Raw genomic sequence first — 51,558 nt, 5'->3', positions numbered from 1 at the left:
CGTGCACGGGCGCGCAAAATCGCAAGCTTTTGGCGCGATCCTGCCCGAAACCTTGCAAATACGATTACTTCAAATCCGCCAAAACCGACGCATTTCTGCGGCTTTGAGCGCTTTTCACGGGCGACTACCTAGTGAGCGCCCGGCCAGAGAGGGCCCGGCCAGTGGGGGCCGGGCGGTCACTCAGGCGGTGTGGGCCGTGGCCTTGGGCACCAGGGCGAAGGCTAGCAGATAGAGCAGGCCGGTGACGATCAGCAGGTTGTCATATCCCGTGTACAGCGCCGCGTATTCGAGGCAGCCGCCGAAGATCGTACCCAGCAGGTTCACCGCGAAGGCTGCCTGCGAATCCGACGATTCCTGGAAGCGCTTCGCGAAGGCGACATTGGCGAGGAAGATCGGCAGGAAGGCCAGGGCCGTCGCCGCGACCAGACGGGCGGCGAAGGGCAAGGACAGCAACCAGGCCGGCTGGACGATCCATGCCAGGGCCAGCGCCGCGGCAATCCCGGCGAAGACCACCGGCAGCGGCGGCGTGCGGAACTTGCGCGTGACTTCCACCGCGGCCAGCACCACGATCAGCACTCCGGCGAAGACCAGGGCGTTGACCAGCCAGGTTGTGCCGAACAGCAGCGCGAAGGTGGCCACGTTCTTCGTTTCGAGCAGCAGAAACGCGGCTCCCATGAAGAACAGATCGGCATGGCCGCGCATGCCGCGCAGCGGGCCGCCCAGCAGTCGCACGGTCAGCAGCGAAGTGACCAGGATCGTGATCAGGGTGATGGCATAGAACGGCGGGAAGGTGTCGCCGCGGAAGTAGAGGAACGGGAAGTTGTCCGTTGCCGGCGCGATGACCTTGGGCGATGCGGGCTTCCAGGCGGCCAAACAGCGCTGGTCCCGTGCCGACATCGCCACGCTGACCACCGCCTGGGCCCCGGCGAAGGTGTCGACGCACGGAGCATGGCCGAATGCCGCCTGGGCGGTTCCGGCGAGACGATCGATCAGCCAGGGTTCGCGATAGTAGTTGTACATCGCGAAGGCGCCGTTCGGCTTCAGATGGCGCCGCACGGAGGCCATGGCTTCGGCGGTGAACAGGAAGGATTCGAGCCGGATCTGGGAAGCGCCGCTGACCAGGGTGAGCGAATCGGGCAGGGCGAACAGGATCAGGTCGTACTTGCGATCCGAGCTTTCCAGGAAGGCGCGGCCATCGTTGGTGTGACGGGTGACGCGCGGATCGGCATAGGGGTGATCGATGTTGCGTTCGGCGCCGATCTGCAGGATCCGGGGGTCGATATCCACCGCATCGACGCGCCGGGCGCCCTGCGACAGCGCGATCGCCACGTCAGACCCCGACCCTGCGCCGATGATCAGGACATCGCGCAGGGCATTGCCGGGCAACCGCAGATAGGGCGTCACATAAATCCGCTCGGCCTGCTCGACCTTCCATCGGGCGGGCGCCATCAACTGGTGCGGCACGCCATTGGCATTGATCTGCAGGAAGCCCGGACCATAGCCCGGCAAGGCATGGGTGGTGATCTTGTAGTAAGGCGACCAACTGACGTTGTTCTGGATGCTCTCCTTGGTGAGCATGAAGATCAGAGCGACGCTCCATGCGATCGTCAGCAGCCGGCGGCGCGGCTCGGTCAGGGCGATGTAAAGCGCGGCGGCGATCACCCCCCACACCAGCGAGGGAGCCTGCAGGAAGCTGAGCGCGGTGAACGCCAGAATGCCCAGCAGCGATCCGGCCAGATCGTACCGATAGGCGGACAGCGGCGCCAGTTGGGCGAAGCAGCGCCCCACCAGTTCGGCCGGCCCGGCGAGGATGATCGCCGCCAGCACGAACACCAGCGGCAGCGCCACCCAGGCGGGCGGGCCGTTGATCACCAGCGATGTGAAGTAGATCAGATCCGCCCCGCTGCGCTCGATCGTCACGGGAAACCGCAGCACGCCGATGACCAGGATGGTCAGCAGGGGCAGCGAGAAAGGCCAGACAGACCAGTCCTTGCGGCTGACGAGAAACCCGGCGCCGATACCCAGGAAGGAGCCCAGCAGCACGAAGTTGGAGAAGTACGAGAGGTGCACCACGTTCGCGCCGAGCCAGCGGATCAGGGCCAGCTCGAGGAACAGCATCAGTGCGCTCGAGGCGATCAACCGGGGCACGGCGGTGCGCGAATGGCCCTGGTCCGTCCGGTTCCGCGCTGCCTGCGGGGCGCTGTCCCGCGGTTCGATCACGCTCGTCTGGCCCATGTCATTCCCTGCCGGCAGCTCATGTCAGCAGCGGCATTAGGGGTGGCATGGTTATCAGAGTCCTAACGGTTGTCCCGTTGTGGTACGTACCGCGGCTGTTGCGCGACCCGCCCCGACCGGGTCCTTGCCGCCTCAACCGCGCGTGGCCAGGCGACGGTCCAGCGCCACCGACAGCAGTCCGGCGACAATGAAGCCGGCCGAGATTCCCACCAGGTTCAGCACCACCGTGCCGGGGCCGAAGCGGTCCAGGTCCATGAAGAAGTAGGGATAGCGGCTGTGGCCATCGCTCGCCACTGGCGTGAAGGCGACCCGCACGAAGGTGTAAGCGATGTAGCCCAGCGGATAGAGCGCCCAGAGCAGCGGCGCGGTCCAGCGCAGGCGGCCGTGCGGAGTGAACACGGCCCACCACAACGGCACCACGATCGGTGCGACGACATGATGGATCCGGTCGCCCAGCGCATCCCACAAGGTCTGGTGCGGCAGCGCCGGTAGCAGCAGGTTGAACACCATGCCGACCAGCACGATCGCCAGCATCGTCCCGCCCAGCAGCACCGGCCCGACGCTGTCCCGCCCCCGCCACGCCAGCCGGGTGAAGACCAGCCCGACCAGCAGATTGGTGGTGATGGTGAACCACCGCAGCAGCCCCCAGATCGCCTCGAACAGACCCTCGCCGCGGCCCAGGGCCTTGGCCAGCGGCGGGATCAGTGACAGCAGCACCGCCGCGCCGATCACCCCGGCCGTGATCCGGGCCCAACCTTCCCTTGTCATCCTGCCTCTCCCGAGCGCGACCCCGGCTATCCTGGTCCAGACCTAAGCGCCGCGCCGCACCGAAGGCAAGCGACCCGCGCTTTCGGGCAGGGCGGGCGCCTACCCGTGCGCCCCGAACTCGTTGGCGATCGCCGTGGTGATTCGCAGCGACAAGTGCCAGGCGCGCTCGATCGGGTCGATGAAGTCACGCCGGATCGCGGTGTAGCCGGTGGCCCCGCCATCGGGCCAGTCGCTGGGTTCGTCGACCTTGAAGTCGCTCACTTCGGGGAAGCTGGTCGGGAAGGCGCGGCGCAACTGGGCCAGGGCATCCTCGATGCGCAGGGTGAAGACCATCTCCAGCACGTCCTCGCGCGCGATATCGTTGGCACGGCTGAACGCGGGGACCTGCACCGCGCGCAGGAACATGTGCTGGAACAGCGCCAGCCGGATCGCCTGGAGCACGCCCATCTTCCGCCGCCCGTGCTCGCGGTCGGCCAGCGGGGCCTCGTCGGGGATCAGGTCGAGCAGGCGGTGCAGCTTGACCGCATCGACCCGCAGGCGCGAGACCAGCCGGCGGAACACGCCGGCGCGATCGTCCTTGGTCAGGTATTCGGCCAGGGTCAGCGAGGCCGAGGAGATGTGCTGTTCGTCCCCGCGGTAGGGCCGGCTGGCCCAGAACGCCGAATTGTACAGCTCGCCATAGGCGGCAACGGTCTTGATCGAGGCCAGGGCATTGGCCGCGCGGACCAGCCGGACGATCTGGCGGCCACGGTCGCTTTCGCGCAGCAGGGCGGCGATTTCCTCGACGTTGCCGGCCGCGGCCGTGCCGAACCCGGCGATCACATTGACCGGATAGCCAAGCTGCTGAAGGATCGCGTTGTGCGGGATCGCGCGGATCTGGCGCAGGCTCATCCGGCGGTCGGCGGCAATGTCGGACTGGCGGCGCGACTTGCGGCTGCCCGTGTCGTTCAGCAGGCCCAGGCCAAAGGCCGTTACCGCCCGCGAATAGGTGTCGCTGGCCAGGTGCGCCTGCTGGACGCGGCGGATCGCGCGGTAGAAATCCAGGCTCAGGTCGGTGCGGCGGTAGAACGGATCGGTCGGCGCCTTGGGATCGGCCTCGGCCGGGCCGTTCTGGGCAAAGCGGGTGAGGGTGGCCAGCGCCAGTTCGGGTGAGCCGAAGCTGAGATAGCCATCACCGCCCTGGAACGAGACCTCCGGCTCCAGCCGGATCCCGGCGCGGACGAAGCGGCGGCGCGCCCAGGGCGACATCTGCCAGCCAACCCGGTCGGCGAAGGACGAGGGGTGGCAGCCGCGCCCCATCGATTCGCCGCCGGTGTTGAAGATCAGCGCGGCCACGTCGTTCAGGCCGTTCGCGGCCATCGCCTCGGCCATGCGGCCGTGCAGGCGTTCGATCGCCAGCGCCGCCGGGATCTGCCCGACGAACCGCCCGGCATCCGAGAACCCGGTCTGGATCGCCACCCGGCCCCGTCCCTTGGCGTAATCGCGATAGGCCTCCTCGGCCAGCAGCGAGTCGAGGAAGCGGCCGCCGTGCTCCAGCGCGCTTTCGGTCTCGAACAGCGGCGAGACGTCGACCTTGTCGGCAATCCCGAACAGCTTGGCGAAGTACAGCGCGGCCAGCACCGTGGTCGGCTGTTCGCATTCGGCCACCAGCATCCGGATCGGGGTATCGGCATCGATGTGGTGGAGGATCTGCGCCATGGCGAGGAACTGGCGGGTCGCCGTGCTGTTCTCGATCGCCAGGGCGGCGAAGTTGGTGCGCAGCGGCTGCGCCTCGGCCAGCAGCTCGCGCATGCGGACCAGCGCGGCCTGGCTGGCCAGATCGAGCCGCCCGTCCGGATCGATCCGGCGGCGGATCGCGTTCTGCAGTTGCGACGAATTCACCCGGAAGTGGATCCAGCCCATGCCCAGCCCGTCCGCGCGCATGGCGGCGGCCGTGACCAGCAGGGTGCGCGCGGTGTCGTCATCGGCCTCCCGAGCCTCGGCCTCCAGCTCGGCGATCACCGGGGCCAGGCTGACCAGCTTGTCCGGATGGTCGGCGGTGAGCGTGTTGGCCGCGGCGGAGAGCGCGGCGGGATCGGTCAGGTCCTGGGCGAACAGGGCGGCCATGTCTGCGGCGCGCTCGCCGGCGCGGGTCAGCCGTGCGGCCAGGTCGGGCGCGGCCTGGGCCAGGGCGGCGGCATAGCCGGCCAGCCGCTCGGCCTTTTCGGCCAGGCGATAGCGGATCGAGGTGTGCCAGCTGATATCGGTGCGCCCGTCCATGTCGTAGCCGACCCAGGTGGCGAAGCGGAACGGGCAGGGCCGCACCTCGCGCCAGCGCTTGGGCCACTGCGCGCGGGCGGCGTCCAGCACCTCGCCGACGATCCGGTCGCGCGCGGCCTGGGCGTGAGTCAGCGCCTTCATCGCCTCCGCGTGCTCGTAGTCGAGCGTGATCGTGTCGCGATCGTGCGGCGCGACGCAGACGGTGCTCGCGGCGATGTCGTCGCTCGAAGCGGCGGCGACCACGGCGGCGGTCTGGGCGCGGCTGAGCAGGAAGGTGGGGTGCGCGGTGAACACCACGTGCAGGAAGGGGCGCTGCCAGCGCGCGACGAACTGGGCGAAATCGCCGCTCTGCGCGGCGGCGCGGATCGTGGCGGCATTGGCGGCGGGATCAACCGGACCGACCATCCGCACCAGCCGGCTGGCCCGCGCCTGCAGACCCTCGCATTCCAGTTCCGCGATCAGGCCGTCAAGATCGTCGAGGGTCAGCGTTCCGGCCTCGAGCTGGCGCGACAGCTCGAGCCCCAGTTGCGAGACCGGATTGAACAGCGGGCTCAACGCGGTGAAGCGGTGCAGGTCCTGCAGGCGGGCTTCGAGCGCGGCCACCTTCGGCGGCGAGGCGAAATCGGGCACGGCAGTGGGCATTGGGGCGTTCCTTCGGTTCCGCCTGTCTGGGCCCCTCTCCCGGAGCGGCCGGCCTGTTTCTTCTCAGACTGCCGCCCGCCGGGAAGCCAGTCTGTCAGAATAACCCCGTTCGGGGTAGGGGTGGGTTAGGGTTGTGCGAGAGCCGCAGCCGCGCGTGCCGCCGTTTCGATCGCCGCCCCATCGGGCGCACCCTTGTTGACGATCCACGATCCCCCGACGCAGAGCACCGGCTCCAGCGCGAGCCAGTTGGGCGCGGTGGCCAGCGAGATCCCCCCGGTCGGGCAGAACTTCGCCATGGGGAATGGGCCGGTCAGCGCCTTCAGCGCCGGGATCCCGCCCGAGGTTTCGGCCGGGAAGAACTTGAAATGGGTCAGTCCCAGGTCGAGCCCCAGCATGATGTCCGCGGCATTGGCTGTGCCGGGCAGGAACGGCACGCCGCTGGCCACCGCCGCCTGGCCCAGCGCCGGGGTCAGGCCCGGCGAAACGATGAACTCGGCCCCGGCGGCGAGCGACTTGTCCAGGTCGGCCGGGTTCAGCACGGTGCCCGCGCCGACGATCGCGCCGGGGACTTCGCGCATGATCCGGATCGCGTCGATCGCGCAGGCGGTGCGCAGCGTCACCTCGAGCACGCGCAGCCCGCCGGCCACCAGGGCCTCGGCCACGGGCGCGGCATGGGCCAGGTCCTCGATCACCAGCACCGGGATGACCGGGGCGGTGCGCATGATGGTTTCGATCGGGGTCATCTCAACAGTGTTCCTTGGCAAAGGCGGCCGCCGCACCGAACAGGCCGGGCTGCGGATGGGTGATCAGCTTGACGGGGAGCGCCGCCATCAGCGCCTCGAACCGGCCCTTGGCGCGGAAGCGCTCGGCAAAGCCTGATTGCATCAGGGTCTGGCGGATGCGCAGGCCGAGGCCCCCGGCGATGACCACGCCCGCGGCGCCCTGCGCCAGCGCCAGGTCCCCGGCGACGGCGCCCAGCGAAAGGCAGAAGCGATCCACCGCGGCGGCGGCCAGGCTGTCCTCGCCCGAGGTGCCGAGCTGCCAGATGGCCCGGTCGTCCAACTGGCGGATCGGCTTGTCCTCCATCGCGGCCAGCGTCTCGTAGATGTCGACGATCGCCGGGCCGGACACCACGCGCTCGACCGAGACGCGGCGGAAGCGCTGGCGCAGCCGGGCGAGGATGCGGTCCTCGATCGTGTCGAGCGGGGCGTAGTCGATATGCCCTCCCTCGGTCGGCTGGACGCGGTAGCCGCCCTGGCCATCACGCCAGATATGGGCGACGCCCAGCCCGGTGCCGGGGCCGACGATGGTGATTGTGCCCTCGGCCGGAAGTCCCTCGTCCGGGCCGCAGAGGTGGACGAAATCGGTATCCGCCACCCGCGCGACGGCATGGCCGACCGCGGCGAAATCGTTGACCAGGGTATGGCGTTCGACGCCCAGCTTCTCGGGGATCAGCGCCGGGCGGATGATCCACGGGTTGTTGGTGAAGCGGATCACCTCGCCGCCGACCGGCCCGGCGACGGCGATCGCCACGGCCGGGGGCAGGTCGCGCCCGAGATGCCGGGCGAAGTCTTCCCAGGCGGTCTGGAAGCTGGCGTGATCCTTGGTGTGGAGCGTGATCGGCTCCCCCAGCGCGATCGCGCCGTCGGCACCGACCGTGGCCAGGGCGAAGCGGGCGTGGGTGCCGCCGATGTCGACGGCGACGAGTTCGGTGGGGGTGGTCACGAAAGCCCCTCCCCTGAAGGGGAGGGGTGAGCCTTGCGCCCAGCCCAGCGGTCCGCCCATCACATCCCCCCCAGCGCCAGCATGGCCGATCCGCCGCGCTCGGCGCTGTCGGCGTGGAGGCGGAACATCGCGAAGAGCTCGCGGCCCATGCCCTCGCCGGCGGGCGGAGCCACGGCGGGCGTGCGCCCGGACAGGTCGGCCAGGACCTCGAGCGCGCCGGTGTGGGCGCAGAGCCGGATCACGTCGCCGTCCCGGACCAGCGCCAGCGGCCCGCCGCCCAGCGCCTCGGGGGTGACGTGGATCGCCGCCGGGACCTTGCCCGAGGCGCCCGACATGCGCCCGTCTGTGACCAGCGCCACACGGTAGCCGCGATCCTGCAGGACGCCCAGCGGCGGGGTCAGCTTGTGCAGCTCGGGCATGCCGTTGGCACGCGGGCCCTGGAAGCGGACCACCACCACCACGTCGCGGTCAAGCTCGCCGGCCTTGAACGCGGCGGTGACCGCTTCCTGGGTCTCGAACACGCGGGCAGGGGCCTCGATGGTCCAGCGCTCGCGATCGACCGCGCTGGTCTTGAAGGTGGCGCGGCCCAGGTTGCCCTGGACCAGCCGCATCCCGCCATCCGGCTGGAACGGCGCGGCGACCGGGCGCAGCATCGTGTCATCGCCGCTTTCGGCCGGGGCAGGGTGCCAGACCAGCCGGTCCTCAGCCAGCGTCGGCTCGGTCGCATAGGCGGCCATGCCGCCCTCGGCGATGGTCAGGGTGTCGCCGTGGATCAGCCCGGCATCGAGCAGCTCGCGGGTGACGTAGGCGATGCCGCCGGCGGCGTGGAAGTGGTTCACGTCGCCCGCGCCATTGGGATAGACCCGCGCCAGCAGCGGCACGACCGAGGACAGCTCGTCCAGGTCCTGCCAGTCGAGCAGCACGCCCGCCGCGCGCGCCATGGCGGGCAGGTGGATTGCGTGGTTGGTCGATCCGCCGGTGGCCAGCAGGCCGACCGCGGCGTTGATGATCGCCTTCTCGTCCACGACCTTGCACAGCGGGCGATGATCGCTGCCCTTGCGGCCGATCGCGGCCAGCCGATGCACCGCCTCGCGTGTCAGGGCCGAGCGCAGCGGCGTGTTCGGCGGGATGAAGGACGCGCCCGGCACGTGCAGGCCCATCAACTCCATCATCATCTGGTTGGAATTGGCCGTGCCATAGAAGGTGCATGTGCCGGGCGAGTGGTAGGACTTGCTCTCGCTTTCCAGCAGGTCGGCCCGGCTGGCCTTGCCCTCGGCGTAAAGCTGGCGGACCTTCTGCTTTTCCTTGTTGGGCAGGCCGCTGGGCATCGGCCCGCCCGGCACGAAGACGGCGGGCAGGTGGCCGAAGCGCAGCGCGCCGATCAGCAGGCCGGGCACGATCTTGTCGCAGATGCCGAGCAGGGCCATGCCGTCGAACATCGCGTGGCTCAGCGCCACCGCCGTGCCCAGCGCGATCGCGTCGCGGCTGAACAGCGACAGCTCCATCCCGTCCTGCCCCTGGGTGACGCCGTCGCACATCGCCGGAACACCGCCCGCCACCTGGGCGGTCGCGCCCACCTCGCGGGCATAGAGCTTCATCGCCTCGGGATAACGGCCATAGGGCTGATGGGCCGAGAGCATGTCGTTGTAGGCGGTGACGATGCCCAGGTTCGGCCCGCGCATGGTGGCGATCGCCGGCTTGTCCTCCAGCGCGGCGGCGAAGCCGTGCGCGAGGTTGGAGCACGACAGGAACTCGCGGTCGCCATGGCGATCGCCCTCGCGCGCCATCAGGTCAAGGTAGTGCTGCCGCGAGGCCTTGGACTTCTCGATGATCCGGTCGGTGACGCGGGCAAGGGTGGGGTGCAGGGTGGCATGCAGGGTCATGGGGTTCTCACTCGTGCCAGGTGACGCCGTCGCGCTCGGCCAGCGCGATCGCGGCCGAGGGCCCCCAGCTGCCGGCAGTGTAGGTCTTGGGGGTGATGGCGTGGTCGTCCCAGGTCTGGCGGATCGCGTCGATCCATTCCCACTGGGCTTCCACCTCGTCGCGGCGGACGAACAGGGTCTGGTCGCCCTCGATCAGGTCGAGCAGCAGGCGTTCGTAAGCGATCCGCTTCTTCGGCCCGGCGAAGGCGTCGGGCATCGAGATGTCGAGCGAGACCTCGCGCAGGCGGATGCCGCCGCGATCCAGCCCGGGCTCCTTGGCCATCAGCGAGAGGGTGATGTTCTCGGCCGGCTGGATGCCGATCACCAACTGGTTGGGCTGGGTCCGCGCACCGCGCCCGGCGAAGATCGAATGCGGCACCGGGCGGAACTGCACCACGATCTCGGTCACGCGCTCGTACAGGCGCTTGCCGGTGCGCAGGTAGAAGGGCACGCCCTTCCAGCGCCAGTTGTCGACATGGGCCTTGATCGCCACGAAGGTCTCGGTGTCCGAATCCCGGCCCAGCTCCTGATCGTAGCCGGGGACGGCGGCCCCGCCGATCGCCCCGGCGCGGTACTGGCCGGTGACCGTCTCGTCCCGCTCCACCTTGCGCAGGGAACGCAGCACTTTCACCTTCTCGTCGCGCACAGCGGTGGCATCGAAGCTCGCGGGCGGCTCCATCGCCACCAGGGCGAGCAGTTGGAGCATGTGGTTCTGCACCATGTCGCGCAGCGCGCCGGCGCCGTCGTAGAAGCCCACGCGGCCTTCCAGCCCCACGGTCTCGGCCACGGTGATCTGGACATGATCGATGTGCGCGGCATTCCACAGCGGTTCGAACATCACGTTGGCAAAGCGCAGGGCCAGCAGGTTCTGGACCGTTTCCTTGCCCAGGTAGTGATCGATCCGGAAGATCCGGTCCTCGGGAAAGGCGCTGCTCACCGCGTCGTTGATGTGGCGGCTGGTGGCCAGGTCGGTGCCCAGCGGCTTTTCCAGCCCGATCCGGGTCTGCTCGCCCGCCAGCCCGCTGGCGACCAGCCCGGCTATGGTCGGCTCGAACAGGCTGGGCGCGGTCGACAGGAAGATGGCCAGGCCGCGCTCGACCATCCCCACCTTGGTCGCCAGATCGGCAAAGCCCGCCGCGTTGTTGGCGTCCAGCGGCTGGTAATGCAGCCGCTCGAGGAAGGGCTCGATCGCCGGCTTGCGGTAGTCCGGCAGGTAGGTCTCCAGCGCCTTGCGGGCGAAGGCGCGGTAGCCGGCGTCGTCCAGCTCCTGCCGGGCTGTGCCGACGATGCGCAGGTGTTCATCGACCAGGCCATCGGCATCGAGCGCGCAGAGCGAGGGCAGCAGCATGCGCTGCGCCAGATCGCCCGTGGCGCCGAACAGCAGCAGGCAATCGGCGGTGAAACCCATTCTCGTCCCCCGAAGGTCGGGACCGGATGGTCCGGCGGCAGGAGCGGCGCCCCTGGCCTCCATCCGGTCTTCTTGCGCCGATGCTACAACCACATTTGCCTGCCCCTGCGGAAGGGGAAGAATACGTCTGCGCTTGGCTGCATTCGAATGGATCGGCCGCGCGAGCCCGCGTCGCCCCGATGTGGGGTGCGGATCAGCTCAGGTCGTCGCGGTGCTTGAGCGCCAGCACCGCCAGTTCGGTGCGGTTGTCCACGCCCAGTTTCTGGTAGAGGGCGTGCAGGTAAACCTTGATCGTCCCTTCGGTGATCCCCAGCGATCCGGCAATGTCGCGATTGCGCTGGCCCTGGGCGATGAAGGCCACGATCGTCTTCTCGCGCGGGGTCAGGCTGGCGAAGGGCGAGGGAGTCTGGCGTCGGGTGGCTTCGGTGCTGGCCCGGTCCAGCAGGTCGGAGGCAATCGCCTTGCCCCCGGCCATGACCGTGTCCAGCGCGCCGATCAACACCTCCTCGGCGCCGGCCTTGGCGACGATCCCGCTGACCCCGGCGTCGATCGCCGCGAGCAGCGGGCCATCGTCGATCTGCGCGGTGAGCAGCACCACGGGACGCGCATCGCCGCGGGCACGCAGCTCTTGCAGGGTGCTCACCCCGTCGCCGTCGGGCATCGCGACATCGAACACGCAGATGTCGGGCTGGTGCGCGATCACGGCCTCCAGCGCCTCGCTCCCCGATCCGACGGTGGCGACCACCTGGTAACGGGTCGAGGCCAGCACGGCCTCGACGCCGGTGCGAATGAAGGCGTGGTCATCGGCGATCAGGACAGTGGTCATCGGGCGGCTCCGTCGGCTCCGAGCGGGAGCAGGATGGCAAGATGGGTGCCCTGCGGACTGCTGTCCACTGCCAATTGGCCTCCCAGCGTCGCCACCCGCTCGCGGATCGACCATGGCTGCTGGTCCGCTCCGGTCAGTTCGAACCCGGCGCCGTCGTCGGCAATGTCCAGGACCAGCCCGGCGCCGCGTCGCTGCAGCGCCACGGTAACCTCGCGCGCGCCGCCATGCCGGGCGGCATTGGCCACGGCTTCGCGGAGCAGTTGCTGAAGCTCGTGGCTGTACCAGCCCGGCACCGTGGTGGCCGGGGCGCCGGTCACCGTCACGGTCAGGTTCCAGTGCATGGCGGCGTCGCTGGCCGTGGCCCTGAGATCGTGCAGCAGATCCTGGTCATCGGGGGTGCTGGCGGGGCTGCGCAGCGCATCGATCAGGGTGCGGACGTGTTCCTGCTCGCGCCGCAGGGCATCACGCACGGTCACCAGTTCGACGTCCAGCGCCCGCGGATCCTGCATGCGCCGCAGGGCCTCCAGCCGGAAGCAGGCGCCTGCCAGTGACTGGGCGACGCTGTCATGCAGATCGCGCGCGATGGCCGCCCGCGTGCGTGAGAGCAGGGCCTCGCGTTCGAACTCGATCACCGCGATGCGATCGAAGGCACTGCTGATCTCGCGGTTCAGGATGCCGCCGAGCGTGACGAAATCGGGTCCCGGCCCGGTCAGCTCGGCCAGCACGATGATGCCGCTGCCGCTGACGCAACGCAGCGGCAGGGTCAGCCCCTCGGTGATTCCACAGTGCGCCGCCAGCGGCATCGGCGTCCGCAGCGTCCGCGCATGCGGCAGGTTGTCGGCATCGCGGACCAGCTTGCGCCCGCGCAGGCTGTCGAACAGGCGGACCTCGTCCCCACCCTCGTCCCACCCGACGATGGCGTCCGGACCCAGCCGCTCCAGTCTGCGCTGACCATTGCCCATCTGGTGCAGATTGAGCCAGGGCTCTTCCGCGTCGCTCCAGGCAAGCACGCCGCGGCGGGCCCCGGTCACGGCCATCGCGTGTTCCAGTGCGCGCCAGCGCAGGTCGGTGCCGTCATCCGTCTGCGCCATCGGATCGTCCGGGCCGGGATCGAGCCGGGTCACATGGGGATCGCGGCGCTGCACGCCGAACCAGACCAGCACGATCAGCAGCGCGAGCATGTAGAGCGACCGCCGGCCGAACCGATAGACATCGATCGGCAGGCCCAGGTTCCAGATCACCAGCCCGACCACCACGAACAGGACCGTCGCGAACACACCGGTGACCGAGGCGACCCGCCAGTCCCAGCGCAAGGTGGCCGACAGGATCGCCAAGGCGAACAGCGCCAGGAAGGGGCTGGTGAAATCGGCATTGCCGGTTTCGGTCACGTACACGGCAGCAATGAATGCCGTCACGTCCAGGGCCAGCAGCCCCGGTGCGATCCGCTGGTCGTACCACCAGGATCGCCAGGCCACGACCGCCGCCAGCAGGCTCACCGCCAGATATCCGAACAGCAGCGCCTTGCCGCGATCGAGGTCCGATGCCGTGGCCACGGGTTCGACCAGGACGGCGATCAGGAACACGCCAACCAGGATCACCCTGAACAGGGCAATGACCCGGCCCGACCGGTTTTCGAATGCGGCGCGCAAATTCATCCGGAACCCTCGGGACCCGTGATGCACGGCCCCGGGCGGGGTGGTCAAGCCGGATGCGGTGACTTGGCCCCGCTTTCCTACTCGGGCCGATTCGGATCAGAGGGACGGCTGCCGATCTGTCAGGAGGATCCATGGCCCGTTCCCCATCGCCGCCGCCAGCGCGCGCCCAGTCCGCTGCTCATCCACCCGCCCCCGCCGGGTCGCCCCCGCTGGGCCACCTGTCCGAACGGTATGAAAGCGGCGGACGCGGGCCGGGCACGGTCAGCAGCGGCCAGGCCGATCCGGGCGGGGTGTCCTAAGGGCTCTATCAGTTCGCCAGCCGGACCGGCACGGTCGCCGCGTTCCTCGCCGGTGAGGGTGCGCCATGGCGAGCGGCGTTCGGGGCGGCTGCTCCGGGTTCGCCCGCCTTCGCGACCGCCTGGCAGGCGATTGCCCGGGGTCAGCCCGAAGCCTTCACCAGTGCCCAGCGGGCCTTCATCGAACGCACCCATTATCGCCCGGTCGTCGCGGCCGTGCTGGCCCGGACCGGGCTCGATCTGGACCGCGGCCCGGCTGCCCTGCGCGACGTGGCCTGGTCCTGCGCCGTCCAGCACGCCGCGGCGGCGCGGATCATCGCCGATGCCGTGGCCGCAACCGACGCGGCACTGCCCCGGACCGACCCCGCCTATGCGGAAGGCCTGATCCGCGCTGTCTATGCCCGGCGGAGCGCCTATCTGACGCGGCTGGGGGCGCGGCTCGGCGGGCCGACCCAGGCCCTGTTCGCGGGCATCGTCGCGCGCCGCTATCCAGCCGAATGCGCAGCGGCGCTGGCCTTGCTGGCGGCGCGGGATGGCGAGCCCTGAAAAGCGTATTTGCCCGGGCGCGAATTTCAGGCCAGTGTCACGCCATCCCTGTGTCCTGCACGAGTATTGCCGATGCGTTCCCTGTTCCTGCGCAGCCTTGTCCTGTCGACCGCCCTGGCCGGCCTGTCCGTCCCCGCCCATGCCGCGACCCCGGAAGAGACCGCTGCGGCGGCGCTCAAGGCCGCGCCCGTCTGGGATGGCCACAACGACGTGCCCGAACAGCTGCGCGGGCGCCGCAATGACGTGATCGCCGGATTCGATTTCCGCGACACCACCAACACCGCCGATCCCGCCACCGGCGAACAGGCCATGCACACCGACCTGACGCGCCTGCGCAAGGGCAAGGTCGGGGCGCAGTTCTGGTCGGTCTATGTCTCGGCCAACCTGACCGAACAGCAGGCGGTCCAGGCGGTGATGGAACAGATCGACGTGACCAAGCGGCTGGTCGCGGCCTATCCCGCCGATCTGCAGTTCGCCACCTCTTCGACCGAGGTCCAGCAGGCGATGAAGGCAGGGCGGATCGCCTCGTTGATGGGCATGGAGGGCGGCTATGCGATCGGCTCGTCGCTGGGCGTGCTGCGCCAGTTCCATGCGCTGGGCGTGCGCTACATGACTCTGACCCACGTCAAGACCATCGGCTGGGCCGACAGCGCCACCGACGCCCCGCAGCACGGCGGGCTGACCGATTTCGGCAAGGATGTGGTGCGCGAAATGCAGCGCATCGGCATGCTGGTCGATCTCAGCCACGTCAGCGAGGACACGATGATGGACGCCCTCGACGTGGCCAGGGCGCCGGTGATCTTCAGCCATTCGGGCGCCCGCGCGATCGCCCATCATCCGCGCAACGTGCCCGATGCCGTGCTGGCCCGTCTGAAGGACAACGGCGGGATCGTCATGGCGGTGACCCTGCCGGCCTATGTCAGCGACCGCGTGCGCGAATGGGATCTGGCCCGCACCGCGCAGCGCGCGCGGCTGCAGGCGCTGCACATCGCCGATCCCAAGCGCGCCGCCGCGGAACTGGCCGCCTGGGTCAAGGACAACCCGGCTCCGCGCGCGACCCTGGGGGAACTGGCCGACCACGTCGAGCACATCATCAAGGTCGCCGGGATCGACCACGTCGGGCTGGGGGCCGATTTCGACGGGATGGAATCGACCACCGAAGGCCTGCCCGACGTGTCCGGCTATCCGGCCCTGTTCGTCGAACTGGCCCGGCGCGGCCACAGCCAGGCCGATCTGGAAAAGATCGCCAGCGGCAACATGATGCGCGTGCTCAAGGCCGCCGAGGCCTATGCCGCCGCCCACCGCGCCGATCCGCCGATCGAAAGCAAGACCACGTTCTGATCGGGCTGGCCGTGCGCCGGTGTGGTCGTGCGCCCGGATGGGCGTACGCCCGTGTCGTCGTATGCCAGTGTGGCCAGGTCTTGCAAACGAAGTGACTCAGTGCACAACTGTGCGCGGGAAGGTGGCACGACCCTGTCGGAGCCACTTATGTGGAATGCTGTTTCCGTCCTTCGCACCGGCCCGGTGAAACTCCGGACTGCAGCCATCCTTTCGGCCTTGTGCTGTTCCGCTTCGGCCCTGGCGGCTGAGCCCAGCGACATCACTGTCAACGGTCTGTACGTCTCCCCCGCGGAGCAGCGGCAGGCGATCACCCGGTTCGTCAAGCGGATGGCGGTATCGAACGAGATGGGCCAGGCCGCTCGCCGCGATGCGCCCTTCTGCCCGGTCGTGGTGGGCCTGCGCGACGAATACGTCGGCGTGATCCTGCGCCACATGCGCGAGGCCGCGGCCGCGACCCGCCGCATCACCGAGGCCCCTGCGGGTTGCTCGCCCAACCTGGCCGTGATCTTTACCCCCAACGGTCGGGCTGCGGCCCAGCGCATGGGCAGCAGCCAGCCGTTATGGCTGGATGAGGGCAACTCCGTGATGCGCGATGCCTTCCTCCGCTCGGACCGCGCGGTGCGCTGGGCTTACAGCACACTGCCGTTGACCGCCGACGGGGTGCCAGTGATGGAACCCATCGCTCGACACTACGGGCATAGCCTGATCTCGACCCAGGTGAAGCTCGACCTGACGGGGACCCTCGTGATCATCGACGTGAACAAGGCCGAGGGTTTTCCGCTCGACGCGATCGCCAGCTATGCGGCCATGGTCTCGTTCGCGCCGGTCGCGCATAACGATTCCCTGATGGCGGCCACCCCCAGCGTGCTGGGCATGTTCGCCCGGTCCGGGCCGCGCATCGCCGCCGAGCAGCGCCTGTCCGACTGGGACCGGGCCTATCTCGAGGCGGTTTACGCCATGCCGATCGACCGTCCCTGGTGGCAGCAGCGCTCCGCGCTGATCGCCCGGATGAACGCGGCGCTGACCGCTGCGAGGGAGGCGGGGGCCGGCGCCGCGCCAGAGGCCCCTCCGGCGACCGGCCCCGATCGGCCGGGCGGAGTCTAGACCAGGCTCTCGCGCAGCAGCCACAGGCCGACCGCGATCATCAGCGCATAGATGATCCGGTAGAAGCGTTGCGGATCGACCCGCCGGACGATCCGCACGCCGGCCCAGGTGCTGGCCAGGGCGAGCGGCACCAGCAGGGCGGAATGGAACAGGTTGGCCCGGCTGAACTGGCCCAGCGCGACATAGCCCGGCACCTTGATCCAGTTCATGTAGGCAAAGGCGATCGCCGTGGTGCCGACCAGCTTGTCGCGCTCCAGCCGGCGGGCCAGCACCCACATCTGGAACGGCGGCGCTCCGGCATGGGCGACATGGCTGGCAAAGCCCGAGAAGGTGCCGAACAGCGATCCCACCCAGCCGGGCGAGTCCGAGGGCAGGGTGGTGCGCCCGCCGCGTTCGGCCCACAGCCGCTGCAGCCCGAACAGCAGCGAGACCAGCCCGACCACGCCCAGCACCGCCGCCTCGCTGACCGAGCGCGAGAACAGGTAGCCCAGCCCGACCCCCAGCGTCATGCCCGGCATCATCACCTTCAGCACGCTGCCGTCCCAGCTATGCCGGAACGACCAGACGCTGACCGCGTCCTGCACGATCAGGATGGGCAGCATCACCGCGGCGCTCTCCACCGGGGGATTGGTCAGCACCATGATCGGCATGGCCAGCGCTCCCGCGCCCGAAAAGCCGCCCTTGGCCAGACCCGAAACGATCACCGCCAGCGTCGCGCAGAGGATGGCTGGCCAGGACTGGAACATGGCGGAACCTCCCCCGTGCCGACGCCTCCGGCCGGTAGCCCCGGCCCCTGTTCGCGCGCTCAGTCGCGCAGCAGCTCGTTGATCCCCGTCTTCGAGCGGGTCTGGGCATCCACCGTCTTGACGATCACCGCGCAGTACAGCGACGGGCCCGGGGTGCCATCGGGCAGGGGCTTGCCGGGGAGCGAGCCCGAGACCACCACCGAATAGGGCGGCACCCGGCCGATGTGGATCTCGCCGGTGGCACGATCGACGATCTTGGTCGAGGCGCCGAGGTAAACCCCCATCGACAGCACCGAACCTTCGCCCACCACGACACCCTCGGCCACTTCGGCGCGCGCGCCGATGAAGCAGTTGTCCTCGATGATCACCGGCCCGGCCTGCAGCGGTTCCAGCACCCCGCCGATCCCGGCCCCACCCGAAATGTGGACGTTCTTGCCGATCTGCGCGCAGGAGCCGACCGTGGCCCAGGTGTCGATCATCGTGCCCTCGTCCACCCGCGCGCCCAGGTTGACGAAGCTGGGCATCAGCACCACGCCCCTGGCGATGTGCGCGCTGCGGCGCACCACGGCGCCCGGCACCACGCGGATGCCGGCGGCGCGGAAGCGCGCCTCGTCCCAGCCGGTGAACTTCAGCGGCACCTTGTCGAAGGCCGGCGCCCCGGCGCTGCCATAGTCCATCACCGCATTGTCGTTCAGCCGGAACGACAGCAGCACCGCCTTCTTCAGCCACTGGTTGACGCGCCAGCCGCCCTGGCCGTCCGGCTCGGCGACGCGGGCCGCGCCCGAATCGAGCAGGTCGAGCGCCTGGTCGACGATGGCCCGAACCTCGGCGCTGGCGGGAGTGACCGTGTCGCGTGCCTCGAAGGCGGCTTCGATCTGGGCGGCAAGGTCGGTCATGGAACGAATCTCCGGTGCGTGATCAGGCGCGGCAGGCCTGCGCCGCGCGCCTAGACGGTGCGGACCACCGGAGCAACCCGGAGGGGCAATAGACCTATCACGACCTTAAAACCGGGTGAAGAACGCTAGTCTATCCGGAAAGGGTATCTAAGCTGGAGGCCCCATGATTCGTCGTGTTCACCGGATTGGCCTAATCGTTTCGGTCATGCCGTTCCTCGCGGCCCTGAGCGGCTGCGGCGGCGGTGGCGGCTCTGTGGCGAGCACGCCGGTCACCCCGACGACGCCGACCACCACCACGCCGACCACGCCCACCACCCCGGTGTCCACGCTGATCCCGGCCGAGACCTTCCGTACCGCGGAGTACAACCGTTCCGACGGCCCGGCCTATCACAACGCGATCCCCGCCTGGCAGACCGGCGCCAGTGGCAAGGGCGTGACACTGGGCATCGTCGACACCGGCATCGACACCACCAATCCGGAATTCGCCGGGCGCATCTCCTCCGCCTCGCAGGACGTGGTCGGCGGTCGCGGCCTGTTCGGGACCGACACCCATGGCACCCAGGTGGCGCTCGCCGCGGCGGCCGCGCGCGACAACACCGGAGTGATGGGCATCGCCTGGGAGGCCAACATCCTGATGGCCCGTGCCGACGATGTCGGCAGTTGCGGATCGAGCGGCGGCTGCGCGTTCAGCGACAACTCCATCGCCAACGGGATCGACCTGGCGGTCAACAATGGCGCCAAGGTGGTGAACCTCTCGCTCGGCGGCACCGGTGCCAGCAGCCGGGTGCTGCGCTCGGTCGCCAATGCGGCGGCCAATGGCGTGGTGATCGTGGTCTCGGCGGGCAACGGCGGGGTCGACAATCCCACCTCCTTCGCCTCGGCGCTGCGCGCCGCCGGGGGCGGCAACGTGATCATCGCGGGGTCGGTCGGCACCTCGGGCGCGCTGTCCGGATTCAGCAACAAGGCCGGGACCGAGGCCAACTGGTACCTCGCCGCGCTGGGCGAGCAGATCTGCTGCGTCTACGAAAACGGCAAGATCAAGACCACGGTCGACGCCTCGGGCCAGACCTTCATCACCGTGGTTTCGGGCACCAGCTTCGCCGCGCCGCAGATCGCCGGGGCCGCGGCCCTGCTGCGCCAGGCCTTCCCCAGCCTCACCGCGCAGCAGGTGGTCGACCTGCTCCTGTCGAGCGCGACCGAGGCCGGTGCCGCCGGGCCGGACGCGACCTTCGGCCGCGGCATCCTGAACATCGCCGCCGCCTTCGCCGCCAAGGGCACCACCTCGCTGGCCGGGACGACCAGCGTGCTGCTGCCCAGCGACAACAGCATCATCACCTCCAGCGCGATGGGCGATGCGCTGCAGCGCGTCTCGGCCCGGGCCACCGTGCTCGATGCCTATCGGCGCGCCTATTCGCTCGACCTGGCGGGGATGGGGCGGACCACGCCGATCGTCCCGCGCCTCGGCATGGCGCTGCTCGGGCAGGGTCGGCCGGTCAACCTCGGCCACGGGCCGGTAACCCTGGCCTTCACCGCCGGCACGCCGGGTCTGAACGGGACGACGGGCGAGCCGTGGAGCGGCCCGCTGCGCCTCTCGCGCGAGGATGCCGGCGCGGCGCGGGTGCTGGCCGGACGGGTCATTGCGCGGGTGGCCCCGGGGCTGGACGCCGCCTTCGGCTTTGCCGCGGGCAGCGACGGGCTGGGGGCCGGGCTGCGCGGCGCTCCGCAGGCCGCGTTCCTGGTCGCTGCGGGAGCGGCGGATGATCTGGGCTTCCTGCGCAGCGATCTGGTCGCCAGCGCCATCCGGCTGAAGCTGGGCCGGGCCGGCCTGACCGTTTCGGCCGACAGCGGCCGGGTCCTCCCGGTGCGCCAGACCGGCCTGCTGCCGGGCGATCCGATGCGCGAGGCGCCCCGGGTCAGCCGGTTCGGCGTCACGCTGGACCGGCGCTTCGGCGGGCTGTCCGGCGCGCTCGCGGCGAGCTGGCTGGCCGAGGACCGCACCGTGCTCGGCGCGCGGCTGGCCCAGGCCTTCGCCGGACAGGGCGCCGACAGCCTGTTTGTCGATCTGGGCGCAAGCTGGCAGCCGGCCTCGGGCTGGTCCCTGACCGGGGCCTATCGCCGCGGCCTGACCCGCGCCCGCAGCGGCGCGATCCTGCTCGGCAGCTCGCGGCTGGCCAGCAGCGGCTGGAACGTCGATCTGGTAAGGCACGGCGTGATCGGTCGTCGGGACAGCCTGGCACTGCGGCTGGCCCAGCCGCTGCGGGTGGAAGGCGGGGGGCTCGACCTCAACCTGCCCACCGCCTGGAACTATGACACGCTCAGCGCCGTCCATTCGGTGCAGCGGATCAACCTGGCCCCCACCGGGCGCGAACTGGATGCCGAACTGGGCTGGACCGGGCCGTTCGCCGGCGGATCGGCCGGGGCCACGCTGTTCTGGCGGCGCGATCCGGGCCACATGCGCGGCCTGCCGCCCGAACAGGGCGCGGCGCTGCGCTGGTCGGTCGGGTTCTGACACACACCGGCGAACCGGCGGGGATCAGCCCCGGGTCAGCTCGCGCACGAAGTCGATCAGTCCGGTCTGGCGGGTGCGGCGCATCCGCTCGGCGCGCAGGATCTCGGCGACCTGGGTGAAGCAGGCCTCGACGTCGTCGTTGACCACCACGTAGTCATAGCCGTCCCAGTGGCTGATCTCGGCCTGGGCCCGGGCCATCCGCGCCGCGATCACCTCTGCGCTGTCGGTGGCGCGGCCGATCAGGCGGCGGCGCAGCTCGTCCAGGCTGGGCGGCAGGATGAACACCCGCACCACGTCGGCCTGGGCCTTCTGGTGCAATTGCTGGGTGCCCTGCCAGTCGATGTCGAACAGGAAATCCTGCCCCTCCTTCAGCCCGGCGCGGATATGGGCCTTGGGCGTGCCATAGGAATGGCCGAAGACATGGGCCCACTCGAAGAACTCGTTGGCCTCGACCATGCGGTCGAATTCGTCCTGGCTGACGAAGTGATAGTCCTTGCCGTCCACCTCGCCGGGCCGCATCGGCCGCGTCGTGGCCGAGACCGACAGCGCGATCTCCGGGTCCTCGGCCAGCAGCCGCCGCGCGATCGTGGTCTTCCCCGCTCCCGAGGGCGAGGACAGGATGAACATCAGGCCGCGGCGGTGCAGGGTATCGGAAGCCATAGCCGCCCATGCCGCAGGCGCGGGGGAAAGATCAAGGGGGCGTGGTCCGGTCGAGCTTGGGCCGGAGCAAAACGGATGCCTACAGCCCTGTCCCGGGTCAAGCCCGGGACGACGAGGTTTTGAGCTGGTGCTTGTTGCTGTTGCCCGCCTGACAGCCTCCCCAATGTCGGCGCCGATACCCCAGGCACAACCCCAGAGCATCGTCGTCCCGGGCCTGACCCGGGACAGGGCTCTCTGCCCGCCTGTGCGACTGCTCAGGCCAGCAGCAGATCGTACAGATCATCCCAATCCGGATTGCCACGCTCGATCAGGGCGAACTTCCATTCCCGTCGCCATCGTTTCAGACGCTTCTCGTAAGCGATGCAGTCGGCCATGGTCGCGCCAGGTTCCGCCCAGACCAGCCAATCGAGACCGCGTCTTTCGCAATAGGCCGAGCCTGATCCGGTCCGGTGCTGGGTGATGCGGCGGGCAAGATCCGCTGTAACACCCACATACAAGGTGCCGCGATAGCGGTTTGCCATGATGTAAACCCAGCCACCGTAGCGAGGCTTGTCCATAGCCAGAACAGAGGCGATGTCGTGTTTCCGATCAAGCGCCGAGGTGGTGGTCTGGCGAAAAGGGTAACGGTCTACCCCGGAGGCTGGAAGGCCAGCCCTGTCCCGGGTCAAGCCCGGGACGACGATGGAATGGTGTTGGACTTAACGTGTCGGCGCGGACGGAAAACGCTGCCGTGCTCATGTTTTCCGGCAGGGCTCGTCCCAAATCCCCGTCGTCCCGGGCGTGACCCGGGACTGGGCCGGCCTGGCCCTCCGCCGAACCCGGCCATGCGAGGGACGATCGGCTTGGCTGGTTGCTGCCCGAATGCCCGGTCTGCGCGATCGGACGGCTTGATCCCGGGTCAAGCCCGCGACGACGAGGGGAAGGTTCCTGGGGGACGGGGCCTCGACAGAACGCAGACGGAAAACCCCGCCAGGCCCGAACAATTGCCGTCGTCCCGGGCTTGACCCGGGACAGGGCTCGCCTTTGTCGGGCGCTGGCCCCGAGCTTACCCCTTCTTGCCCTTTTTCCGGTCGTACAGCGCCTTGGCCAGCAGGCCGCCGCCGACGATGATCGCGCCCGGGACCGAGCGGGTGGCGATGCGGGCGACTGCGGTGCCGAGCAGGGTCTGGCCCATGGTGCGGCCCTTGATGATCTTCTGCGCCTTGCCCTTGCCGAGCGTGCGGCCGAGCAGGTTCTGTTCCACGGCGCGGCGCATCAGGGCTCCGCCGCCGCGCAGCACCAGATCGGCCAGGATCATCCTGGTCATCGGATCGGGGGAGGGCGCGGCCGCAGCGTCTGCGGCCGTGTCCGCCGGCTCGGAAGTCTGGTCGGGGGCGGCTTCCAGCGTCGTGCCGGTCGGCTTCACGACCTTTCCGCCGGGCTTCCTGCCTATCGCCACCTTCGGCTCCTTCGCGATTGCGCCGCTTACTTCTTCCGCCCGAAATCGACGGTCACGACATTCGATCCATCATCGGCGGTAACGCGGGCGGGATCGGCCTGTTCCGTGCCGGCCGAATCGTTCTCGGCCTCTTCGTGGGGTTCGGGGGTGAGGTCGGCGACCGTCGCCTGGAACTGCAGGCCGAAGTCCACCGCCGGATCGACGAAGGCGGTGATCGCCGAGAACGGCACGTAAAGCTTGGTCGGCACCTGGTTGAACGACAGCCCCACCGAGAAGCTGTCCCCAGTCACCGCCAGGTCCCAGAACTTGTTCTGCAGGACGATGGTCATCTCGTCGGGAAAGCGTTCGCGCAGCGACTTGGGGATGTCCACGCCCGGGGCGGCGGTCTTGAAGGTGATGTAGAAGTGGTGATGCCCCGGCAGCACCCCGCCGGCGGCGGCCACCTGGCCGAGCACCCGGCCGACCACGGCGCGCAGGGCTTCCTGGACGATCTCGTCGTACGGGATCAGACTGTCGGGCGTATCGCTCATTTCCCTTCAAGTGGCGTCCCGACGCGCGATGGTCAAGCCGGCTTTGTCGGGCAGGGTGGGGGCAACGCGGTTCTTGCACCTTGGGCCGGGGGGTCTATAGGCGGCGCGGACCAAGGACGACAGCCCATGCGCACCGCCAGCATCGCTCGCAAGACCCATGAGACCGACATCGCGGTCGAGGTGAATCTCGACGGCACCGGCACCTACCAGGTGTCGACCGGAATCGGGTTCCTGGACCACATGATCGAGCAGTTCTCGCGCCATTCGCTGATCGACGTGACCTGCCGGATCGTCGGCGATCTGCATGTCGACCAGCACCACACGGTCGAGGATTCGGCGATCGCGCTGGGCCAGTGCATTGCCCAGGCGCTGGGCGACAAGGCCGGGATCGGCCGCTATGGCGAGGCCCATTCGGCCATGGACGAGGCGCTGGCGCGCGTCGTGCTCGACATCTCGGGCCGTCCCTGGCTGGTGTGGAACGTGCGCTTCACCCAGGAACGGCTGGGTGAGATGGACACCGAACTGTTCGAGCACTGGTTCCAGTCGATGGCCCAGGCCGCCGGGATCACGCTGCACATCGAACAGCTCTACGGCAGCAACAACCACCACATCATCGAAGGCGTCTACAAGGGCTTCGCCCGAGCCATGCGCCAGGCGGTCGAGCGGGATCCGCGCAAGGGCGGGGCCGTGCCCAGCACCAAGGGGATCCTCGGGGCGGGATCGATCGGGCCGGAGTCGGGCGACTGACATGGCCGAGGTCCTGGCCCTGATCGATTACGGCGCCGGCAATCTCCATTCGGTCGCCAATGCGCTCAAGGCGGCGGGCGCGACCGGGGTCGCGGTGACCGCCGATCCCGACGTGGTGCGCGCGGCGGACCGCATCGTCCTGCCCGGAGTCGGATCGTTCCGCGCCTGCGCCGAAGGGCTGCGCGCCATCCCCGGGCTGGTCGCGGCCATGGAGGAGCGCGTGCAGGTGGGCGGCGCGCCGTTCCTGGGGATCTGCGTGGGCATGCAACTGCTGGCCAGCCGCGGGGTGGAACACGGGATCACCGCCGGGCTCGACTGGATCGCCGGCGAGGTCCGCCTGATCGAACCGACCGATCCGGCGATCAAGGTGCCGCACATGGGCTGGAACGATGTCGCCTTGGCCACGCACCCCGGCGATGGCGGCCTGCTGGAACCCGGCGAGGCCTACTTCCTCCACTCCTACCAGTTCCTGCCCGAAGACGGCGCGGCCGTGGCGGCGATGACCGATCACGGCGGCGGGATCGTCGCGGCGGTGGCGCAGGACAATGTGGTGGGGGTGCAGTTCCATCCCGAAAAGAGCCAGGCCTATGGGCTGGCCCTGCTGGAAAGGTTTCTGGAATGGCGGCCTTGAGGAGCGTGAGCCCCTCTCCAGGCTCCGCTAGCCGCCGCGGCGGCAAGCTCCGCCATCCTCTCCCCCGCCGGGGGAGAGGATACGAAGGCTTGGCCGCGCAGCGGCCTAGCCGCAGTTGGAGAGGGGTGACCCCGGCATGATCGTCTTCCCCGCCATCGATCTCAAAGGCGGCCAGGTCGTGCGCCTGGCCGAGGGCGACATGGCCCGCGCCACGGTCTACGGCGACAATCCCGCCGCCCAGGCCATGATCTTCGCCGCGGCCGGATCGCAGTATCTCCACGTGGTCGATCTCGACGGCTCCTTCGCCGGCCGGGCCGAGAACCGCGAGGCGGTGGAGGCGATCCTCCAGTCGTTCCCCGGCCATGTCCAGCTCGGCGGCGGCATTCGCACCCGGGCCGCGGTGGAGGGCTGGTTCGATCTGGGGGTCAGCCGCGTGGTGATGGGCTCGGCCGCGCTGAAGGACCCGGACTTCGTCAAGGACATGGCGCGCGAGTTCCCGGGCGGGATCGTGGTCGCGGTCGATGCGAAGGACGGCATGGTGGCGACCGAGGGCTGGGCCGATGTCTCGGACGTGCCGGTGGTCGATCTCGCCCGCCGCTTCGAGGACGCCGGGGTGGCCAGCCTGCTGTTCACCGACATCGGCCGCGACGGCCTGCTCAAGGGCGTGAACATCGATGCCACGGTCGATCTGGCGCGGCGGGTCGACATTCCGGTGATCGCCTCGGGCGGGGTCAAGGGCCTGGATGACATCCACATCCTGGCGCTCCACGCCGGCGAGGGGATCGAAGGCGTCATCACCGGCCGCGCGCTGTACGAAGGGCGGCTGGACCTGAAGGCGGCGATCGCCATGGCGGAGCGGGTGTGATGGGGGTGGTTGCGCGGATCCTCCCCGGCACGGGGAGGGGGACCGCCGCAGGCGGTGGAGGGGCACCCTCCACAACGCGGCCGCGCGTCCGGCTAGGCTGGTGTCTCCATGTGAGTGCCCCTCCACCATGCTGCGCATGGTCCCCCTCCCCGTCCCGGGGAGGATGGCGCGCATGACCGTCCGCGTCCGCGTCATCCCCTGCCTCGACGTGCGCGACGGGCGCGTGGTCAAGGGCGTGAACTTCGTTGACCTGAAGGACGCCGGCGATCCGGTCGAGCAGGCCCGCGCCTATGACGCGGCCGGGGCCGACGAGCTGTGCTTCCTCGATATCTCGGCCAGCCACGAGGGGCGCGGCACACTGCTCGACGTGGTCCGCCGCACCGCCGAGGTCTGCTTCATGCCGCTCACCGTCGGCGGCGGGGTGCGCACGGTCGAGGATGCGAGGGCCCTGCTGCTGGCCGGGGCGGACAAGGTCGCGGTGAATTCCGCCGCCGTCGCCCGGCCCGAGGTGGTCTCCGACATTGCCGAGCGGATGGGCAGCCAGTGCGTGGTCGCCTCGGTCGACGCGCGGCGCACCGCCCAGGGCCAGTGGGAGATCTTCACCCACGGCGGCCGCCGCGCGACCGGGATCGACGCGGTCGACCATGCGATCCGGCTGGCCCGGCTCGGCGCGGGGGAGCTGCTGGTCACCTCGATGGATGGCGACGGGACCCAGGCGGGGTACGATCTGGCGCTGACCCGGACGATCGCCGATGCGGTCTCGGTCCCGGTGATCGCCAGCGGCGGGGTGGGCAGCCTCGATCACCTCGTCGCCGGGGTGACCCAGGGCCATGCCAGCGCGGTGCTCGCCGCCTCGATTTTCCACTTCGGCACGCACACCGTGGCCGAGGCGCATGCCGCGCTGCGCGCCGCCGGGCTTCCGGCGCGCTCTTGACCCGGTTGTTGGGCCGTTGCATCGCGGTGGCATGACCGATACGCTCGCCCGCCTCGAACAGACCATCGCCGCGCGGCGCGGGGCCGATCCGGCCAGCTCCTATGTCGCCAAGCTCCACGCCAAGGGGGTGGGCAAGATCGCCCAGAAGGTGGGTGAGGAAGCGACCGAGACGGTGATCGCCGCGCTCTCGGGCGACAGGGAAGAACTGGTCGGCGAGGCAGCCGACCTGCTGTTCCACCTGCTGGTCCTGCTCGGCGCCAGGGAGGTCCCGCTGGCCGAGGTCCTGGCCGAGCTGGACCGCCGCGAAGGCCTCTCCGGAATTGCCGAGAAAGCCGCAAGAAAGCCCGACTGATGCCGATCGATCCCCGCGCTCCCTATGATGACAGCAACGTCTTTGCCCGCATCCTGCGCGGCGAACTGCCCTGCAAGAGGGTCTACGAGGACGACTTCGCCCTGGCCTTCCACGACATCGCCCCGCAGGCTCCGGTCCACGTCCTGGTGATCCCCAAGGGCCGCTATGTGAGCTGGGACGACTTCTCGGCCAAGGCGGAAGAGGCTGAGATCGCTGGCTTTGTCCGCGCCGTGGGCACCGTCGCCCGCGAGCTCGGCCTGGTCGAGCCGGGCTACCGGATGCTCGCCAACATCGGCCAGCACGGGCACCAGGAAGTGCCGCATCTCCATGTCCACCTGTTCGGCGGGCGCCAGTTCTACGCCATGGTGTCACAGGACTGAACGGGGTTCTTCCCCCTCTGCCGACAATCCGCTTGCCCCGCGAGTCGCGGAAAGGTTAATAGCGCGGGCGCCCATGACCGTGCAGCCCACACCCCCCATGCCCCGGCCCGCTGAGGGCTGCCTTGACGGGCAGGTCCACCGCTTCGCGGTGCGCGCCTATTTCGAGGACACCGACCTCTCGGGGGTGGTCTATCACGCCAATTACCTGCGCTGGTTCGAGCGCGCCCGGTCCGATCTGCTGCGCGTGCTGGGGATCGATCAGCGCGCCGTCCACGAGGCGGGCGAGGGGGCCTATGCCGTCTCCGACCTCACCATCCGCTATGCCGCCCCGGCCCGCCTGGATGATCACGTGCTGATCGAAACCCACGCCGAGGACATCGGCGCGGCCTCGTGCCGGCTGCTGCAAAAGGCCTTCCGGGTCGAGCCCGACGGCGCCCCGGTGCTCCTCTCCGAAATGCGCGTCCGGGTCGGCTTTGTCGGTCGCGACGGCCGACCGCGCCGCCAGCCGGCGCCTTGGCGCGCCGCCTTCGCCTCGTTCCTCGCTTCTGCTCCGGAAACCCCATGACTGCCCTCACGCTGCTCGCCGCCGCCGCGCCGGCCCACCTCAACCCGGTCAAGCTGTTCGCCGATGCCGATATCGTCGTCCAGGCGATCATGGCCGGACTGCTGGTCGCCAGCGTCTGGGTCTGGACCATCATCGTCTCGTTCAGCCTGCGGATGGGCGCGGTGCGTCGCAAGTGCCGGGAATACGAGGAAGGCTTCTGGCAGGCCAAGGACATGGAGGTCTATCACGCCGGGACCGACGGCAAGGCCCCGATCGCCCGCGTGGCCGGGGCGGCGCTGGCCGAATGGCGGCGCAGCAGCGGGCTGAAGCAGGTGGACCGCGAAGGGCTGCGCCAGCGGCTCGCCCTGGTGATGGACGGCGCGGTGGAGCAGGAGGCCGATCGCATGGGGGATCGGCTCAACTTCCTCGCCACGGTCGGATCGGCGGCGCCCTTCATCGGCCTGTTCGGCACGGTCTGGGGGATCATGAATTCGTTCTTCCAGATCGGGCAGCAGCAGAACTCGTCGCTGGCGGTGGTCGCACCGGGCATTTCCGAGGCTCTGTTCGCCACGGCCATCGGCCTGTTCGCGGCGATCCCCGCGGTGATCGCCTACAACCGCTTCTCGCACAGCGTGAACGCCTTCGAGGGCCGCCTGCAGCGCTTCGCCGACCGCTTCCACGCGACGCTCAGCCGCGAGCTGGAGACCCGCTGATGGCCATGGGCACGGCCGGGGGTGGGGGCGGGGGCGGCCGATCCGGCCGCCGCGGGCGCCGCGGCAAGCGCGGGGCCATGGCCGAGATCAACGTCACCCCGCTGGTCGACGTGATGCTGGTGCTGCTGATCATCTTCATGGTCACCGCGCCGCTGCTCAGCGCCGGGGTGCCGGTGGACCTGCCCGACAGCCGGGCCAAGGCCCTGCCGCAGGAGCAGCGCCAGGTGACCATCGCGATGACCGCCGATGGCAAGACCTACCTCGACGCGGCCGAGATCGCCCCGGGCGAGCTGGCCGACCGCCTGGCCGGGATCGCGCCCGGGGGTGACGGCAAGCCGCCGCTGGTGACCCTGCGCGCCGACAAGGCCTTGCCCTATGGCGATGTGATGGCGGTGATGGGCGAGCTGAACCGGGCCGGGTTCAATTCTATCTCGTTGGTCACCAACGGTTCAGTTCAGGCGCCCTAGCCCGCAGCCATGGCGACCCGCGCACCCACGTTCCGCACCGAGGAAGCTGCCGGTCTGGTGGTGGCCGTGGCCGTGCACGCGGCGCTGATCCTCTGGCTGGCGCTCAAGCCGCCGATGCCGGCGCCCCTGCCCGCGCCGCAGCGGATGACGGTGACCTTTGCGGACGAGGTGGCCATGCAGTCGACCTCGCCCAAGCCCGCGGCCGAGGCGGCCCCGGCTGTCGCGCCGGTGCTGAGCGAAAACCCGGTGCCCGCTCCTGCGCCCGAACCGGATGCCGAGCCGCGCCCTGCGCCGCCGCCCGTGGCCAAGGTGGCGCCCCGGCCCGAACCGCCCAAGCTCGCACCGCCCAAGCCGGAACCACTCAAGCCGGTGGCCCGGCCGGTCCCGCAGTCCAAGCCTGCGGCGCTCCCGAAGACCCCGGCCAAGCCCCAGGCGGCTCCGGCCAAGCCCGCGCCCAGTCCGGTGAAGGCGGCCCCCGCTCCCGCCAGGCCCGCCCCCGCCAAGCCGGCCCCTCCGGCCAGGAGCGGTGGTGGCGGCTCGCGGCTGGGGGACGATTTCCTCAAGGGCCTGCCCGGCGGCCAGAACCCCGCCGCGCGCGACACCACGCCGCCTGCGGCCACCATGGGGCCACAGGTCAGGGCGGCCCTGTCCGGCGCGATCGCCCGCCAGCTCAAACCGAAATGGGCGGCCCCCCAGGGTGCCGAGGCCGACCAGTTGGTGACCGTGCTGAGCTGGGACCTCAACCCGGACGGAACGCTGGCCGGCCCGCCCCGTTTGGTCAGCCAGTCGGGCGTGACCGATGCCAACCGGCCTCAGGCCCAACGCCACGTTGAACAGGCGATGCGCGCGGTCCGTCTCGCGGCGCCGTTCGATCTGCCATCCGAGCTCTATCCCGCGTGGAAACGCGTGAAGGAGTTCCGCTTCGACAGGAAGTTGTCGCAATGAGTTTCCGCCGTCTGCCCCTGTTTGTCCTGCTGCTGAGTTCCGCGGCTGTCGCCCAGCCACAGATGTCGCCGCAACCGGTGGTGACCGCGACCAGCCCTGCCGCGGAGCAGGACGAAGGCGGGCTGACCGGCTCGGTCTCCGACGAGACCCCCTGGCAGGACCTCGGCATCGCGATCCCCACCTTTGCCACCAATGCCGATGTCGCCACCCAGACCAGCGCGGGATCGACCGCCGGGCTGGGTCGGGCGCTGGCCGATGTCATCACCTCGGACCTCAAGAACAACGGCCTGTTCAAGCCGACCGGGCCCGATGCGTTGCCGCAGCCCAGCTTCGGCCAAATCGTCGCGCCCGATTTCGGCGTGTGGTCGGGGCGCGGGGCCGAGATGCTGGTCCACGGCTATGTCCGCGCCAATGGCGACGGCAGCCTGACCGTGGGCTGTTACCTCTATGACGTGGCCCTGCGCCAGCAACTGGTGAAGGGCGGGTGGCAGGTGCCCCCGTCAGACTGGCGCCGCACCGCGCACAAGTGCGCCGACCTGGTCTATTCGCGCCTCTCGGGCGAGAGCCCGTTCTTCGACAGCAAGATCGCCTACATCGCCGAGACCGGGCCCAAGGATCGCCGGATGAAGCGCCTGGCGATCATGGATTCGGACGGTGCCAACCACCGTTACATCACCACCGGCCAGGCCATCGCGCTGACCCCGCGCTATGCCCCCGATTACCGCTCGCTGCTCTACCTCAGCTATTTCAACGGCTATCCGCGGATCTACGTCTATGATCTGGAGACCGGCAAGCAGCGCCTGATCACCCAGAGCACCAACCCCACCTTCGCCCCGCGCTGGTCGCCTGACGGCAAGTGGATCCTCTATTCGATGGCGATCGGCGGCAACACCGACATCTACAAGATCTCGGCGGCGGGCGGCGGCGAGCCGCAACGGCTGACCAACACCCCCGGGATCAACATCGGCGGGTCGTTCTCGCCCGATGGCAGCAAGATCGTGTTCGAAAGCGATCGGTCGGGTGGCCAGCAGATCTATGTGATGAACGCCGACGGTTCGGACCAGAAGCGCATCAGCTTCTTCGGCGGACGCGCCGCCACGCCCGAATGGAGCCCGCGCGGCGATCAGATCGCCTTCACCCATATCGCGGGCAATTTCCGTATTGCGGTGATCAGCCCGAGCGGGTCTAACCTGCGGTACCTGACCGACAGCTGGCAGGACGAAGCGCCCACCTGGTCGCCCAACGGCCGGATCGTGCAGTTCTTCCGGACCGAGAAGGGGTCCGGCCGGACCGGCATCTGGCAGGTCGACCTGACCGGGCGTAACGAGCGCAAGCTGCCGACCCCGGTTGACGCGTCCGACCCCGCCTGGGGCCCGGTGCGGCCCTGACGTTTGTGAAAGGAGAATGGCGATGACCATCCGCAACGCTCACCCGAAGACGGCGCTGAAGCTTGGCGCCGCGCTGCTGCTGGCCGGTGCCCTGACCCTGTCGGGCTGCGCCAAGAAGGCCCCGGCTGAGCTGCCGCCGCCGCCGGCTCCGACCACGGCGGTGGAAACCCCGGCGCCCGCCACGGTCAGCGGTCCCACCCCGGGCAGCCAGGCCGATTTCGTCGCCAGCATGATGGGCCAGGACACGATCTACTTCGACACCGATCGCTACAACATCGACAATGCCGATGCCGCCGCCCTGACCGCCCAGGCGCAGTGGCTGATGAAGTACCCGGGCAAGAAGGCCACGATCGAGGGCCATGCGGACGAGCGCGGGACCCGCGAATACAACCTGGCCCTGGGCGAGCGCCGCGCCACCGCCGCCAAGAACTACCTGGTCAGCCTGGGGCTCGACGCCGGCCGGCTGACCACGGTCAGCTATGGCAAGGAGCGCCCGGTCGCGCTCGGTTCGGACGAGGCGAGCTGGGCCAAGAACCGCCGCGCCGTGACCGTGACCATCGACTGACTTGCGAACGGCGGGTCAGGGGCTCTATCTTTACAATCATGAGCCGCGCCCGCCGATCGAATGACTGGGGATTCCCGCGCTGGCGCGGCTACGGCAGCGCTAGCGACGCGGCCCCGGTGCGCATGTGCGACCGCGCCGGTTGCCATGAGAAGGGCGATTGCCCGGCGCCCAAAAGCCCCAACAGTCCGGACCGCTGGTATTTCTGCCAGCAGCACGCGGCCGAGTACAATTCGGGCTGGGATTACTTCGCCGGCCTCACCGCCGAGGAGGCTGCCGCGCGCGAGCAGCGCGAAACCTCGGACAATTCCGGCTACAAGGAAGCCGCGCACTACGGCTGGGGCGGATCGGGCGACGGCTCGCGCAGCCGCGACGAGATGAAGGCGCTCGAGGTGCTGGGGCTCGATCCCGATGCCGATTTCGAGGCGGTGAAGAAGGCCTGGCGGGCCAAGGCCAAGGAGGTCCACCCCGACGTCAAGCCCGGCGACGCCGCCGCCGCCGAGCAGTTCCGCAAGCTTCAGGTCAGCTACGAGGTCCTGCGCGCCGCCGAGGAGCGGCGCGAGTGGAAGGGGTAGCCTCCCTTGAGTGTAAGGCCAAAAGCCAAAATGACAATTCCTCAGTTATAATGACTATTTTTGTCTCCTAAGCTCTTACTTTTTCCAAATGAGCCGCTTATGGGTCGTCTATGCTTTGTACTTGCCTTAATTGCGATAATGATCGCCACCGCATACAAAATTATTGAAAAGAAGATTGTTGAAAACGGCTCAGGCGGAGCCCATTGGATTAGATTTGGCGGGGAAAAAGTAAAAAAGCGTCTGCCAGACACAAAATACAAGAGAGTAGATGAAAAATATAGATATGTGGCGATAAAAACGCTAGATTATCAGCCATTCATAAAAATCAAACCGACCGATGGATATGGATTTTTGAGTGAATGCTCAAATACATATCTCGTCAGATCTGTGAAATATACTGGCAGATCTGAGCCGATAGAGGTCTATTTTGATGGTGGAGATTTGGTTGTATTTCAAGGCGTATTGACTGAAAAGGCATTGATGACCGAAAAGTCCCCCTTGTTGGTATGTCCTCCGGACACCATTCGAAACGTCTTTCCGATGGTAACGGCGGTTGAATAGCGTGAAACAGAGCTGGCGCCGGGGCGCGACCCATCCGCTTGCCACTATGTGGCTGTCGCTGAGGACATGCCTTTACAGGGTCGGACTGAACGAGTCCTAGGGATTGGGTGGCTAGGTCAATGAGCTCCCCGCATCGGCGTGTCGCATTTCTTGCAGCTGATAGCGGAAAGCCAACTTGGCCCGTCGTCCTGGGGCTGTTTCTCGACCCAGTCTTTTTGATTCGCGACGCCTCAAAGACAAGCTGGCCCCTGGCAAGTCCAGAGCGACGATCCGGTGACTTGGTCGGTGCATGACTCAGCACCGGCGTTTGACCCAGGCCGTTGTACCCCAAAAGCAAAAGGCGCCCCCGCAGGAGCGCCCTCTACAGACCGGCGGTAAGCCGCCCGCTTACTTCGGCGAGATCACCATCAGCATCTGGCGACCTTCCATGCGGGGATAGGCCTCGATCTTGGCGACCTCGGCGACGTCCTCCTGCACGCGGCGCAGCAGGTTCATGCCGAGCTGCTGGTGCGAGAGCTCGCGGCCGCGGAAGCGCAGGGTGACCTTCACCTTGTCGCCCTCGCCGATGAACTTGTGCATCGCGCGCATCTTCACGTCATAGTCGTGATCGTCGATGTTCGGACGCATCTTGATCTCCTTGATCTCCTGCGTCTTCTGGGTCTTGCGCGCCTGGTTGGCCTTTTTCTGGGCCTCGTAGCGGTACTTGCCCACGTCGAGGAACTTGCAGACCGGCGGATCGGCGTTGGGGGAGACTTCGACAAGGTCCAGGCCGACTTCCGCCGCCTGCTCGATCGCCTCGCGCGTGTACATCACGCCAAGGTTCTCTCCGTTCTCATCGATGACGCGGACCTTGTCCGACTGGATGAGATGATTGTAGCGCGGCCCGCTCTTGACCGGGGGCTGCAACATACGCCGGGGTGGGGGAGCTATATTCGTTCTCCTGTAATCGCCGATAAGACTGCTCTGGCGGCGTCCTTAATGCGAATCGCGCCCGCGGGGAAGCGGGCAAAATGCATCGGGTGCCTCGGCCGGCCTCATGGCCCTGCCATGGTAAACGGACGGTAACCGGCTGGTTTCCCACGATCGGGCCGCCAGGGCGGCGAAGTCAGGCGATTTCCACCTCGACCGTCTCCTCGCCGGCGGCGTCGAGCAACTGCCGCTCGACCGCCTTGAGTCGCGGGGCGTCGGTGATCTTCTCGCCCAGCACGTCGGTGACATAGAACGTGTCGGCGGCGCGCTCGCCATACGTGGCGATGTGGGCCGAATGGACGATCAGCCGGGCCTCGAACAGGGCGCGGGCCAGGCGGTTGAGCAGGGCGGGGCGATCGCGCGCGTTGACCTCGATCACGGTGAACCGGTTCGAGGCCTTGTTGTCGAACTCCACGCGCGGGCGCACCGGGAAGTGCTCGGCGCGCGGCCGGGCCAGCGGGCGGGCGGCGAGCTGGGGCATCAGCTTGACCCGGTTGGCCAGGGCATCGCCGATCGCGGTGCGCAGTCGGGCGAGCTGGGTGTCCTCCATGAACGGCCGCCCCAGCGGGTCCTGGACCAGGAAGTTGTCCACCGCCATGCCGTTGCGCGCGGTGTGGATGCGGGCGTCGATGATGTTGCCGCCGGCCAGGTGGATGCCCCCGGCGATGCGGTAGAACAGCCCGGGGTGGTCCGCGGCGATCACCGTGACCAGGGTCGCGCCGCGCGCCGCGTAGTATTCGGTCGCCACGTCGAGCGGCGCCCCCTTGGCCCGCTTCAGTTGCCGCAGGTTCATCGCGATGATGTCCTCCGGCTCGGCGATCCAGTAGGCGTCGGCAAGCTGGCCGCCGATCGCCTCGACCAGTCCGGCATCGCGCCCCAGCCCGGCGCCGACCGCGGCCTTCTTCGCCGCGACGCGCTGGGCCCGGCCGTGCTCGGCATGGCCCAGACGCAGCCGTTCCTCGGACAGCTCGTAGACCTCACCGATCAGCTGGCGCTTCCACGAATTCCACACTCCCGGACCGACCGCGCGGATATCGACGATGGTCAGCAGGGTCAGGGTGCGCAGCCGCTCGACCGACTGGACCACCCCGACGAAATCGCTGATCGTCTTCCAGTCGGCCAGGTCGCGCTTGAAGGCCGTGGCGCTGAGCAGCAGGTGGTGGCGCACCAGCCAGGCGACCAGTTCGGTCTCGCCCTCGTCCATGCCGAAGCGCGGGCACAGCTTGAACGCCACCTCGGCGCCCAGCACCGAATGGTCGCCGCGCCGGCCCTTGGCGATATCGTGCAGCAGCACCGCGGCATAGAGCGCGCGGCGCGACTGGATCTTGGGGAGGATCTGGGTGGCCAGCGGGTGATCGACCCCCAGCTCGCCGCGCTCGATCCGCGAGAGCAGCCCGATCGCGCGGATCGTGTGCTCGTCCACCGTGTAGTGGTGGTACATGTCGAACTGCATCTGCGCGTTGACCCGGCCGAAGTCGGGCACGAAGCGGCCGAATACCCCCGCCTCGTTGAACCAGCGCAGCGCGGTCTCGGGATCGTTGCGGCTGGTCAGCAGGTCCAGGAACAGCGCGTTGGCGCGCGGGTCCTTGCGCACCCGGGCGTCGATCAGCTTGGCATCGCGCGAGGCCAGGCGCATGGCTTCCGGGTGGATCTCCAGCCGTTCGGCATCGGCCAGGGCGAAGATCTCGACCAGGCGCACCGGGTCCTGGGCGAACCAGTCGTCCGAGGGCACGTTGATCTTGCCGCCGAACACGCGGTAGCCCTTGAGCGAGCGGGCCCGGGTGCGGAAGCCGGCGAGCAGGCCGCGCGGCTGCTTGCGGGCGAACTGCTCGTCAAGCTGGGCCAGGAACACCCCGGTCAGCGCGCCGACGCGCTTCGCATGCAGGAAGAAGTACTGCATGAAGCGCTCGACCGCGCTTTTGCCGGGGCGGTCGGCGAACTGCATCCGCGCCGCCACCTCGCGCTGCAGGTCGAAGGTCAGCCGGTCCTCGGCGCGGCGCGTGATGGTGTGCAGGTGGCAGCGCACGGCCCAGAAAAACGCCTCGGCGCGGCGGAAGGCGCGGTACTCGTTGGGGGTGAGCAGGCCGACGTTGGCCAGCTCGGAGGCGTCACGCACCTTGTGGATGTACTTGCCGATCCAGTACAGCGTGTGCAGATCGCGCAGGCCGCCCTTGCCTTCCTTGACATTGGGTTCGACCACGTAGCGGCTGTCCCCCAGGCGTTTGTGCCGTTCGTTGCGCTCGGCCAGCTTCTCGGCGACGAACTGCCGCTCGGTGCCCTGGACGACCTCGTTCCAGAAGCGCAGCTCGGCCTCTTCGTAGAGGTCCTGGTCGCCCCACACATAGCGGCCTTCGAGCAGGGCGGTGCGGATCGTCAGATCGCTGCGCGCCATCCGCACCATCTCGTCCAGCGAGCGGCTCGACTGGCCGACCTTCAGCCCCAGGTCCCACAGGAAGTAGAGCATCGCCTCGATCACCTGTTCGCACCAGGCGGTCTGGCGCGACGGGGTGATGAAGGCGATGTCGACGTCGGAATGCGGCGCCATCTCGCCGCGGCCATAGCCGCCGACCGCCAGGATCGCGATGCGTTCCCCGGTCGAGCGGTTCGAGGCGCGGTAGACATCGCCGACCACGTGATCGTGGATTACCCGCACGAGCTGGTCGATCAGGAAGGCCTGGGCCGCGGCGCACTCGGTCCCGGCCGAGGGCTTGTCGGCCAGGCGCCGGGCGATCTCCTCGCGACCGTTCGCCAGGGCCTGGCGCAGCAGGGCGACCACCTGGGGCCGTGACCGTTCGGCGCCTTGCGCGGCGACCAGATCGGCAATCGCCACGGCCAGGCTCCGGCGTTCGACGATGGCGCGCTGGTTGGCAATGCGGGGGCTGGTCAAGACAGGGCGGCTCGCGGTTGGGAAGGTCTGGGCCTGCTGGAGATACGCGTTCGCGCGCGGCAGACAAGTCCCGCGGGCCGGCTCGCGGGGAATGTCGCGGCGGAACGAGGCCCTGGGCCGATTGCCGTGGTTCCATCGCGCGGCAGCCTGTGCCAGAAGCACAAGACACCTCATCCGCAAGGGAAGTGATCCGCGTGCTTTCGCTCCTGTCCGCTGCGGCGGCCCAAGTTTCGGCCCAAGGGGCCCCGATCCACTGGCTCGACCTGGGCCTGACCCGGGGGATCGCCCTCGGCAGCTTCACCTTGCGCTGGTACAGCCTGGCCTATCTCGCCGGCATCGTCCTGGCCTACTGGCACACGTCGCGCACCCTGAAGCATGCCGGTGCGCCGATGGCCCAGCGCCATGCCGATGACCTGTTCTTCTATTGCACGCTGGGCGTGATCCTGGGCGGGCGGCTGGGCTATGCGGCGTTCTATGCCCCGCAACTGCTGACCCACCCGCAGGACCTGATCAAGCTGTGGGAAGGGGGGATGAGCTTCCACGGCGGCCTGATCGGCTGCACCCTGGCCATGGCCTGGGTGTCCTGGCGCGGCCAACTGAACTTCATCCGGGTTTGCGACTATGTGGCCGTGGCGGTGCCCTTCGGCCTGCTGTTCGGCCGGGTCGCCAACTTCGTCAACGGCGAGCTGTGGGGCCGCCCGGCCGGGCCGGATGTGCCCTGGGCGATGATCTTCCCCGATGGCGGACCGCTCGCCCGCCATCCCAGCCAGCTCTATGAGGCGGGGCTGGAAGGGCTGGTGCTGCTGATCGTGCTGATGCTCCTGTTCTGGACCACCCGCGTCCGCTTCCGTCCGGGCCTGCTGACCGGCGTCTTCGTCGGCGGCTATGGCGTGGCGCGGTTCTTCGTCGAATACTATCGTGAACCCGATGCACAGCTCGAGGAGTTCGCGGCCCGCACCGGCCTGTCGATGGGGCAGTGGCTGACCGTGCCGATGATCCTGCTCGGGCTGGCGTTGATCGTCATCGCGCTGGTCCGTCGTCCGCTTGGCGCGGCCCCGGCCGGCATGGCCATGGCCGACCGCGCCGCATGAGCTTCGGGCGCAGGGGCCTGCCTCCGACCGGTGACACGGCTACGCCCGGGGCCGGCCCGGACGGGCCGGAGGACCTTGCGGCGATCTTCGCGCGGCTGATCACGGCGCAGGGCCCGATCACCATCCAGCACTACATGGGCGAGGCGAACGCCCGCTACTATGCCTCGCGCGATCCGCTGGGCGTGACCGGTGACTTCATCACCGCGCCCGAGATCAGCCAGGTGTTCGGCGAGATGGTTGGCCTGTGGCTGGCCGACCTGTGGATCCGGGCCGGGCGGCCGCAGCCGGTGCATTATGTGGAGCTGGGGCCGGGCCGCGGCACCCTGGCGCGCGATGCGCTCCGCGCCATGGCCCGCTTCGGGCTGGCACCCACCGTGCACCTGGTCGAAAGCTCGATCGCGCTGAAGGCGGTGCAGCTCGAGGCCGTGCCGCAGGCGCGCTGGCACCACGACCTGTCCACCGTGCCGAATGATGGCCCGCTGCTGGTCGTCGCGAACGAGTTTCTCGATGCCCTGCCGATCCGGCAGATGGTCCGCACCGATGCAGGCTGGCGCGAGCGCCTGGTCGATTGGGACGGGACCGGGTTCATCCCGGTCGCCGGGGACCGCCCGATGGACGCCGCCGTGCCGGAGGATCGCCGCGACGTCGCGGTCGGCACGATCGTCGAATCCTGCCCGGGCGCGGCCGCCGTGGTCTTCGAGCTGGCCGGCCGCCTGGTCGCCCAGCGGGGGGCGGCCCTGCTGATCGATTATGGCTATGACACGCCGCAGGACGGATCGACCCTCCAGGCCGTGCGGGCCCATGCCCGGGCCGATCCCTTCGCAGCCCCGGGTGAGGCCGATCTGACCGCACTGGTCGATTTTGCCACCCTGCGTCACGTGGCGGAGAGCCGCGACTGCCGCTGGCTGGGGACGACCGGTCAGGGCGCCTGGCTCAACGCGCTGGGCGCGCCGACCCGCGCCCGCGCGCTGGCCGAGGCCGCCCCGGACCAGGCCGAAGCCATCCTGTCGGGCTACACGCGGCTGGTTGATCCCGGCCAGATGGGCACGCTGTTCAAGGTCATGGGGCTGGCGTCCCCGCTGTGGCCCGATGCCGAGGGGTTCGGTTCGGTCACCTGACCGGGCGACCGTCGCGGCAGGCCCGGGACCGTCAGTACGTGATCCCGGGCGGAGCCTTCAGATTGTTGGTCTTGAGCTCGGGCCGCAGGTCCTTCACCCGCACCTCGCGCGAGGCGGAACGGATCGGCTGGGCCGGTTTGAGGTAGGCTTCCAGCGCGGCGATGTCGGTCATCCCGATGGTCCGCTCCCGTCCCTTGACGAAGGCGGCGAAGCTGTCGCCGCCATTGGCGAGGTACGCGTTCACGGTGATCCGGTACGATTGGGCGGGATCGATCGGGGCGCCATCGAGCGTGGCGCCGACCACCCGGTCGCCGATCGGGCGGCTGCGGTCGATCGTCTGGATGAACCCGGCCGAACAGGCGAGCAACTGCTCCGGCGCATCCTTGTCGAGCTGCTGTTCCAGCGCTTCCTTCAGCTCCGCCCCGGTCAGGGTCAGGGTGATCAGCTCGGAACCGAACGGCTGCACCAGGTAGAGATCGCCATAGGTGACGACGTGGTCGGGCCCCGGCAGCAGCGAGCGGCGGATGCCGAAGGGGTTGGTGCAGGCGATCCGGGCCCCCGCGCCGCGGCTGGCCTCCAACTGGGCGTCGGCGATCAGGTTGCCCAGGCGCCCGCCGGTGCCCCAGGCATCGCCCTCGGCCTTCTCCAGCGGCTCGGCCAGCCAGCCGACCGGACGCTTCACATAGGCCTGCGATGCCGCGACGTAGCGCGCGACATAGCCCGCGATATCCGGGTCCGGGCTGAATCGCGGCACCACAGCCGAATTGGGGATCGCGCGCAGCGGGCTGTTGTAGGCTTCGGACTGGACGATCACGTTCTTCGCCCGGCGGCCGACCATCCGGTGCGTGACCGGATCGATCTGGATCGCGATGTCGGTGACATATTCGCCCCACAGCCCGGCGCTGGTCAGCAGCAGCGGCTGGTCCCGCCCGGGCTGGGCCACCTCGCAGACATAGGCCCAGTGGGTGTGGCCGGAGATGACCAGATCGACCCGCCGGTCGAGCCGGTCGAGGATCGGCCGGATTCCGCCGGACAGCGCGTTGCAGCCGTTGGGGTCGGGGTCGCCGGAGGTGCGCCCGCCCTCGTGGATGACCAGGATCACCGCGTCCGCCCCCTGGGCCTTGAGCGAGCCGACCAGGGCATTGGCGGTCTCGGCCTCGTCGTTGAAGGCCACGGCGGCGTTGACCTTGCTGTTCACCAGATCGCTGGTGCCCTTCAGGGTCAGGCCGATCAGCCCCACCGTGACCTTGCCCGGGCCACTGCCGAAACTGCGCAGCGCGGTGCCCGGGAAGAGGGTCCGGCCATCGGCCCGGTTCACCGTGTTGGCGGCCAGGAAGCGGAACTGCGCCCCACGGAACGGCTCGACCTGGCAGGGCCGGCGCTCGGTGTGCTGGGCACAGCCGCCGCTCTGCTTGCGCAGCAGTTCGGGCACACCATAGTCGAATTCGTGATTGCCCACCGCGTTGAAGTCCAGCCCGATGCGGTTCATCACCTCGACCGCGGGCTCGTCCAGGAACAGGGCCGAGGCGAGCGGGCTGGAGCCCATCAGGTCACCCGCGGCAATGGTCAGGTGGTGGGGATACTGGGCGCGCACCTGGCGCACGGCGGTGGCCAGATAGGCCGCGCCCCCGGCCGGGACAGAGGCCGTGCCGCCCTGGCCATCGGGCAGCATGGCGGCCTGCTTGGGCGGCTCGAGGTTGCCGTGGAAATCGTTGATCGCGGCGATTCCGATCGTCACCGGTTCGCTCGGGACAGGTGCGGTGGGGGCCGGTGCGGAGGCTATCGGCCGCGGACTCCCCGCGCAGGCGGCCAGGGCGAGCAGGGCCCCGCCAATCAGGAACACGCGGACGAACGGGGCAGGATGCATCGACGGGCTCGCAGCACAAGGGGTGGTCGGTGCCAGCGCTAGGGCACTTCGATGACAGGATAAAGAGGCCGCTTGGGCGTTCCGGTCAGTGGCCGCGATGGCCGGGGAGCGACAGGCTCCACTGGATCGCCGCGCCGCGGGCCAGGAAGCCCAGGGCCACCCCGGCCCAGGCCGCGTGCTGGCTGTCCATCCCGAAGCGCGACAGGGCGACGAACAGCCCGGCGGCACAGGCCGCGGCGGTGACATAGAGCTCATGGCGCATCAGGATCGAGGGCACGCCGGCGGTGATGTCGCGGATGACGCCGCCGAGGCAGGCTGTGATGATCCCCGCCGCCGCCGCCGAGACCGGGGCGATGCCGAATTGCAGGGCCTTGCCCGCGCCATAGACGGCATAGGCGGCCAGGCCCATGGCATCGAGCCATTCGAGCGCGCGCTCCGGCCACCAGCGCAGCGGCACGATCCATGCCGTCACGGCGACGCTCAGGCACAGGATCACGGGGGTGGCGTTGTGCATCCAGAACACCGGCGCGCCGATCAGCAGGTCGCGCAGGGTTCCCCCGCCCGTTGCCGTGATCAGCGCGAAGAAGCAGGCGCCGATGAAGTCCATCCGCTGGCGCGCGGCGGCCAGCGCACCCGATGCCGCGAAGACCGCGATCCCGGCCAGATCGAGCCATGGCAGGAAGGTCTGCAACTGGGGTACCATGGGCTGTCCATAGGGTCCGAGCCGGGAGAGTGAAAGACCCGATCGTCGTCATGCTGGGCCAGGCGGCATCCCGCCCTCACTGCGTTTGCCCTGTCCCGGTTTCGACAGCCCGTCCCCCTGGCGAGGACGATCCGGTCAGAGCACCGAATGCCAGTCAAAACACCGAATGATCGCCCCGTTCGGTGGTGCGTTCACCCGACAGCACGGCGCGATAGTGGTCCACCAGGGTCTGGGTGCCGGTCTCGGGGGTGGCGGCGGCATCGTAGCGGCCCGTCGCCGGGTCCAGCACCAGCATCGATTCGGTGGCATAGTAGCGGCCGATCCGGGCGAGTTCGGCCTTGGCGGCCAGGGCGGGGACGATCCGCCCGAGCATCGCCAGCGTGCCCGCGATCCCGTCGAGCAGGCGCACCGGGACCGAACGGAAGCGCGGAGCCTGGCCCAGCAGCGCGAACAGCGTCTCCCCCTGGTCGCGCGGGGTGATCGCCGGGCCCGGCCCGCCGATCGGCAGCACGCGGTTCCAGCGGTTCTCGTCCGTCAGGCAATCGGCCAGGTAGGCCGCCAGGTCGTCGTCGCTGATCGGCTTGCAGGCGGTCAGCCGGCCATCGCCGAACAGCAGGAAGGGGCGGCCCTGACGGACCCGGTCGATCTGGCCCGACAGCGATTTGAAGAAGGCGGTCGGCCGCACGATCGAATAGCGCAGCCCCGAGGCGATCAGCTCAGCCTCGAAGGCCAGCTTGGCCTGCTGGAACGCCAGCAACGGTTTCTGCACGCAGATCGCCGAGAGCAGGACGAAATGCCGCGCGCCCGCGGCTCGGGCCGCCTCGAGCACATGGCCCTGGGCACGGTGATCGATCGCCCAGGCATCGCCGGGTTCACCCGTGCGTGAGGCCATGCACGACACGACGGCATCGAACCGCTCTCCGGCGAACCCGTCGCGGGCGAGGGCGACCGGATCGGTGGGATCGACCCAGCGGAGGGCGGCCCCGGCGTCAAGGCCCGGATCGGCTGGCGCGCTGCCTGCGCGGCCCTGCGCCCGGGGGCGGACGAAGCACACCACCTCATGCCCCCGCGCGACCAGGGCCCTGGCGGTCGCCCGGCCAATGGTGCCGGTGGCGCCCAGCAGGCAGACGCGCTGGCCTGCCGTCTGCGGGTCGGGGCCGGTGGTGGTGATCGGATCGGTCACGCTGTCTCCCGTCGCCGCCAGCCTAGCGTCCTTTCCGGCCTGGAGCCAGGCCGACCTGCCCGGGCCGCCCCGCCCCAGGCGGGTTGTCGTGCCCGCTGCCCCATCGTGCTGTCTCGCAGCCACTGTGCTTGCTTCCGTCCTGCGACCGTTCGGTGCGGGTGATGAGCGAAGTCATGTTCTTATCGGATAACGGTTTCGTGAGCAGACAATCCGTGTCATGCTGCCGGCAAAAAGGAGAACCCATGTCGCAAAAGCTAGGCGGTATGCCGTCAGTCCTGGCCAGTGTCACAGAGATTGTCTCGGCCCACCTGTCGAACAATGCTGTGCCGGTCGCCGATGTCCCGAGCTTCATTCGCAGTGTGCATGCCACGCTGACCGAACTTGAGCTGGCGGCAGGCGGGGCGACACCGACCGGTCTCTTCCAGCTCGCCGATGTCCAGCGGGGCATGATCGAGGTGGCCCGGCCGACGGATCGACGCCCGGCGGTGCCGATCGAGGATTCGATCCAGCCGGGCTACATCGTCTGCCTGGAAGACGGCAAGCGGCTGCGCATGCTCAAGCGCTACCTGATGACCCATTTCAAGCTCACGCCCGAGGATTACCGGGCGCGGTGGAACCTGCCGGCAGACTACCCGATGGCGGCTCCCGAAGTGGTCGAGCAGCGCCGCGAACACGCCAAGACCGCAGGGCTGGGACGCAAGCGATCGACGGGCCGCCGCCCCAACTGACCGGCGCATCCACCTGAACAGGACAGGCTCTAAACGTCCAGATTGGCGACGTTCAGGGCGTTTTCCTGGATGAAGTCGCGGCGCGGTTCCACCACGTCGCCCATCAGCCGGGTGAAGATCTCGTCGGTAACGTCGGCATCTTCGACCTTGACCTGCAGCAGCGCGCGGTTGTCCGGATCCAGCGTGGTTTCCCAGAGCTGTTCGGCGTTCATCTCGCCCAGACCCTTGTAGCGCTGGATCGACAGGCCCTTGCGGCCCGCGGCCATCACCGCGTCGAGCAACTGGGTCGGACGGGTGATCGCGCCTTCCGGAGCCACCGCGCGCGGCGCCTGGGCGCCCGGGCCATCGTCCACCCCTTCGTCGCTCGGCAATTCCGGTTCGGGCTCGGCCTCGACCGTGCTGCCCTTCACGAAGTTGACCGGGCCGGCATAGACCTCGACGTTCTCCTGGGCGAGCCTGGCCAGCTTGCGGGCCTCGGCGCTGCCCAGGAAGCTCGCCTCGATCACGTGGTGATCCGTGACCCCGCGCCACAGCCGCTCGACGCGCACGGCTCCGTCCTCACCGATGAAGGCCGTCCACCGGGCCTCGCGGTCGCCACGGTCGAGCCACTGGGCGGCACGGACCAGCGCGGCCTCACGGCCTTCGCGCGACAGCTCAGGTTCAAACACGCCGGCCAGCGCCAGGGCCTCGATGATCGCGGGATCATAGCGCCGCGGGACGAAGCCCATCAGGGCCTTGATGCGCAGGGCGTGTTCGACCAGCGCCTCCAGCTCGACCCCGCCACGCGCGCCGCCCTGGGTTTCCAGCAGGCGCCCGGCCAGCCCGGCTTCGACCAGGTAGCGGTCGAGCGCGGCGTTGTCCTTGAGATAGACCTCGCTGCGCCCCTTGGCGACCTTGTAGAGCGGCGGCTGGGCGATGAAGAGATGCCCGGCCTTGATGATGTCGGGCATCTGGCGGTGGAAGAAGGTCAGCAGCAGGGTGCGGATGTGCGCGCCGTCGACGTCGGCGTCGGTCATGATGACGATCTTGTGGTAGCGCAGCTTGTCGAGGTTGAATTCGTCGCGGATGCCGGTGCCCATCGCCTGGATCAGCGTGCCCACTTCCTTCGAGCTGATGATCCGATCGAACCGGGCGCGCTCCACGTTCAGGATCTTGCCCTTCAGTGGCAGGATCGCCTGGGTTGCGCGATCGCGGCCCTGCTTGGCCGAACCACCGGCTGAATCGCCCTCGACCAGGAACAGTTCGCACTTGCTGGGATCGCGTTCCTGGCAATCGGCGAGTTTGCCGGGCAGGCTGGCGATGTCCATCGCGCCCTTGCGCCGGGTCAGCTCGCGCGCCCGCCGCGCCGCCTCGCGCGCGGCGGCGGCATCGATGATCTTCTGGATCACCGCCTTGGCATAGGCGGGGTTTTCCTCGAGCCACTCGGTCATCTTGTCGCCCATCAGGCTTTCCAGCGGCTGGCGGACTTCGGAGGAGACCAGCTTGTCCTTGGTCTGGCTGGAGAACTTCGGATCGGGCAGCTTGACCGAGACGATCGCGGTCAATCCTTCGCGCATGTCGTCGCCGGTGAGGCTGACCTTCTCCTTTTTCAACATGCCGCTCTTCTCGGCATAGTTGTTGAGGGTGCGGGTCAGCGCGGCGCGGAAGGCGGCGAGGTGGGTGCCGCCGTCACGCTGCGGGATGTTGTTGGTGAAGCACAGGACGTTCTCGTAGTAGCTGTCGTTCCATTCCAGCGCCACGTCGATACCGATGCCGTCGCGCTGCGCCGAGATCGCGATCGGATCGGGCAGCAGCGCCTGCTTGTTGCGGTCCAGCCACTTCACGAAGGCCGCGATCCCGCCCTCGTAGTAGAGATCGTGCTCCTTCACCTCTTCGCCGCGCTTGTCGCGCAGCAGGATGCGCACGCCCGAATTGAGGAAGGCCAGCTCGCGGTAGCGATGCTCGAGCTTCTCGAAATCGTAGACCGTCACGTTCTTGAAGGTCTCGTCCGAGGCCAGGAAGGTGACCCGGGTGCCTTTCTTGGGCTTCCCATCCACCACCGGCGCGGCGCCCACCACCTTGAGCGGGCCCACCGCATCGCCGTGGGCGAACTTCATCCAGTGCTCCTGACCGTCGCGCCAGATCGTCAGTTCGAGCCATTCGGACAGGGCGTTGACCACCGAGACACCGACGCCATGGAGCCCGCCGGACACCTTGTAGGCGTTGTCGTCCGACGTGTTCTCGAACTTCCCGCCGGCGTGGAGCTGGGTCATGATGACCTCGGCCGCGGAGACACCTTCTTCTGAGTGGATGTCGGTCGGGATGCCACGACCGTTGTCCTCCACCGAGACCGAACCGTCGGGGTTCAACTCGATCAGGACGAGGTCGCAATGGCCGGCAAGGGCCTCGTCGATCGCATTGTCCGACACCTCGAAGACCATGTGGTGCAGGCCCGAACCATCGTCGGTATCGCCGATGTACATGCCGGGGCGCTTGCGCACGGCATCCAATCCCTTGAGGACCTTGATCGAATCGGCGCCGTAGGCGTTCTGGTTCGGAGTGTTTTCAGGCAGATCAGACATATCAGGCCTATAGGGACTCACGCGCGCGCGGGGAACCCGCGATAGCCCCGGCTTCCACAGCTAACCGGTCCGCACCGCCGGTTCCGCGCAGGCCTTCGCATGAAGGATATGTAATATTGTATCATGGATCGAAATGGGTTAAGGGCCCCGTGACATGCGGTCGCGCCCGGTCGGGTCCGGCGTGATCGTTCAGATGCTCCTCCGGTTATGGGAACCCCATGCGCAAAGTCCTTGATATCCTTCTGCTCGGTGTCGCCACCATCGCCGTGATCCCCCCGGCCCTCGCGGCCGATGGAGCAGAGGCGTCCGCTGCCGACGGCACCGACCCGCACGAGCACACGCCGCAGGATATTGTCGTGACCGGCGCCCTGCAGCGCAGCCGGCAGGACATCCTATCGGGCGTGGCAGTGCTCCAGGGGGTGGATCTCGACCGCCAGTTGCGCGCGTCGATCGGTGACACGCTGGCCCGCACCCCCGGTGTCTCGGCCACGTCGTTCGGCCCGACGGCTTCGCGCCCGGTGCTGCGTGGTCTGCAGGGGGAGCGTGTCCGGCTGTTGAGCGACGGGATCGGCTCGATCGACGTGTCGAACACCTCGGCAGACCATGCCGCCGTCGTCAATCCGCTGCTGGCCGAACGCATCGAGGTGCTGCGCGGGCCGCAGTCGCTGCTTTACGGGTCTTCGGCGATCGGCGGCGTCGTCAACGTGATCGACCGTCGCATTCCCACCACCCTCCCGGCCGAGCCGTTCCATGTCGGCGCCGTCGGCACCTTCGGCACGGCGGCGCGGGAGCGCGCTCTGGCGGGCACCGCCGAGCTGGCGCTGGGTGGCGGTTTCGTGGCCCATGTCGATGGCAGCTATGACCAGACCGATGATTTGCGGATCGGCGGCTATGCGCTGACCCCGGCGCTGCGGGCGCAGGCCTTGGATACCGCGTCCCGTTTTCTGCCGGTCTCGCCCGATGATCCCAACTTCGCCGCCAATGCCGCCGTCAGGGGCGTGCTGCCCAACAGTGCCGCCAAGACCTGGACCGGGGGCGCGGGGCTGTCCTACATCGCCGACAACGGCATGATCGGACTCTCCTACACCCGCACCGACAGCCTCTATGGCATCCCCCTGCGCTTTGCGACCGAGCCCGGGCAGACCCAGGAAGCGCCGCGGCTGCAACTGCTGCAGGACCGGTTCGATGTCCGTGCCGCGATCAATCCGGGCGGCAAGATCATCGACAAGGTGCTGCTGCGCGTCGGCTATGCCGATTACCAGCATTCCGAACTCGAGCCCGACGGGGCCGTGGGCACGACCTTCTTCAACAAGGGGGTCGAGGCGCGGCTCGAACTGACCCAGGCCGCGCACGGGGCCTGGCGGGGGGCGACCGGGGTGCAATTCGTCAACCGCGAGTTCAACGTGGTGGGGGATGAGGCCTTCCTGCCCAAGAACAGCACGCGCCAGGTGGGCCTGTTCACGCTCCAGACCTTCGACTTCGGCGCCTGGAAGATGGAGGCCGGAGCGCGGCTGGAGCACGCCCGGCTCGAATCCCAGCCTGCGACCGGGCAGGCCCAGTTTGCTCGCGGGGTCCGTTCGTTCGATGCGGTTTCGCTGTCGGGCGGCGCTTCGTACCAGGTGGTCCCGGGGTGGCGGCTGGGCCTCAACCTGTCGCGCACCGAACGCGCGCCGGCCGCGGAAGAGCTGTTCGCCAACGGGCCGCACGCCGGGACGGAGGCCTTCGAGATCGGCGATCCCGATCTCAAGCTGGAGCGGGCGAGCAGCGTCGAGGCGGTGCTGCGCGGTCAAGGCGATGGGTACAGCGTGGAAGTCTCGGCCTATCACACCTGGTTCGACAACTTCATCTACATGGCCCGCACCGGCGGGGTGGAGGACGGGCTGCCGGTCTACCAGATCGGCCAGGCGAACGCGCGCTGGTACGGCTTTGAAGTCCAGGGCGAGGTCACGCTGGCGCGGATCGGTGACTGGACCGCCAAGGCCGATGCCCTGGGCGACTATGTCCATGCCACGATCGACGGCTTCGGCCCGGCGCCGCAGATCCCGCCGCTGCGCGTGCAGGGCGGGCTGGGCGCCAGTACGGACCGCTGGGACCTGCGCACCGAGGTGGAGCATGTCACGGCGCAGACCCGGGTTGCCACCAATGAGACCGCCACACCCGCCTACACCATGGTCAATGCCAGCGTCGGCTGGCGCCCGTGGGGTGAGGACCGGCCGGTCACCTTCCTGCTGAGCGCCAACAACCTGTTCAACGTGACCGCCCGCCGCCATGCCTCGTTCCTGAAGGACTATGCGCCGCTGGCCGGGCGGGACATCCGCATCACGGCCAGGTTGGAACTATAGGGGCGGTTTCCGACTCCACCGGGGAGGAATCTCTTCGCACATGCAAAAACGGCCGCCCGGAAGGGCGGCCGTCTTGGCGTCTGCGGTCGACCGCGGCTCAGATGAGCGTGGCGGTGAACATCAGGCCGCTGGCAGAAGCGGCGATGATGACCGGCAGCACGAAATTGCTGATGCTGCGCATGGTGTGTTCTCCTGTTGCGAAGCGGAGCGAACCCGCTTCTCAATACGCCAAACGACGTATGCTGCAGCGCATCTAGGCTCGGCAACTTTATGCTGCAAGTGCGAAATCATCAAATACGGTTGCATGAAATGCAACTACTGAGCGTGCGTGCAGGGCTTTGTTTACCGATCGGGTGAAGGCGCCGGAGTCCGACTGGACAGCGTCGGGCCCGGCCATTATCGGCTGGCCATGACCATCCAGCCCTCAGACTCGATCCTGATCGTCGACTTCGGCTCGCAGGTGACCCAGCTCATTGCCCGCCGCGTGCGCGAGGCCGGGGTCTACTCCGAGATCGCCCCCTTCGGCAGCGCCGCGGCCGCCTTTGCGCGGATGCAGCCCAAGGGGATCATCCTGTCGGGTGGACCCGCCTCGGTGACGCGTGAGGACGGACCGCGCATTCCCGAGGAGATCCTGCATTCGGGCCTGCCGATGCTGGGCATCTGCTATGGCCAGCAGGCGCTGATGCAGCAGCTCGGCGGCGAGGTGCTGGAGGGCGATTCCGGCGAGTTTGGCCGCGCCTTCATCGATATCTCGGATCGCTGCGTGCTGTTCGACGGGCTCTGGGCCGAAGGCGAAAAGCATCAGGTCTGGATGAGCCACGGCGACAAGGTGACCCGCCTTGCGCCCGGTTTCCGTCCGGTCGCGGCCAGCCCCGGTGCCCCCTTCGCGGTGGTCGCCGATGACGAGCGGCGGATCTACGCGATGCAGTTCCACCCCGAGGTGGTCCACACCCCGGACGGTGGCAAGCTGCTCAAGAACTTCGTGCGCCATGTCTGCGGCCTGGCCGGGGACTGGACCATGGCCGAGTTCCGCAAGACCAAGATCGAGGAAATCCGCGCCCAGGTCGGCGACGGCAAGGTGATCTGCGGCCTGTCCGGCGGGGTGGACTCGGCCGTGGCCGCCGTGCTGATCCACGAGGCGATCGGCGATCAACTGACCTGCGTGTTCGTCGATCACGGGCTGATGCGGCTGGGCGAGGCCGAGCAGGTCGTCGGCCTGTTCCGCAACCACTACAACATCCCGCTGGTCCACAAGGATGTGTCGGCCCTGTTCCTGGGCGGTCTGGCCGGGGTTACCGATCCCGAAGCCAAGCGCAAGTTCATCGGCAAGACCTTCATCGACGTGTTCGAGGAAGAGGCGAAGAAGATCGGCGGAGCCCAGTTCCTGGCGCAGGGCACGCTCTATCCGGACGTGATCGAAAGCGTCAGCTTCACCGGCGGCCCATCGGTGACGATCAAGAGCCACCACAATGTCGGCGGCCTGCCCGAGCGGATGAACATGAAGCTGGTCGAGCCGCTGCGCGAGCTGTTCAAGGACGAGGTCCGCGAACTGGGCCGCGAGCTGGGCCTGCCGGACGTCTTCGTCGGCCGCCACCCGTTCCCCGGGCCGGGCCTGGCCATCCGCATCCCCGGCGAGGTCACCCGCGAACGGTGCGACATCCTGCGCAAGGCCGACGCGATCTATCTGGAAGAGATCCGCAACGCCGGGCTCTACGATGCGATCTGGCAGGCCTTCGCCGTCCTGCTCCCGGTCAAGACCGTGGGCGTGATGGGCGACGGGCGCACCTATGACAGCGTCTGCGCGCTGCGCGCGGTGACCAGCACCGACGGCATGACCGCCGACATCTATCCCTTCGACGCCGCCTTCCTCAGCCGGGTCGCGACCCGGATCATCAATGAGGTCAAGGGCATCAACCGCGTGGTCTACGACTACACCAGCAAGCCCCCCGGCACGATCGAGTGGGAATGAGCGCCGGCGAATGAGCCCGGGCGAAGCTCTGGCACGCGCCGGTCTGGCAGGGGCCTGGCAACTGGTCTCGTGCACCATGACCCATCCCGACGGACGGATCGAGCATCCCTTCGGCCCCGAGCCTCGCGGCCTGATCGCCTACACGGCGGATGGCTGGATGGCGTGCCAGATGGCGGGCGAGCCGGCGGGTCACAGTGCCTACTACGGCCCGGTCTCGGTGGACGAGGATGGGGCCACGGTCATCCACCACGTCCAGGGCGCCTCGCACTCCCGGCTGAGCGGCGACCAGCTGCGCCGCTATCGGGTGAGCGGCGATGAACTGCTGCTGTCCGCGCAAAGCGGCGACAGCCTGGTCGAGGTCCTCTGGCGCCGTCCTTGAAGCCGGGGTGAGTCGCGTTCGGTCGTGGGATAAACGGCTGGATCGGGCGGGGGCCCGGGACAGGGCTGTTCTTCCCTGGCGGTGCCGCGCAAGCCCTGCCCCGGGTCGAGCCCGGGGCGACGATGGGGGAGGGGTGCGTGATGTCCGGTTTGGGTGGTGAGCGGATATTGGTCGGCTCCACGAATGGGGTCACCAACTCCACAGTCGGATATCCCCAAGTCCCGCTCAGGCTGAGCTTGTCGAAGCCCACGCGCTGCGGCTGAATCTGGGCGATCGCAGCATTGCCGCACAGAGGAACGGTCGCATGGACTTGGGGCGGATGCCGGAGCGTGGGCCCTTCAGCGAAGCTCAGGACATGCTTCGACAAGCTCAGCCTGAGCGGGTTTGGTGCGGGAACAGCGCTGGATCTCACGTCCGACCCCTGGCGCAATCGGTCGTTCGAATCTGTCTACACAACTCTCCCCTCGTCGTCCCGGGCTTGTGTGGACGAGATGTGCTTTATTGGTTGCATCGGCCGGGATGCGCATCCCGGCCGATGCGGGCAGGAGGCCGATGTATCGGACTGGTTGCACAGCCGAGGTCAAGCAAGGC

The 51,558-nt window shown here is 68.8% G+C and carries 45 protein-coding genes and 1 pseudogene; 25 read left to right on the top strand and 21 right to left on the bottom strand.

What is annotated here, in order from left to right; genetic code table 11:
- Positions 1-180 precede the first annotated feature (180 nt).
- The 9 genes from H7F49_RS13545 to H7F49_RS13505 form a co-directional block, all read right to left on the bottom strand.
- On the bottom strand, positions 181-2,235 hold the full coding sequence (locus H7F49_RS13545; protein ID WP_185684113.1) for a spermine/spermidine synthase domain-containing protein: 2,055 nt from the start codon (positions 2,233-2,235) through the stop codon (positions 181-183).
- Positions 2,236-2,367: 132 nt separating this feature from the next.
- Positions 2,368-3,003 carry a Pr6Pr family membrane protein gene (locus H7F49_RS13540; protein WP_185684112.1) on the bottom strand — a complete coding sequence of 212 codons (636 nt, stop codon included), beginning with the start codon at positions 3,001-3,003 and terminating at the stop codon, positions 2,368-2,370.
- 99 nt (positions 3,004-3,102) lie between these two features.
- A complete protein-coding gene (locus tag H7F49_RS13535; protein WP_185684111.1) occupies positions 3,103-5,904 on the bottom strand; it encodes a phosphoenolpyruvate carboxylase in 2,802 nt (933 codons plus the stop codon).
- A gap of 125 nt (positions 5,905-6,029) precedes the next feature.
- Entirely contained in the window at positions 6,030-6,647 is a 618-nt protein-coding gene (gene eda, locus H7F49_RS13530) for a bifunctional 4-hydroxy-2-oxoglutarate aldolase/2-dehydro-3-deoxy-phosphogluconate aldolase (protein ID WP_185684110.1), read from the bottom strand.
- A 1-nt stretch (position 6,648) separates the two neighbouring features.
- Complete coding sequence (glk, locus tag H7F49_RS13525) at positions 6,649-7,629, bottom strand: glucokinase (protein ID WP_328806752.1); 981 nt, start codon at positions 7,627-7,629, stop codon at positions 6,649-6,651.
- Between the two features lie 59 nt (positions 7,630-7,688).
- The gene (gene edd, locus H7F49_RS13520) at positions 7,689-9,512 is read right to left on the bottom strand and encodes a phosphogluconate dehydratase (RefSeq protein WP_185684108.1); all 1,824 of its coding nucleotides are present in this window, start codon (positions 9,510-9,512) and stop codon (positions 7,689-7,691) included.
- A gap of 7 nt (positions 9,513-9,519) precedes the next feature.
- On the bottom strand, positions 9,520-10,959 hold the full coding sequence (zwf, locus tag H7F49_RS13515) for a glucose-6-phosphate dehydrogenase (protein WP_185684107.1): 1,440 nt from the start codon (positions 10,957-10,959) through the stop codon (positions 9,520-9,522).
- A 193-nt stretch (positions 10,960-11,152) separates the two neighbouring features.
- Positions 11,153-11,785 (bottom strand): response regulator, encoded by a 633-nt coding sequence (locus H7F49_RS13510; protein WP_185684106.1) that lies wholly within the window; start codon positions 11,783-11,785, stop codon positions 11,153-11,155.
- On the bottom strand, positions 11,782-13,440 hold the full coding sequence (locus H7F49_RS13505) for a sensor histidine kinase (RefSeq protein WP_185684105.1): 1,659 nt from the start codon (positions 13,438-13,440) through the stop codon (positions 11,782-11,784). The genes H7F49_RS13510 and H7F49_RS13505 overlap by 4 nt, the downstream gene beginning before the upstream one ends.
- A 131-nt stretch (positions 13,441-13,571) precedes the next feature.
- Between H7F49_RS13505 and H7F49_RS19920 the strand changes: the two are divergent.
- The 3 genes and pseudogenes from H7F49_RS19920 (at position 13,572) to H7F49_RS13485 (ending at position 16,727) form a co-directional block, all read left to right on the top strand.
- A pseudogene (locus H7F49_RS19920) lies at positions 13,572-14,282 on the top strand (VgrG-related protein).
- A gap of 72 nt (positions 14,283-14,354) precedes the next feature.
- Positions 14,355-15,623 carry a dipeptidase gene (locus H7F49_RS13490; RefSeq protein ID WP_185684102.1) on the top strand — a complete coding sequence of 423 codons (1,269 nt, stop codon included), beginning with the start codon at positions 14,355-14,357 and terminating at the stop codon, positions 15,621-15,623.
- 183 nt (positions 15,624-15,806) lie between these two features.
- Positions 15,807-16,727: a hypothetical protein gene (locus tag H7F49_RS13485; RefSeq protein WP_185684101.1), complete on the top strand. Its 921-nt coding sequence runs from the start codon at positions 15,807-15,809 to the stop codon at positions 16,725-16,727.
- Here H7F49_RS13485 and H7F49_RS13480 read toward each other — a convergent pair.
- Both H7F49_RS13480 and dapD read right to left on the bottom strand, forming a co-directional pair.
- A complete protein-coding gene (locus H7F49_RS13480) occupies positions 16,724-17,473 on the bottom strand; it encodes a sulfite exporter TauE/SafE family protein (protein WP_185684100.1) in 750 nt (249 codons plus the stop codon). The two genes, H7F49_RS13485 and H7F49_RS13480, sit on opposite strands and share 4 nt — an antisense overlap.
- A 59-nt stretch (positions 17,474-17,532) precedes the next feature.
- On the bottom strand, positions 17,533-18,369 hold the full coding sequence (dapD, locus tag H7F49_RS13475; protein WP_185684099.1) for a 2,3,4,5-tetrahydropyridine-2,6-dicarboxylate N-succinyltransferase: 837 nt from the start codon (positions 18,367-18,369) through the stop codon (positions 17,533-17,535).
- Positions 18,370-18,532: 163 nt separating this feature from the next.
- Between dapD and H7F49_RS13470 the strand changes: the two genes are divergently transcribed.
- Positions 18,533-20,878 carry a S8 family peptidase gene (locus H7F49_RS13470; protein ID WP_185684098.1) on the top strand — a complete coding sequence of 782 codons (2,346 nt, stop codon included), beginning with the start codon at positions 18,533-18,535 and terminating at the stop codon, positions 20,876-20,878.
- A gap of 24 nt (positions 20,879-20,902) precedes the next feature.
- Here H7F49_RS13470 and gmk read toward each other — a convergent pair whose 3' ends face one another.
- From gmk to H7F49_RS13450, 4 genes are all read right to left on the bottom strand, one after another.
- Entirely contained in the window at positions 20,903-21,538 is a 636-nt protein-coding gene (gmk, locus tag H7F49_RS13465; protein WP_185684097.1) for a guanylate kinase, read from the bottom strand.
- A 254-nt stretch (positions 21,539-21,792) separates the two neighbouring features.
- The gene (locus H7F49_RS13460; protein ID WP_185684096.1) at positions 21,793-22,095 is read right to left on the bottom strand and encodes a GIY-YIG nuclease family protein; all 303 of its coding nucleotides are present in this window, start codon (positions 22,093-22,095) and stop codon (positions 21,793-21,795) included.
- Between the two features lie 488 nt (positions 22,096-22,583).
- The gene (locus tag H7F49_RS13455; RefSeq protein WP_328806751.1) at positions 22,584-22,976 is read right to left on the bottom strand and encodes a hypothetical protein; all 393 of its coding nucleotides are present in this window, start codon (positions 22,974-22,976) and stop codon (positions 22,584-22,586) included.
- Between the two features lie 26 nt (positions 22,977-23,002).
- Positions 23,003-23,506 carry an SspB family protein gene (locus H7F49_RS13450; RefSeq protein ID WP_185684095.1) on the bottom strand — a complete coding sequence of 168 codons (504 nt, stop codon included), beginning with the start codon at positions 23,504-23,506 and terminating at the stop codon, positions 23,003-23,005.
- Between the two features lie 126 nt (positions 23,507-23,632).
- On the opposite strand from H7F49_RS13450, the gene hisB reads away from it, so the two are divergent.
- The 14 genes from hisB to H7F49_RS13380 all read left to right on the top strand — a co-directional run bounded on the left by hisB (position 23,633) and on the right by H7F49_RS13380 (position 33,170).
- Positions 23,633-24,253 carry an imidazoleglycerol-phosphate dehydratase HisB gene (hisB, locus tag H7F49_RS13445; protein ID WP_185684094.1) on the top strand — a complete coding sequence of 207 codons (621 nt, stop codon included), beginning with the start codon at positions 23,633-23,635 and terminating at the stop codon, positions 24,251-24,253.
- Between the two features lies 1 nt (position 24,254).
- Positions 24,255-24,884 carry an imidazole glycerol phosphate synthase subunit HisH gene (hisH, locus tag H7F49_RS13440; RefSeq protein ID WP_185684093.1) on the top strand — a complete coding sequence of 210 codons (630 nt, stop codon included), beginning with the start codon at positions 24,255-24,257 and terminating at the stop codon, positions 24,882-24,884.
- A 136-nt stretch (positions 24,885-25,020) separates the two neighbouring features.
- A complete protein-coding gene (gene hisA / locus H7F49_RS13435) occupies positions 25,021-25,749 on the top strand; it encodes a 1-(5-phosphoribosyl)-5-[(5-phosphoribosylamino)methylideneamino]imidazole-4-carboxamide isomerase (protein WP_185684092.1) in 729 nt (242 codons plus the stop codon).
- A gap of 172 nt (positions 25,750-25,921) precedes the next feature.
- Positions 25,922-26,683 (top strand): imidazole glycerol phosphate synthase subunit HisF, encoded by a 762-nt coding sequence (hisF, locus tag H7F49_RS13430; RefSeq protein WP_185684091.1) that lies wholly within the window; start codon positions 25,922-25,924, stop codon positions 26,681-26,683.
- Between the two features lie 31 nt (positions 26,684-26,714).
- Entirely contained in the window at positions 26,715-27,035 is a 321-nt protein-coding gene (locus H7F49_RS13425; protein ID WP_185684090.1) for a phosphoribosyl-ATP diphosphatase, read from the top strand.
- On the top strand, positions 27,035-27,415 hold the full coding sequence (locus H7F49_RS13420) for a histidine triad nucleotide-binding protein (RefSeq protein ID WP_185684089.1): 381 nt from the start codon (positions 27,035-27,037) through the stop codon (positions 27,413-27,415). The genes H7F49_RS13425 and H7F49_RS13420 overlap by 1 nt, the downstream gene beginning before the upstream one ends.
- A 97-nt stretch (positions 27,416-27,512) precedes the next feature.
- Positions 27,513-27,980 (top strand): YbgC/FadM family acyl-CoA thioesterase, encoded by a 468-nt coding sequence (locus H7F49_RS13415; protein WP_185684088.1) that lies wholly within the window; start codon positions 27,513-27,515, stop codon positions 27,978-27,980.
- Positions 27,977-28,672, top strand: coding sequence for a protein TolQ (tolQ, locus tag H7F49_RS13410; protein WP_185684087.1), 696 nt, complete (start codon positions 27,977-27,979; stop codon positions 28,670-28,672). The genes H7F49_RS13415 and tolQ overlap by 4 nt, the downstream gene beginning before the upstream one ends.
- Positions 28,672-29,139 (top strand): ExbD/TolR family protein, encoded by a 468-nt coding sequence (locus H7F49_RS13405; protein WP_185684086.1) that lies wholly within the window; start codon positions 28,672-28,674, stop codon positions 29,137-29,139. Before tolQ ends, H7F49_RS13405 begins: the two co-directional genes overlap by 1 nt.
- 9 nt (positions 29,140-29,148) lie before the next feature.
- The gene (locus H7F49_RS13400; protein WP_185684085.1) at positions 29,149-30,084 is read left to right on the top strand and encodes a hypothetical protein; all 936 of its coding nucleotides are present in this window, start codon (positions 29,149-29,151) and stop codon (positions 30,082-30,084) included.
- Positions 30,081-31,472: a Tol-Pal system beta propeller repeat protein TolB gene (gene tolB, locus H7F49_RS13395; protein WP_185684084.1), complete on the top strand. Its 1,392-nt coding sequence runs from the start codon at positions 30,081-30,083 to the stop codon at positions 31,470-31,472. The genes H7F49_RS13400 and tolB overlap by 4 nt, the downstream gene beginning before the upstream one ends.
- A gap of 22 nt (positions 31,473-31,494) precedes the next feature.
- Positions 31,495-32,037: a peptidoglycan-associated lipoprotein Pal gene (gene pal / locus H7F49_RS13390; RefSeq protein WP_185684083.1), complete on the top strand. Its 543-nt coding sequence runs from the start codon at positions 31,495-31,497 to the stop codon at positions 32,035-32,037.
- Positions 32,038-32,075: 38 nt separating this feature from the next.
- Positions 32,076-32,609, top strand: a complete 534-nt coding sequence (locus H7F49_RS13385; RefSeq protein WP_185684082.1) for a J domain-containing protein — start codon at positions 32,076-32,078, stop codon at positions 32,607-32,609.
- A gap of 138 nt (positions 32,610-32,747) precedes the next feature.
- Complete coding sequence (locus H7F49_RS13380; protein ID WP_185684081.1) at positions 32,748-33,170, top strand: hypothetical protein; 423 nt, start codon at positions 32,748-32,750, stop codon at positions 33,168-33,170.
- Positions 33,171-33,557: 387 nt separating this feature from the next.
- Here H7F49_RS13380 and infC read toward each other — a convergent pair whose 3' ends face one another.
- Positions 33,558-34,079, bottom strand: a complete 522-nt coding sequence (gene infC, locus H7F49_RS13375; protein WP_185684080.1) for a translation initiation factor IF-3 — start codon at positions 34,077-34,079, stop codon at positions 33,558-33,560.
- 196 nt (positions 34,080-34,275) lie between these two features.
- A complete protein-coding gene (locus H7F49_RS13370) occupies positions 34,276-37,026 on the bottom strand; it encodes a [protein-PII] uridylyltransferase (RefSeq protein WP_185684079.1) in 2,751 nt (916 codons plus the stop codon).
- A 194-nt stretch (positions 37,027-37,220) separates the two neighbouring features.
- On the opposite strand from H7F49_RS13370, the gene lgt reads away from it, so the two are divergent.
- Positions 37,221-38,117: a prolipoprotein diacylglyceryl transferase gene (lgt, locus tag H7F49_RS13365; protein WP_185684078.1), complete on the top strand. Its 897-nt coding sequence runs from the start codon at positions 37,221-37,223 to the stop codon at positions 38,115-38,117.
- Positions 38,114-39,235: a class I SAM-dependent methyltransferase gene (locus H7F49_RS13360; RefSeq protein ID WP_185684077.1), complete on the top strand. Its 1,122-nt coding sequence runs from the start codon at positions 38,114-38,116 to the stop codon at positions 39,233-39,235. The genes lgt and H7F49_RS13360 overlap by 4 nt, the downstream gene beginning before the upstream one ends.
- A gap of 31 nt (positions 39,236-39,266) precedes the next feature.
- On the opposite strand, the gene H7F49_RS13355 is transcribed toward H7F49_RS13360, so the two are convergent.
- The 3 genes from H7F49_RS13355 to H7F49_RS13345 all read right to left on the bottom strand — a co-directional run bounded on the left by H7F49_RS13355 (position 39,267) and on the right by H7F49_RS13345 (position 42,988).
- A complete protein-coding gene (locus tag H7F49_RS13355) occupies positions 39,267-41,102 on the bottom strand; it encodes a bifunctional metallophosphatase/5'-nucleotidase (RefSeq protein ID WP_185684076.1) in 1,836 nt (611 codons plus the stop codon).
- Between the two features lie 85 nt (positions 41,103-41,187).
- On the bottom strand, positions 41,188-41,805 hold the full coding sequence (locus H7F49_RS13350) for a trimeric intracellular cation channel family protein (protein ID WP_185684075.1): 618 nt from the start codon (positions 41,803-41,805) through the stop codon (positions 41,188-41,190).
- A gap of 154 nt (positions 41,806-41,959) precedes the next feature.
- Positions 41,960-42,988, bottom strand: a complete 1,029-nt coding sequence (locus H7F49_RS13345; protein WP_328806750.1) for an NAD(P)H-binding protein — start codon at positions 42,986-42,988, stop codon at positions 41,960-41,962.
- Positions 42,989-43,230: 242 nt separating this feature from the next.
- On the opposite strand from H7F49_RS13345, the gene H7F49_RS13340 reads away from it, so the two are divergent.
- Positions 43,231-43,716 (top strand): MucR family transcriptional regulator, encoded by a 486-nt coding sequence (locus tag H7F49_RS13340; protein ID WP_185684074.1) that lies wholly within the window; start codon positions 43,231-43,233, stop codon positions 43,714-43,716.
- Between the two features lie 29 nt (positions 43,717-43,745).
- Here H7F49_RS13340 and gyrB read toward each other — a convergent pair whose 3' ends face one another.
- On the bottom strand, positions 43,746-46,277 hold the full coding sequence (gene gyrB / locus H7F49_RS13335; protein ID WP_185684073.1) for a DNA topoisomerase (ATP-hydrolyzing) subunit B: 2,532 nt from the start codon (positions 46,275-46,277) through the stop codon (positions 43,746-43,748).
- A gap of 218 nt (positions 46,278-46,495) precedes the next feature.
- Here gyrB and H7F49_RS13330 point away from each other — a divergent pair, with 218 nt between their 5' ends.
- From H7F49_RS13330 to H7F49_RS13315, 4 genes are all read left to right on the top strand, one after another.
- The gene (locus H7F49_RS13330) at positions 46,496-48,619 is read left to right on the top strand and encodes a TonB-dependent receptor (protein ID WP_185684072.1); all 2,124 of its coding nucleotides are present in this window, start codon (positions 46,496-46,498) and stop codon (positions 48,617-48,619) included.
- A gap of 101 nt (positions 48,620-48,720) precedes the next feature.
- Positions 48,721-48,876 (top strand): hypothetical protein, encoded by a 156-nt coding sequence (locus H7F49_RS13325; RefSeq protein ID WP_185684071.1) that lies wholly within the window; start codon positions 48,721-48,723, stop codon positions 48,874-48,876.
- 152 nt (positions 48,877-49,028) lie between these two features.
- Positions 49,029-50,588, top strand: a complete 1,560-nt coding sequence (guaA, locus tag H7F49_RS13320; RefSeq protein WP_185684070.1) for a glutamine-hydrolyzing GMP synthase — start codon at positions 49,029-49,031, stop codon at positions 50,586-50,588.
- A 10-nt stretch (positions 50,589-50,598) separates the two neighbouring features.
- Complete coding sequence (locus H7F49_RS13315) at positions 50,599-50,967, top strand: lipocalin-like domain-containing protein (protein ID WP_185684069.1); 369 nt, start codon at positions 50,599-50,601, stop codon at positions 50,965-50,967.
- Positions 50,968-51,558 lie beyond the last annotated feature (591 nt).

It is taken from the genome of Novosphingobium aerophilum (assembly GCF_014230305.1).
Taxonomy (GTDB): domain Bacteria; phylum Pseudomonadota; class Alphaproteobacteria; order Sphingomonadales; family Sphingomonadaceae; genus Novosphingobium; species Novosphingobium aerophilum.
This window is presented reverse-complemented; position numbering and strand designations above follow the sequence as displayed.

Excerpts from the sequence above, each read along its gene's own strand:
- H7F49_RS13545 (WP_185684113.1), bottom strand. The coding sequence starts at position 2,235 with ATGGGCCAGACGAGCGTGATCGAACCGCGGGACAGCGCCCCGCAGGCA.
- H7F49_RS13540 (WP_185684112.1), bottom strand. The coding sequence starts at position 3,003 with ATGACAAGGGAAGGTTGGGCCCGGATCACGGCCGGGGTGATCGGCGCG.
- H7F49_RS13535 (WP_185684111.1), bottom strand. The coding sequence starts at position 5,904 with ATGCCCACTGCCGTGCCCGATTTCGCCTCGCCGCCGAAGGTGGCCGCG.
- eda (WP_185684110.1), bottom strand. The coding sequence starts at position 6,647 with ATGACCCCGATCGAAACCATCATGCGCACCGCCCCGGTCATCCCGGTG.
- edd (WP_185684108.1), bottom strand. The coding sequence starts at position 9,512 with ATGACCCTGCATGCCACCCTGCACCCCACCCTTGCCCGCGTCACCGAC.
- zwf (WP_185684107.1), bottom strand. The coding sequence starts at position 10,959 with ATGGGTTTCACCGCCGATTGCCTGCTGCTGTTCGGCGCCACGGGCGAT.
- H7F49_RS13510 (WP_185684106.1), bottom strand. The coding sequence starts at position 11,785 with ATGACCACTGTCCTGATCGCCGATGACCACGCCTTCATTCGCACCGGC.
- H7F49_RS13505 (WP_185684105.1), bottom strand. The coding sequence starts at position 13,440 with ATGAATTTGCGCGCCGCATTCGAAAACCGGTCGGGCCGGGTCATTGCC.
- H7F49_RS13490 (WP_185684102.1), top strand. The coding sequence starts at position 14,355 with ATGCGTTCCCTGTTCCTGCGCAGCCTTGTCCTGTCGACCGCCCTGGCC.
- H7F49_RS13480 (WP_185684100.1), bottom strand. The coding sequence starts at position 17,473 with ATGTTCCAGTCCTGGCCAGCCATCCTCTGCGCGACGCTGGCGGTGATC.
- dapD (WP_185684099.1), bottom strand. The coding sequence starts at position 18,369 with ATGACCGACCTTGCCGCCCAGATCGAAGCCGCCTTCGAGGCACGCGAC.
- H7F49_RS13470 (WP_185684098.1), top strand. The coding sequence starts at position 18,533 with ATGATTCGTCGTGTTCACCGGATTGGCCTAATCGTTTCGGTCATGCCG.
- gmk (WP_185684097.1), bottom strand. The coding sequence starts at position 21,538 with ATGGCTTCCGATACCCTGCACCGCCGCGGCCTGATGTTCATCCTGTCC.
- H7F49_RS13460 (WP_185684096.1), bottom strand. The coding sequence starts at position 22,095 with ATGGACAAGCCTCGCTACGGTGGCTGGGTTTACATCATGGCAAACCGC.
- H7F49_RS13450 (WP_185684095.1), bottom strand. The coding sequence starts at position 23,506 with ATGAGCGATACGCCCGACAGTCTGATCCCGTACGACGAGATCGTCCAG.
- hisB (WP_185684094.1), top strand. The coding sequence starts at position 23,633 with ATGCGCACCGCCAGCATCGCTCGCAAGACCCATGAGACCGACATCGCG.
- hisH (WP_185684093.1), top strand. The coding sequence starts at position 24,255 with ATGGCCGAGGTCCTGGCCCTGATCGATTACGGCGCCGGCAATCTCCAT.
- hisA (WP_185684092.1), top strand. The coding sequence starts at position 25,021 with ATGATCGTCTTCCCCGCCATCGATCTCAAAGGCGGCCAGGTCGTGCGC.
- hisF (WP_185684091.1), top strand. The coding sequence starts at position 25,922 with ATGACCGTCCGCGTCCGCGTCATCCCCTGCCTCGACGTGCGCGACGGG.
- H7F49_RS13425 (WP_185684090.1), top strand. The coding sequence starts at position 26,715 with ATGACCGATACGCTCGCCCGCCTCGAACAGACCATCGCCGCGCGGCGC.
- H7F49_RS13420 (WP_185684089.1), top strand. The coding sequence starts at position 27,035 with ATGCCGATCGATCCCCGCGCTCCCTATGATGACAGCAACGTCTTTGCC.
- H7F49_RS13415 (WP_185684088.1), top strand. The coding sequence starts at position 27,513 with ATGCCCCGGCCCGCTGAGGGCTGCCTTGACGGGCAGGTCCACCGCTTC.
- tolQ (WP_185684087.1), top strand. The coding sequence starts at position 27,977 with ATGACTGCCCTCACGCTGCTCGCCGCCGCCGCGCCGGCCCACCTCAAC.
- H7F49_RS13405 (WP_185684086.1), top strand. The coding sequence starts at position 28,672 with ATGGCCATGGGCACGGCCGGGGGTGGGGGCGGGGGCGGCCGATCCGGC.
- H7F49_RS13400 (WP_185684085.1), top strand. The coding sequence starts at position 29,149 with ATGGCGACCCGCGCACCCACGTTCCGCACCGAGGAAGCTGCCGGTCTG.
- tolB (WP_185684084.1), top strand. The coding sequence starts at position 30,081 with ATGAGTTTCCGCCGTCTGCCCCTGTTTGTCCTGCTGCTGAGTTCCGCG.
- pal (WP_185684083.1), top strand. The coding sequence starts at position 31,495 with ATGACCATCCGCAACGCTCACCCGAAGACGGCGCTGAAGCTTGGCGCC.
- H7F49_RS13385 (WP_185684082.1), top strand. The coding sequence starts at position 32,076 with ATGAGCCGCGCCCGCCGATCGAATGACTGGGGATTCCCGCGCTGGCGC.
- H7F49_RS13380 (WP_185684081.1), top strand. The coding sequence starts at position 32,748 with ATGATCGCCACCGCATACAAAATTATTGAAAAGAAGATTGTTGAAAAC.
- infC (WP_185684080.1), bottom strand. The coding sequence starts at position 34,079 with ATGTTGCAGCCCCCGGTCAAGAGCGGGCCGCGCTACAATCATCTCATC.
- H7F49_RS13360 (WP_185684077.1), top strand. The coding sequence starts at position 38,114 with ATGAGCTTCGGGCGCAGGGGCCTGCCTCCGACCGGTGACACGGCTACG.
- H7F49_RS13355 (WP_185684076.1), bottom strand. The coding sequence starts at position 41,102 with ATGCATCCTGCCCCGTTCGTCCGCGTGTTCCTGATTGGCGGGGCCCTG.
- H7F49_RS13350 (WP_185684075.1), bottom strand. The coding sequence starts at position 41,805 with ATGGTACCCCAGTTGCAGACCTTCCTGCCATGGCTCGATCTGGCCGGG.
- H7F49_RS13340 (WP_185684074.1), top strand. The coding sequence starts at position 43,231 with ATGTCGCAAAAGCTAGGCGGTATGCCGTCAGTCCTGGCCAGTGTCACA.
- gyrB (WP_185684073.1), bottom strand. The coding sequence starts at position 46,277 with ATGTCTGATCTGCCTGAAAACACTCCGAACCAGAACGCCTACGGCGCC.
- H7F49_RS13330 (WP_185684072.1), top strand. The coding sequence starts at position 46,496 with ATGCGCAAAGTCCTTGATATCCTTCTGCTCGGTGTCGCCACCATCGCC.
- H7F49_RS13325 (WP_185684071.1), top strand. The coding sequence starts at position 48,721 with ATGAGCGTGGCGGTGAACATCAGGCCGCTGGCAGAAGCGGCGATGATG.
- guaA (WP_185684070.1), top strand. The coding sequence starts at position 49,029 with ATGACCATCCAGCCCTCAGACTCGATCCTGATCGTCGACTTCGGCTCG.
- H7F49_RS13315 (WP_185684069.1), top strand. The coding sequence starts at position 50,599 with ATGAGCCCGGGCGAAGCTCTGGCACGCGCCGGTCTGGCAGGGGCCTGG.